The sequence below is a fragment of the Mycetohabitans sp. B3 genome (assembly GCF_021498065.1).
Lineage (GTDB): Bacteria > Pseudomonadota > Gammaproteobacteria > Burkholderiales > Burkholderiaceae > Mycetohabitans.
In genome coordinates, this window is the sequence record NZ_JAHLKN010000038.1 from 1 (window position 1) to 53,123 (window position 53,123).

Genomic DNA, 53,123 nt, shown 5'->3' on the forward strand with positions numbered 1-53,123 from the left:
GTCAGTCGTCTGACGCAGCCGCTGCTGGAAAGCAGGGGCTGCGCGGCTTGCCAGCGTCGCCGGCTCAGGCCAATGGGCGCAGTGCTTAAGCCAATACGCTTCGTCCTTTTCCCTCTGGGCGGAGGTCTGATATTGCGCATCGCTTTCCAATAGCTGTCGGATCGAGCCAAAATCACATGCCGCCGGCGCCGTTCCCGCGCACAGCGCGCTATACACGTGCGCAACGCGTTGTGCGATCAGGTACTGACCATATCCATCCGTCATGATATGGTGATAGCGCTGATACCAAAACCACTGCTCGGGCGCGACTTTCAACAATGCATACTGAAAAAGCGACCCCTGCAGTAGATCCACCGACTGTTCATAATCGGTGCGCATCCACGCCTGGGCTGCTGCCTGAGGATCAGCTTCTGACGTGAGGTCCAGCACCGGCATTGACCATGCGGGTGCACCGATCCTCTGCCGCAGCCCGTCATGGCTATCGACAAATTGCAAGCGCAGGGTGTCGGCCTCATCGATGACTTGGCGCAATGCCGCTTCAAAGACGCTCGCATCAATCACGCCATCGATCACCGTGTACTGCGCAATGTTGTAAACAGGGCTGTCTGGATGTAGTTGCTGCGCGAGCCAAACTTCGGTTTGCGCACTGGATAACGGCTGGGTAACGGGCGTGATGCAAGCATCCCTAAAAAAGCTCCGATTCAGGCGACTAAGCAGCCTGTTAATTAATAGTTGTACCAATTAATATAACGACGCAATCAAAACCTATCGTTGCTCGTCGGGAACCAATACGGCTTTTATGACACGTCGCGTGCAATCCTTAACCATTCACTGCGGCGACCAGGGCCACTCGTCGGCACGCCTCAGTGCGCCACTCGTGCTACTTAGCCAGCCAGTGAGTACGCCACGATCAAGTTATGTCAAACTTTAGCGAAAATACTGGACATAACGCGCGTGACGCTGCGCGTGGATTGGCATTACAGTCGGCCAAGCAAGACAGTTAAAAAGAACAGGACCAGCACCTGCACCGTACAGGCGCAGCGTCTTGGGGTTCAGTACTGAGGTACTTCTTCCTTTTTCCCTTCGGACATCGTTTTTATTGTATTTAACCATACGGCTACGGCAACGCACCCGTTCCCGGCCCCATCAGCTCGACGCTAACTGCTTCACGTCGCGCAAGCACCGTGCCCAACTGTCAGGAGCCGCTACAACGATTCAGGTCATCGCGACGCTTAGCGCCGGGTTGAAAGACTGTAAAGCGCACATCATGATGCACTCAAGTCCACTATCTTTGCTTAAACGACAAGTCTTGAACAAACGAAACGATAAAGCCGAAACTTGCAACCCACAGCAAAAGGCAAGCCATTGCGATTCGCCACTGTGCCAACCTATCAGCGAGGCTTGGCACGTGCTTAGCTGAGACTGCTTGAGCAGTAAAACACATCAGATGCGGATGTCTCAGGAATCTTGTATGCCGAGGTCGGCTAAAAGATTTCAGTTCATGGCGTTCGTGAACCGGTCGCCGAATAGAATGTCGAATTGATTGACCGCCTGCCGCCAAGTGATAGGTAGCATCTTCCAATCCTTTTTGATATTGCGCAAATCCAGATACAGCAGTTTGCTGGCGGCTTCGTCGCTCAGGAAGTGGCCGCGGTTCTTCACGATCTTGCGCAACTGCATGTGTATGCTTTCAATGGCGTTGGTAACTGGCGTGATATGAACCGATGCCCTGCGTGTTCCCGCCGCGAAGTTTTAGGCGTATGGTACGACCATCCGGGACAGGAGCACCGGGAAGCACTTCGGGTGGGCAGGCCGTTCGTCTGCGACGAATCGCGATTACGTTGCGTTTATGCTGAAGCCTGACGCCGCAACCGCCGTGTACAACCTGGCTGTCGCCTTTGAACACTACAACGAAAAGCACCCGCATAGCGCGCTGAAATACCGCTCGTCGCGGGGGTGGACACCTGGGTGCGCGACCGGCCGCAGGCGAGTGACCATGCACCAACCTGGATTGAATTGCGATGGGATAGAGACGCGGACGGCGGGCCGGCACACCCCAAGCGCGGCACACAGGCCCGACACACGAACGGAGACCATGATGCGCAAGGCACTGGATGAATACACACGTAAGCGCGACTTCGACACCACCCCAGAGCCGCCGGGGAAAACGGGCAAGCCGTCGGCACGACGGGAGCGCACCAACCATGCATTGCAGTTCTGCGTGCAGAAGCACGACGCGACGCGGTTGCACTACGACTTTCGCCTCGAGTTGGATGGCACATTGAAAAGCTGGGCGGTCCCAAAGGGGCCAAGCCTGGACCCACATGTCAAGCGCATCGCGATCCATGTGGAGGATCACCCGCTTGAGTACGCGGCATTCGAAGGTCATATCCCGAAAGGTCACTACGGCGCCGGCGACGTGATCGTATGGGACCGAGGCGTCTGGATGCCGGACGGCGATCCCGCCGAGGCCTACCGAAAAGGCCGACTGACCTTCCGCCTTGACGGTGAAAAGCTCGCCGGCCGCTGGCATCTCGTACGCACCCGGCTGAAAGGCAAGCAAGAGCAATGGCTGCTGATCAAATCGGACGACAACGATGCGCGCCCGGAATCCGAGTACGATATCGTGCAAGCGCTACCGGACAGCGTGCTCAGTGACCGTACTCTTCGGCCCGCGACATCGGCCCGACACCCCGCGACGCGTCAGGCGGCGCGCAAGCGCCAACCTGGGACGGCAAGCGACGCGTCGGCGCAAACGCTCCTGCGCAAGCCCGCCTCGCCACAGAACCGGCGTGAGTCCCGCAAGCCCGCGCTGGACGGCGCACGCGCCGCACCGCTGCTCGAATCGCTTAAACCGGCGCTCGCGACGCTGGTGGATGCCGTCCCAGCCGGCCACTGGCGGTATGAAATCAAGTTCGATGGCTATCGAATCCTGGCGCGGATCGACGGCGATGAGGTCAAATTGTTCACCCGTAACGGTAACGACTGGACCTCGAAGATGCCGCGCCAGGCCGAGGCGCTGAGCCGCCTGGGACTAGACTCAGCATGGCTAGACGGCGAAGTAGTAGTTTTCAACGAAGCGGGACTGCCCAACTTCCAGTCATTGCAAAACGCGTTCGATGCGCGGCGCGGCAACGCGATTGTCTATTACTTGTTCGACGTGCCTTACCTGAATGGCCTAGACCTGCGCAATGTGCCGCTGGAGCCGCGCCGCGCCGCGCTGACTGCGCTGCTCGAGCACCACGAAGGCGATGTGCTGCGGCTGTCGCGCGATTTCGATGAGTCACTGGAGTCGATGCTCGACAGCGCGTGCGAGATCCAACTCGAAGGCGTGATCGGCAAGCGGGCTGGCAGCCTGTACGCGTCGCGCCGCACCACCGACTGGATCAAGCTCAAATGCAAGCACCGGCAGGAGTTCGTCGTGGTCGGCTACACCGAGCCGAAAGGTAGCCGGCAGGCATTCGGCGCATTGCTGCTCGGCCTACACGATCCCGATACCGGCGCACTACGATACGCGGGCAAAGTCGGCGCCGGATTCAGCGAAGCCACGCTGCGATCCGTGCGCGGGCAGCTGGACCCGCTGCGCACGAGACGTGCCGCGCTGGACAACCGGCCGAGCGCACGCGAGGCAACGGGCGTGCACTGGACCCGGCCTGAATTGCTTGCCGAAGTGGCCTACGCAGAAATGACGCGTGAGGGCATCATCCGTCATGCCGTCTTTCGCGGATTACGCACCGATAAGCCAGCTAGCGACATCGGGCCAGAACATGCGGTATCGGCCGACTCTGTTGCAGCCGCTGCGCCCGCAAGAGTGCCAATCAATGGACGATCGCCAACCTTCACCACCGTCTCGCCGAACAGGATACCGATCCGTGGCACGGCTATGCCCGCGTACGGCAGACGATCACCGCGCAGATGCGCGAGCGGATCGGCATGAAGCGATCCGCCTGATCCGCGGCGCCGCTTAATGACCGAAATAGACCGAGTTCACTGAGTTCGCTGGCCTCGCTATCTTGTCGCAGCCTGCGCTAGATTGCACGATACCGTTCATCGACGAGCCAACGCTGGTGTGCGCCACACTCTGTTGAGCATTGGCGCGCGCCTGCGCAGCCTGAATGCTGGTATCGTCCGCGCATGGCTCGCGGCGGTCACGGCCGCCTCAGTACGGCGCCTAACTGCTCCGCGGTGTACGGTTTGCGTAACGCTTCCCAGGCGAAACCCAAGTCATAATCGCACGGCACATCGTTGCCAGAGGCAAAGACCACGCGCAGACTGCGCTGTACGTTCACCGAGCGTTGCGCCAATTCGATCCCCGACATGCCAGGCAGCGTGACATCAGTGAGCAATACGTCGAAACGGTCGCGCCGGATCACGTCCAGCGCATCCTCCGCCGTGCCCGCCGCGATCGTCACGTGCCCTTGCATTGACAAGATTTCCCGTACCGCCTCGGTCGCCGCTGCGTCGTCGTCGACCAGCAGGATGCGCAAGCACTGCTCACGCGCGGCCGAATCGTCTGGCGTCGAAGGCTGACACGCACTAGCCGCCCCCTGCGACGGCGGATCGGCGCGTTCCGCAGACTGCAGGGCGCGGCAGGACGCGGCAGCCGCATCGCCCGAAGCCGGCACCGGAGAGCGTGCCCGGCCTGCGGCAACGGACACGTCGTGGCCGCTGAGCACGGCGCGCAAACGTGCCGCCAACTGCTCACGGCTATATGGCTTGCGCAGCAATTCGACACTATCGTCCAGCCGCGCGTTGTCCTCGATCGCATCCTTGGTATAGCCAGACGTAAACACGATCTTCAACCGTGGTCGCAGGCGCAACGCAACGCGCGCAAGCTCGGGACTGCGGATCGAGCCCGGTATCACCACATCCGACAACAGCACGTCGGCATGCACGCCGCTGCGGATCAATGCCAGTGCCTGATCTGCGTCGTCCGCGCACAGCACCCGGTAGCCGAGTCCCATCAACGTCTCGGCCACGGTAGCCTGCACCGCCTGGTCGTCCTCGACCACCAGGATCGTCTCGTTGCCGCCCTGCGGCGCTACACTCGGCGGCGCCAGCACTGTATCGGCCGTCGCCGTGGAGCGCGGCAGGTAGATGCACACGGTCGTGCCCTGTCCCGGCTCGCTACGGATCAGGATATGCCCACCGCTTTGCTTCACGAAGCCGTACGCCATGCTCAAGCCTAGCCCCGTTCCCTGCCCTTCCGGCTTAGTCGTGAAAAATGGATCAAACGCCCGCTCGATCACGCTGGACGGCATGCCGGTGCCGGTATCCGTGACCGCCAACATCACATACTCACCCGGACGCAAATCCGGAATGCCAGCCACCGGTTGCAGGCCGAGCGCCGCATTGGTCAGCGCCAGCATCAGCCGGCCGCCTTCGGGCATCGCATCGCGGGCATTGATGGCCAGATTCAGGATCACATTCTCGAGCTGGTGGCTATCTACGAGGGTGTTCCAGAGCCCGTCGGCCACCGTCGTCTCGATATGGATCGTCTCTCCGAGCACGCGTCGCAACAAGTCGTCCATGCCGTGCAGCACACCGCTGAGGTTGACGACCCGGGGCTTGAGTGGCTGCTGACGAGCCAGCGCCAGCAATTGCGCGGCCAGCTTGGCTCCGCGGCTCACCGCGTCAATGGCCTTGGCGAGCCGCTCACGGCTCCACGCATCGCCGCCATGGCGATTCTCGAGCAGTTCGAGGTTGCCACGCAGCACCTGCAGCACATTGTTAAAGTCATGCGCGACACCGCCGGTCAATTTGCCGATTGCCTCCATTTTCTGCGACTGGAACAGCGCGGTACGGGTTTCCTCCAGCGCCTGGGCCGCCTCGCGCCGCTCGGTGATGTCGCGCGTGATCTTGGCAAAGCCGATCAACTCGCCGTCATCGTCGCGAATGGCATCGAGCACCACGTGCGCCCAAAAACGTGAGCCGTCGCGCCGAACGCGCCAACCTTCCGACTCCCAGCGCCCGTCGCGCGCCGCCACGTCGAGGCCGCGTTGCGGCACCCCGGCGGCAGCCTCCTGTGGCGTGTAAAAGCGGGAGAAATGCGAGCCGATAATCTCCTCAGCCTGGTAGCCCTTAATGCGTCGCGCACCCTGGTTCCAGTTCGTGACAATGCCCTGTGGCGACAGCATGAAGATCGCATAGTCAGTCACGCCCTGAACGAGCAGCCGGAAACGCCGCTCGCTCTCCATCGCCACATCGTGCACTTTTTTCTTGTCGCTCATGTCGCGCACAATCTTGCCGAAGCCGAGTAGCTGGCCGTGCGCACCATGCAGTGGCGTCATCACGACGCTGCCCCAGAACGTCGTACCGTCGCGGCGCATGCGCCATCCCTCGCTCTCGTAACGGCCCTCGCGCGCCGCCGTGCGCAGCGCGGCCGCGGGCGCGCCGGCCCGGCGGTCCTGGTCCGGATACAGGTCGCCAAGCATGCGCTGCAGGGCTTGCTCTCGGGTGTACCCGTAGATACGCTCGCCGCCGGCATTCCAGCTCAGTATGCGGCCATCCGGTGACAACGCGAATATCGCGTAATCAGCAATTGTTTTAACCCACAACATCGGCCAGACGGACGTCAGGTTGTCGAGGGCAGGTCCGCGGTTCGTCATCGGCACATGGCTCTTTGCAATAGGCTCGATTACAGCGTGACAAATCGTACATCGAAACCGCGCAACACGGCATCGCGCGCACTGCCCTGCGCGCGGCCAGCGCGTGGCCCATCGCGCGACGGCCAGCAGCCGATGTGGCTCATTCTATCCCAGCGTAACGCCCTTGCGTCCGCTCGCGGCGCGTTAGCAGGCCAGCACTTTAAAATCCACCGCTTTACTTATTAAAATCCGCCGCCTTAATTGTCTTATTGGAAGCGGTAGATATAAATATCAAACAATGCGCCCCTACAGGGATTGAACGTGTCAGGCGTCGAACTTGTACTGCGCGCGTGCATGGGTGCCGACCCGTCCACGCGCGTCATCGCGGTATGCACGACTGATGCGCAGGCGCGCTATGTGACGCCCGAAGTCGCCGCGCTGACCGGCAAGCCGGTTTCGGTGCTCACCGGCGGCACAGCAGCATGGATCGACGCAGGTCTTGCCACCGAGATCGACAAGGTGCGCACCACCCGGCGCGACGGCGGGCGCTATGTGCCGAACGGGTCGTCCGGACGCGCCACTTCGCCCGCCAGATTGTACTCCGCCCGCATCGCCGCCAGCACCGCGGCAATATCTTTCTCGTAGCCAACCGCATGGCTGAAGTGCCCGAGCGTCCAGTTGCATCCGGATGCGTCGGGCGGTTGCATATGCGGCCGCGGCACGCGGATCTTCACGCCGTCGTCGGCAATGTGATAAAGCCGGTGGAGTCGGCGCTCGAATTCCTGCTGCAGCCGCGTCGCATTCAACGTCTTTCGAATCATGAGCCATTCGGCAGCCGCCGGCGCAAGCCAGTGCGCCAGCGGCTACCGCCTTCGTGGAACTCATCGAGTATGATAGCCGAACGGCAGCCGGCCACGATGTCGCCGGCACGGCTGCTGGCAAACCCTGCCTATCCCCGAAAGTCCTGTCAATTGCCGACCTACACGCTCGCCGCTGCCGTCCACGCGGAACTGGATATTCGCAAGAGTCGCTTTATCAGCGCCGTCGTGCCAGTCGAAAACCGCGATACCGCGATGACCGAAGTCCATCGCCTGCGCACCGTCCATCCGGATGCGACGCACGTTTGCTGGGCGCTGCTCGCCGGCGGCCAGTCTGGCATGTCCGACGACGGCGAGCCGTCCGGCACCGCCGGCCGCCCAATGCTGGAGGTGCTGCGCCATCACAACCTGGACGGCGTGCTCGCGACGGTGGTGCGCTACTACGGCGGCATCAAGCTCGGCGCAGGCGGACTCGTGCGTGCGTACACGGACGCGGTTGCGACGGCGCTGCAGCACGCGCAGCGCATTGAGCGCATCGCCCAGAGGCACTTGACCATTGACGCCGACTATGCGGATGAGGCACGTATCCGACACTGGATCGCGCAACAGGGCCATGTGCTCGCCGACAGCCAGCATGGCATGCGTGTCACACTGACCATCGTACTGCCGCAGGATGCGCTGGACGCCGCCCAGCAAGCATTGCGCGACCTGACCCACGGGCGTGCCGCGCTCGCGCCGCACTAAAGCGCGCTACGGCATTCGCTCATCGCATTTTGTGCCGTTGTGCCGTTGTGCCGTTGTGCCGTTGTGCCGTTGTGCCGTTGCGCCGTTGCGCCGTTGCGCCGTTGCGCCGTTGCGCCGTTGCGCCGTTGCGCCGTTGCGCCGTTGCGCCGTTGCGCCGTTGCGCCGTAATCAGCGTAACGGCCGCGGCGTCGCCACGGCGACCAGCCGCGACGCAATCGCATCGAATGCGGTACAGATTAGTACATAGATGAAGGCGACCAGCGCGAAAATCTGGGCCGGATAGACCATCAACCGGTTGTTGACCTGCGTGGCGAGCAACGACAATTCCGGCACGCCGACGATGTACGCCAGCGACGTGTCCTTGATCAGCGACACCCATTGGTTGATAAACGACGGCGCCATGATCCGCAACGCCTGCGGCAGCACCACGAAGCGCAGTGTCTGCATCTGCGTGAAACCCAGCGACAACCCGGCCTGCAGTTGAGCAGCGCCCACCGCGCGGATACCCGCATGCACCGCATGCGACAGGTATGCGCCGCCGATCAGCGACAGCGCGCAGACGACGGTTAGCTGACCGGGTGCATCGATATGCAGCACGACGGGCAGCAGAAAATATGTCCAGAACATCAGCATCAGCACGGGAATCGCGCGGAAGAACCCGAGCACGGCGAGCAGCGCCATATGAACGGCGCCGTGCGTCACCGCCAATGCAATGCCAGCGGCGAGCCCGAGCACGCCGGAGGCGAAGGCCGACGTCAGCGCGAGCACCAACGTCAACGCCACGCCGCCAAGCGGCCCGTTCGGGAACGTGCCGACCAGCAAGTATGGCAGATTATCCAACAGGATCGAGATGTCCATCGTCACCCCGCGCGGGCAGCCGGGTGACGCCGCTGAACCACGTGCGCGAGCGCCTCGATCACCGCGATCGTGCCGATATACAGCACCGTCGCCACGCCGAATGCGGCAAACGTCTTGAACGTCTCGGTCTCGACTTGGCGAGACGCATACGAGAGCTCGGCTAAGCCGATCGCCATCGTCAACGACGAGTTCTTCACGATGTTCATGTATTGGCCGAATAATGGCGGCATCGCGTTGCGGGCCGCCTGCGGCAGCACGACATGGCAGAACGCCTGCCAACGCGTGAGCCCGAGCGCGGCGGCGGCCTGACGTTGTCCGCCGGACACGCCCCGCAGGCCGGCGCGAAATTCCTCGCTGACGAATGCGCACGAGTAGAACGTCAACCCGAGCCAACCGGCGACGAATTCAAATGGCGGCCAGCGCAGCGACAATGCGCCGGCTTGAATCGTATGTGGCGTGTTCAGCCACTGCATCAGCCCATCGGGCAGCAATGTCGCCGCGCCGAAATACCAAAACATCAATTGCACCAGTAACGGCGAATTGCGAAACACCAGCACGTAGGCCGCGGCAGCGCGACGCACCGGCCACGTATCGGCGCTATGCGCCATCGCCAGCGCGAAGCCGCTCGCAGTGGCGGCGACGATCACCGTCGCGGCCAGCGCTAACGTGACACCGAAACCCTGCAGCAGCCAGCCGACGTACTTCGGCGCCAGGATCCACTCCTGCGGCACAGCTCAGACCTTGTCGCCGATCTTGAACAGGCGCGGCAGCGGCGTGCTCGTGTGCGGGCCAAACCAGCGATTGTAGATTTGTTCGGCCGCGCCACTCTTCTCCAGCCCGCGCAGCGTATCGTTGACGAACGCGATCAGCCGCGTCTCGCCTTTCGGAATACCCACGCCCATATAGTCGTTGGAAATCGTAAAGGCCGGGATTTCGTAGTGCTGCTTGTCGGGCACGTTGGCGAGCAGGCCGACCAACTTTGGACCGTCCTGCGTGATCGCCTGCACGTTGCCGGCCCGAAGCGCGGCGAACGCAAACGGCGTGTCGTCGTACGCGACAATGGTGGCCTGCGGGAATTTCTCGCGCAGCGTGATTTCGTTGATGGTACCCTTGTCCGCGCCGACCCGCAGACCGTTGAGCTGCTCGGCCGACTTGAGCACGCCCTTCTTGGCGAGGAACTGCTGGCCGGATGCAAAATACGGAATACTAAAGTCCACTTGCTTGGCACGCTCCTCGGTAATCGTGAAGTTGGCCAGCACGAGATCGACCTTCCTGGACGTGAGGAACGGAATCCGATTCGCCGGATTAGTCGGCTGCAACTTGAGCTTCACGCCGAGCTTATCGGCTAGCGCTTTAGCGTAATCGACGTCCAAGCCGACAATGTGATGCGTCTTCGCATCGACGAAGCCGAATGGCGGATTGCTGTCGAACGTCGCCACCCGCAACACGCCCGCCTTCTTGATGTCGTCGAGCCGGTCAGCGTGAGCAACGCCGGCCGCGACGATCAGCAAGCCGGCCAGCAGCGTGGAAAACACTGTCGATTTCATATCTTGTGAACTTTTTGATTGAGCGGCGCGTGCACCAGATCAGTGACGCGAGGTCGCTTAACATAGCATTGGTAGGACGATTTTCAAACCAATAAATGTTGCACAGCATAGAACGCCCCGGAATAATGCCTGCATGGGTTTTCAGCCATGCCATGCGGCAATGCAGCACACCGGCCTCGCGCCACACTTTGACGTATGGCTGTTCTGTGCCGATCAAGTCGCTGCGCCGGAGCCGACCCGGATGTCTACCTTACAGCCGCACACTCGCTTAACGTTGCCCCGACGCAATGCATCGTGGTCGAGGACAGTGCCACGGGCGTCGTCGCGGCATCGTCCGACGGGTTCAACGGGAGACAGACATGACAAGCGTCACGCTGAAGAACACCGCCAAGCACTACGATGATGTACCGGTGCTGCGCAATGTGAAGCGTGGATCGCGGGCATCGCGCCCGTGCTGCTGCGCCGGCAAGCATTACCGGACGCGAACCGGCATCATCGGACACGAATGCGCAGCCGTATCACGGCACCGCCCGGACCGCGACGGGGCGCGTCACGTGAGTCACGTGAATAGCGGCGGTCAACCTATGCATCGCCGGCCAGCACCGCCCCGACTGATTTTCCAGTAATCTTGCGTTTTGGCTGCTGCGTCGGCGACCTACGCCGGCGCGGCCCAACACCGGAAGCATGCAATGAACTGGAATCTGATTGGAATAGCTGGCCCGGTCAGCAACCTAGAGCTGGTCGGGCGGCTGCTGATGGCAGCGGCACTCGGCAGCGTGATCGGCATCGAACGGGAACGGCTACAGTGGGCAGCCGGACTGCGCACCCACATGCTGGTGTGCGTCGGCTCTGCCCTGATCATGATCGTGTCGACCTACGGCTTCACACAGGTGCAAGGTAAGGAAGGCGTGGTGCTGGATCCGTCGCGGGTCGCCGCCCAGGTGGTGTCCGGCATCGGGTTTCTTGGTGCCGGCTCGATCCTGCTGCGCGGGGAAGTCATCCGGGGGCTAACGACCGCGGCGAGCCTGTGGACCGTGGCTGGCGTCGGGCTGGCCGTAGGCGGCGGACTGTACGTTGCGTCCAGCGCCGCAACGGCGATCATCTTGGTGATCTTAGTCGGCGTGAAGCCGCTTGAGCGACGCTTCATCGCGGCCAAGCTCCGCCGCGAAGTGCGGCTCGTCGCCAGCCGCGGTGCGTTGTCGATCGATACCTTGTCCGAGGTGCTTGGCCCGGGCAGCGAACGCATCAAGCGCTTCATCGTACAGCAACAGGAAGACGGCGGCGACATCGATGAGGTGACGATCGCGTTCTCGCGGGTCACCGATCCGGAATTCGCAACCATTGTGCGCCGACTCAAGCAGATACAGGGCGTGCACCACGTGCGTGAGGTCGTTCCGTCATAGCCCCCGCGCCGATAGTTGCCGCAGCCGGCGCCTTACCTTACGGAGGAAGCGCGACAAAGCTCGGCCTGGACGGTGCATCACCGTGCCGCCGGCAAGCAACGCCGGGCCCTGCATGGCTCGTATCCGGCAATGGGACCGCAAAAGAGGAAAGCGCCGCACGGGACATCACGCCGCCGAAGCGAACCAGGCTTATCCTCGCGAACGCGCGAAACAGCACGCCAGGCCGCAGCCGCAGCCGCAGCCGCAGCCGCAGCGACGCGAGCCGCCCCAAGGTCGGGATGTTCCATCGACCCACGCTGCAGGGTCAAAGCCAGCCTGCCTTCCTAAACCGCCACCACAATACCGCATCGATCGCCAACATGACCGCCAGGCAAGCCGGATAGCCATACTGCCAGTGCAGCTCCGGTATGCTCTGGAAATTCATCCCGTAGATTCCCGCAATCATCGTCGGACTGGCGAACAGCGCGGCGAACGCGCCGAGCCGCTTAGTCGTCTCACTTTCAGCCAGCGAGATCATGCCTAGGTTCACCTGAATCGCGGTCGAGATCATCTCTCGGCGACCTTCGATTAGCTTGTCGATGCGCACCAGATGATCATAGACATCACGGAAATACGCCTCCATGCCGGCGCACAGCGCCGGGACGCGGCCACCCTGCAACTTCCCCACCGCCTCCAGCAAAGGCGCGACATGGTGATGCAGCCGCACAAAGCGGCGCTTGAGCGAATACAGGTCTTCTACCACGTCACGCGAGGCCGCGGTGCCCTTCTTCTCGAAGATCCGGTCCTCGACGATCTCCGACTCATCGATCAACGCCTCGACGACGGGAAAATAGCGGTCCACCACGCTGTCGATCAGTGCGTACAGCACGAAAGCCGAGCCGTGCCGCAGCAAATGCACGTCGCGCTCGCAACGGGCACGCACGTCCTGGAAGCCCTGCTGACTGCCGGCGCGAATGGTCAACACATAGTTCGCGCCGACAAAAACCGCCACCTCGCCAACTTCCAATTCTTTGTCTGACGTTTGCTCGACCGTGTGCAGCACAGCGAACAGCGACGCGCCATACTCTTCGATTTTCGGCCGTTGATGGCCATGGCGTGCGTCCTCGACCGCCAGCTCGTGCAAACCGAACTCGTGTGCCATCTGCGCCAATTCTTCGGGATCCGGGTCTTTCAGCGCCACCCAAACAAAACAGTCCGGTTTCGCGACGTATTCGCTAATGTCACCCACCGGGATGTCGCCCATCTTGCGACCATCGTGGTATGCAGCGCAGTTGATCAGCATCGGTGCCTCCGCTTTTTGCAACCGCCGAAGGATAAGCCAGCTGGCGCAAAACGGCGAGTCCCTCTCCGGCAATCCCTGCGGCGTTACGGCCAGTACGCTATGCATCATGAAGCCGCGCAGATTACGCGCCGCTGCCATAGTTCAGGCCTTCAGTTGCCGGCAAATGACTGAGGTTAAATTCAGGGACTGCGGAAACGAGCTTTGCGCAGCGTGCCACAGCCGTCGCGCGCGTGTGGCAACGACGGTTCACCGTTGCGTGGGACATTCCAGGGTTTCGGCGAGCGGTTTTTGCGCAACCCATGGCGGTCGGTGTTTGACGCCAATGCCTGCGCGACGACGCGAGCCTGAGTTCGTGTCGTAACGTGTTGCTTCGTGAACGCCGGACTCCACGCAGTTCAGCATGGCATCGTTGTGCTGCTCGGCGGCTGAAAGCCAGCCCAGCACATCTACTTAAAGGAGAGCGTTATGATGCCTACCATTGGCGGCGGTTTTTTAGATCCGTCTAACCTGCAGTCGCTAGACCCCAAAACTATGTCGGCGGATCAAGGAAAACAGCTTGAGGCACTCAACCAGATTTTCAATGGGCCCCTCGGCGGCGGCGGACCGCTTGGCGCCAAGCTCAAGGAAATGATCGACGCCTACCACTCGGCTCACCCCGACACACAGCAAGCATAACCCCGAGGGCACCGGCCGACCGTGTGATCGACATGGGCGTTGCTTACACGAGCATGGGCGGCTTGACCGCTCAGTCGTGCCGGTTTTATGCTAGTAAGCAGTCTACCGCCCAATTGCGATTCGCCGGCATCCAAATTTGCCCATAGCACCGTGATGCCGCTTCCAGATAATAGCCGACACGCTACAAGCTTTTGAGTCGCAGGTCTGCATAGTACCCCTATCGGCATGGACTTAGTTTAAGCTAGCTAATGTGAACATGAAATCGAAGCCCTACCCTTGAGCGTTATCGGTTTTCTTCTCGTTCAGCTTAAGCTCTACTCGCCGAGGTCAAGAGCAGCTATCGCCTCACGCACGTCTTGCGAAGATGTGTCGAGGTAGGGAGCCACATGGTACAGGGGCCACTCCACGCACCCGTTGCCCCAATATCCGGATCAAGACAGCCCGCTCACGATACAGTTTGCGCAGCGAGCGGACCGCCAAAATACGCGTCGCGAATAACGCGGCGGCACGCGCCTGTCGCGGGCGCCTCGCCGCGCTCAGTTCCAGCGGCGCCGAAACCGCCGCGCTGCTCAACAAGCTGATCGACGCGCTTCACGAGGTGGGCCTAACAAAAGCCGAGATACTTGATCTAAGCCACGCGATCGCCATCTTCGCATGGGCCAATCGCCTCATGCTCACTCTCGGAGAGCCCGTGTTTCCCGCCTGATGAGAAACGAATATCGATAGCTGAATCGATTCATTATGCTAGCGGTGTGCACGCATCGCCCCTGGTTACCATAATCGTGGATTGAGCGATTCGGTTAGCAACCTGCACTGGGCTCCACGTGGAGAATTGATTCAGGGTTACGAGTGAGCTGCCCCGAAAGTTGTCATTGATGTTTCGTTTAATTTTTGGCAAAGTGCATCGCTCGCCTTGCTTGTAAGGCATTTTTGCCTTACAATGTAGTTGTAACCATGAACAAGGTAGAGGCCATGATTACTCTCACCGTCACCGCAAAAGGGCAGGTGACATTCAAACAAGAACTTTTGCGCCATCTGGGACTTCGTCCAGGTCAAAAGCTTAACGTCGATACGCTCCCGGATGGCCGGGCTGTCATCCAGGCAGTGCGGGAAGGACGGAGCATTGATGATGCGTTTGGCATTCTCAAGGCAAAAAATAAAGACAATTTCGTTTTATCCATCGAAGAGATGAACGAAATTTCCCGCAAAGGTTGGGCGGGTGAAGAATGAAATTGGCTGTTGATACCAATGTTGTACTGCGCTACTTATTGGCTGATGATATTGAACAGGCAACAATAGCTCACCAAGTGATACGGGAAGCAACACTGGTCGCTATTGCCTTGCCGGTGTTATGCGAGGTTGCATGGAATCTATCGCGAGGCTATAAATTGGCGGCAGAGGATATAGCCAACGCTATAGCCGTTCTCGTAGAAGCCGACAACGTCGAAGTTGACCGTGGCAGAGTCGATGCTGGTCTGGCGATGTTACGGGCGGGGGGTGATTTTGCCGATGGTGTCATAGCCTATGAAGGCTTGGCCCTCGGCGCAGAGGTTTTTACTACCTTTGATAAAAAAGCAGTCGCCATACTCAAAAAGCATAGCTCTATCAGAACCCAGCTACTATCCTGAATGTATCGTTGGTATCAGCAACCGTTCAATTGAATTTACAACTACATCCCGCCCTATACGGGCCGGCCACTGCGCCGTCATCCTGCCTGGCGTAACGCAACCCGCATCAGCTTGCCGCTCTCGGTACGCGGCAAGTCATCGGTAAACACGATGCTGCGCGGATATTTGTATGGCGCGATCGTCTGTTTTACATGTTCCTGCAATTGCGAAACCAACGCGTCGCTGGGCTCGTACCCCGCTGCCAGAATGACAAACGCCTTGACAATCTGCCCCCGCTCCCCGTCGGACGCGCCGATCACCGCGCACTCGGCCACGGCCGGATGCTTCATCAGTGCCCCCTCGACTTCCGGCCCCGCGATGTTGTAACCGGCCGAGATGATCATGTCGTCGGCCCTTCCCAGATAGAACACGTAGCCGTCCTCATCGATCACCACAGTATCACCCGATAGGTTCCAGCCGTTGCGCACGGCTTTCGCCTGCCGTTCGTCGGCGAGGTACTTGCAGCCGGTGGGGCCCTTCACGGCGAGCTTGCCCGGCGTACCTGGAGGCACCGGCCGCATCTCGCCGTCCAACGCTTGCACCACGTAGCCGGGTACCGCCTTGCCAATGGCGTTGCGCCGCACTTGCGCGCCGGCGCTGCCGATGAAGATATGGATCATTTCGGTGCTGCCGATACCGTCGATCATCTCCAGCCCGCTCGCCTGTTTCCACGCCTGGCGCGTCGCATCCGGCAGCGCTTCGCCGGCCGACACGCTGCTACGCAGCGATCCGATATCGTACCGGGCAGTCAGCGCTGTCATCTGCCGATAGAAGGTCGGCACGGTGAAGACCATCGTCGCGCGGAAGCGCTCGATCGTGGCCAGCAACCCGTCCGGCGTCAGCTTCTCGATCAGCACAGTCGATGCGCCAACGCGCAGCGGAAAGCACAGCAGTCCGCCCAAGCCATACGTAAAGGCCAGCGGCGGCGTGCCGCAGAATATGTCGTCGGCTCGCGGCTTGAGCACATGACGGGAGAATAGATCGCACATCACGAGCACGTCGCGGTGAAAATGCATGCATCCTTTTGGCGCCCCGGTCGTGCCGCTGGTGAAGATAATCAGGCAAACGTCGTCGCTCGCGGTATCGCACGCGTCGAACTCGGGAGCCTTGCAGCGCGCCAGCACGTCAATCGAATCCGGTGCTTCATGATTGAAAAAGCGTACATCCTTCAGCGTCGTGCAGAAGTGCTCATGTCCGGGTGTGCGGCAATACTCGATTTCCTCAGCCAGTCGCACGTCACACAACGCGGCGGCGATCTGCGCCTTGTCGATGATCTGCTTGAGTTCTTTCGCGCGCAGCAGCGGCATCGTTGGCACCGTCACGAGGCCCGCCTTCACTGCGGCGAGCCACATCACCGCCATGTTCAGCGTGTTCGGGCCGCGCAGCAGCACCCGATTACCGGGCACCAACCCCATGTCCTGGACCAATACTCTAGCGGTACGGTTCACCAGCGCCTGCAATTCTCGATAGCTCGTCGCGTGCCGCTCGCCCGCGCGATCCGACCAGATCGCGCAGCGTTCGCCATGGCCCGCCTCAACTGCGCGATCGACCAATTCGACCGCGCAATTAAAACGCGCCGGATAGGCAACATCGGGATTGTCGAGCAGCAATTCGGGCCATTGCTCCGGCGGCGGCAAGTGGTCGCGGGCGAAGGTATCGAGATGAGCAGATTGTTCCATCAATACGGTTTCCTAAAATTCAGGCAGCACGACTGCCCGGCGCAACATTGACATAAGACGCAAGCCGATGGTTCCAACCGACCACGCTGACTTGCACACGCCTCCCACGAGTCGGCGCCGACAGTTCCCCCGCTAGCGGCACGCGGCTTCGCCCTCGGGGATAACCGCGGTCGCCTCGATCTCGACCTTTGCGTCGTCCTCGATCAATGCCACCACCTGGATCGCGCTCATCGCGATGTTGTAGTGGCCGACAATTTCGCGGAACGCCGCCCCCACTTCCTTGGCGGCTGCTAAATACTCGCGCTTGTCGGTTACGTACCAGGTCATGCACACCAAGTGCTCGCCGCGACCGCCGGCCTGTTCGAGCACGGCCATCAGGTTGGCCAGCGCCTATCGCGCCTGCCCGGCAAAATCATGTGCGCAGAATACGCACTCCGCGTCCCAGCCGATCTGTCCGGCAATGTAGACTTGCGTGCCACTTGCCGCGACGCCGTTTGCATAGCCGCGCGGCTTGGCCCAGCCCGTGGGCTAAAGTACTCGTTTCATCTGTATCAGTTCCTATGTTGCGCCGCTTTCGGCAGATAACGTTGCAGCTTTGCGAGTACGTCGGGCGGTAGCGGAATTGGGCGATGCGTATCGAGTGATGTAAAGACTAATATCTGCTCGGCCCGGAAGCGCAGCTGCTGCTGCACCGAGCCGCTGATCGACAGCCGCAGCGAACTGCGACCGACGGCCAGCACCGACAGGGACAGCGTCAACGTATCGCCAATGCGGCTCGGCGCAACGAATTCGCAATCGAGTTTGACGATCGGCAGGCCGAGGCGTCGCGTCGTCACGAAGGCGCCGTAATCGACCCGCAAGCCTTCGTTGAACCAGTCCTCGACCAGGCCATTAGTCATCACCAGGTATTGAGGGAAAAACACGATGCCGGCCGAGTCGCAATGCGCGAAGCGAACCTGCCACGACCGTTCGAAGACGATGCCACCCGCTTGTACCGCTGCTCGCGACGGCGGCGTTGAAGTCGTCATTTCACCCCTCCCGTGGTAGCAGCGTCGCGTGCCTGCTTCAACAGGTCACGACCGATGATCAACTGTTGCACTTCAGTGGCACCTCGTAGATACGCAGCGCGCGAATCTCCCGGTACCACTGCTCGACAGGCGTGCCGAGCGCGACACCCTGGCCGCCCCACAGCTGCACCGCTGCGTCGATCACCTGCTGTGCGCCCTCGGTCGCGCTCATCTTCGCCATCGCGGCCTCGCGCGTCACGTTGCGGCCCTGGTCGCGCAGCCATGCGGCGCGATACACGAGCAATGCAGCGCTGTCGATTGTCGTGGCCCTCTGCGCCAGCTTGGCCTGCGTCAACTGGAAGTCGCCGAGCGTCTGGCCGAACATGTGCCGCATTGCCGCGCGCTGCAACCCTTCGCGCAACGCGTGGCGCGCGAAACCGAGCGCGGCAGCCGCCACCGAGGTGCGGAGATGGTTCCGCGCCCATGCATCGATGCGCGGCGCGAGTTTGCGATGACGATCGTCAAAAAATGGCCATTCGACGTGGTTCAGGTAGTCCACGTCAGTTACCCTCGAACACCGGTCGTTGCTTGGCGGCAAACGCGTCATAAGCCCGCCCGAAGTCTCGCGTGGCCATGCAGAGCGCTTGCGCCTGCGCCTCGGCCTCGATCGCCTCGTCGATGCCCATGTTCCACTCCTGGTGCAGCATCGTCTTCGTGATGCCATGCGCGAAGGTCGGACCGCTTGCCAGCTCCTTGGCGAGCGCAGCTGCATCCGCGAGCAGGGCCTGCGGTTCGCTGACCCGGTTGTAGAAGCCCCATGCGTGCGCCTCTTCGCCGCTCATCGCACGACCCGTGAGCAGCAGCTCGGACGCGCGACCCTGCCCGATGATGCGCGGCAGCAGCGCACAAGCGCCCATGTCGCATCCGGCTAACCCGACTCGCGTGAACAAGAACGCCACCTTGCTGCGCTGAGTGCCTAGCCGCAGGTCCGATGCCATTGCGACGACCGCGCCGGCGCCCGCGCATACACCATCGACCGCGGCGACGATCGGCTGCGGGCAGTGACGCATCGCCTTGACGAGGTCACCGGTCATCCGCGTAAACATCAACAAGTCCGGCATCGGCAGGTCAATCAGCGGTCCAATGATGTCGTGCACGTCGCCGCCGGAACAGAAATTGTCGCCCGCTCCATGCACCACGACCGCCTTGACGTCCGTCGCATACGTTAGCGCACGAAATAGATCACGCAGTTCAGCATAGGATGCGAAGGTCAACGGGTTCTTGCGCTCGGGCCGGTTCAGCACGATCGTCGCGACCTTGCCCTCGACCTGCCACAGGAAATGCTGCGCACGGTAGTCCGCGAGCGTCGTCCGGTTGCCGGAGACGAGCGATGCGTCAGCGGTTTTGTCATCATGCATCTCGTTTCAGTGTGTCCAACAGGTGGCTTTTGAGCTTGCCCAGCTTCTGGTGCAATCTCGCCTTTTCGTCTAGTTCCAGTCCGCCGAACAGTTCGGCGATCCATTGCTCGTGCACAGCCGCCATCCGGTCGAACAGCGCGCGCCCTGCCGGCGTCAGCCGGACTGTATACGCGCGGCGATCACTCGGATCCTCCGCACGCGTGACTAGCCCTTCTTTTTCGAGCTGGTCCGTGATGCCCGTGACGTTACCGCCGGTCACCATTAGCCGGCGCGACAACTCGCTCATCTTCAGTCCGTCCGGATGGCGCTCGAGCTGCGCCATCAGGTCAAAACGCGGCAGCGTCATATCGAACTCGGCGCGCAGCCGCTTGCGCAGCGCCGTCTGCACTAGGTTGGTCGTGGTCAACCACCGTAGCCACAGACGCAGGCCCATATGGCTGCTGGCGCCACCGCTCAGTTCCAGGTCGACGACATTGTCCAGCCTGCTCAGGTTCACATCACCTCCCCGCCGCTGACAGATAGCATGACCATTGATCGAGCGCGCCCCTGGTGGGCACAGCCACAGCACAGTGTCCGCCACTTCTTCGGGCTCGATGAAACGACGTTGCGGATTAGCGCACATCAGTTCGCGTCGTGCATCCGCCTCGTCACGACCAGTCTTCGACACAATCTGCGCAATCGACTCGCGCAGCAGTGGCGTGTCCGTGTAACCAGGGCAGAGCGCATTTACCGTGACGCCGCGGGTTGCATATTCGAGCGCCAGCGCGTGTGCACCAGTACACGCCGCCCAAGTTTATGTCGAGCATGCGTTGCCACAACGCCGAATCGGTCTGGCTGAATGGCGCGGCTTGCGCGTGCCCGGCGTTGTCCACGAGGATGTCCACTGGACCGAACGCAGCATTGACTGCTGCGAATACGGTGTTGACCGAATCGGCTTGCGTGACGTCCACTGCGACAGCTTGCGCGCACGGCACCGGCCGTGCATCGGCATCGGGTGTCGACAGCAGCCATTTCTAAATATTTTATTGTCGAGCAAATGTCTGACGCAGCGACTAGGTTGGGTAACGGCGATGCGGTTAAGGCACTTGTCGATCATCCAACAACGCCTGCACGTAAGCACCGCCACGTTTGACATAGATTAACAAGATTGCATTGGCACGTTGCTAAGCTGCGTTCTAACCGCTCGTTGCCTCACATCCGATGTAATCATCTGACATTACCTCGGATGTGTTCGGATGTGACCGGTCCAATTCTTGGACGACCGATCGCATCCGGCTGGATCAAGCTTTTCACAACGCAAAAACACCGTCACCTCATTGGCGAGCGCGGCAAGCCAGCTTACGTCGCCGAACACGGCCTCTTGCAGTTACCCTGTACCACACCGCAGAGTTCCGCCTTCGCCCTTTCCACTGACTGCTAACCACGCAAAATGTGCCGACCCGCTTGTCCGTTGCTGCGTCAGCGGCCCACTATTGGTAATTTGTGGTTTCGCGTACATCGGACCGTTGTCGGCGCACAGTAGCATGTACGATGCGCGTACCATACAAAGGGCATCGAATGAGACGTTATTTTTACTGGTTTGTAAAGATCGCGATTGCAACGTTGGCCGGCGCGGCACTGCAAACGGCCTTTGGCAGCGATCAGACCGGCGGGAACGTCGCATCGCACTTGACTGTCTCGAATGTGGGCGCCACAAAAGTAGCGGCCATCCTGCCGAACCTGGCCGGTGCCGCCGCGAAATCCAGCGGACCGGCGAACACGCCGGCCCCGGCTGCGCCGCCAACGATTCCGTGCGGCAATAGCATTAAAGGGGTGTTCTACGGCATTGGCGGCCACGTCGGGCAAGGAGGCGTGTATGACAAGATCAGTTATGAAGCGCAACTTGATCATGTCAAGGAACTCGGTATGACGATGTACGGACATGATGTTTTCAATTATGCCAGTACGCAAAAGGTCCTTCGGATCGCTAAACTGGCAAAAAAACAATGCATCGACGTGTTCGCAGTACTAACGGCTGACCTAAACGCCTATGTCAACGAGGATGCAGCCTATCGCGATGGGTTAAAACTGGGGACGATGGTCGCCATGACGCTCAAGGGCGTCGTCCAGTATTACCAGGTGGGGAACGAGTACGAGAATGTCAGCATTCGCCGCGGGCATGGCAGTCATCCGGATGACTATGACAACGCCTCTTTTCAGAAGGCTCGTGGTTCGATTCTCGGGATGATTGATGGGATAAAGGCTGCAAACCCCTCCGCCACGATCGTGATGTGCCCGCCAGGATGGCTGCACTTTGGTTTCCTGGACATGCTGTACACCGGCACACAACCCGACGGCTCCCGAAGGCACCGGATCCCGCAGTGGGACATCACCGCATGGCATTGGTATTCAGACATGGGGGACATCACCGCCGCGCGAGGCGTCAACGTGCTCAGGCACTTGCATGAGACGTACCGCAAGCCGATCTGGATCACCGAACTGGGCGTCCGACCGGGCGCGAGCGAACAAGCATCGGCAGCCTACCTGGTGGGGCCGAACGCGCTCGGCGGCCTAGTGGAGAATGCCAAAAAGTACAATATTCAAAACGTTACACTGTATGAATTGTTCGACGACGAGGCGTACGGTGGCGATGGAAACTACGGCTTGCTAGCTGACGATGGTGTCACCCGCAAGCATCGCTATAACGTAGTCAAGCGGTTCATCGCGGCGCACGCGATGCCGTAGGGCGCGCATACGCACTAGGGCGTGTTCACACTACGAGGACCTTCGACGATCAGCGCGAAATGGATTAAGGTAGTGGACACCGCATGACAATGTCGGCTTTGCCCAGTTTACAAAGGCCGGTTAATGTATCGTGCCAGTGTGAGTCTTCCGCCAACAGCTCGCGCGGTCTTGCCATGTTTAGCCAGAGTGAAGCTCAACGGGGTACCGGGCTCCTTGCATCTTGATAGTCGAACGCCATGGACGTGGATGCAGCCCATGACGGGGCAGCGCCATTCTCACGGTAGCCCTGAACTTGGACAGGTTGTTGCAAAGGCTTACCGCTCCATAAAGGTGACGAAGCGAACAGTGGGTTGAACTGCTCCAGGGTCAATGCAGGTTGCTCTTCATACCCACCATGCCAAGCCTCGACACTCGGCAAAGGTGACGATGCGAGCAACGAATTGAGTTGCTCCAGGGTTAATGCAGGTTGCCCATTATGCGGCCCTTGCGCGTCTGTTTTCGACAGCTGCGGACGCTCTGTGCTACTGGGAACGCTCTCCAACACGCTCTCGCTGGGGGTGAAAGGAGCGGTCAGCAACAGGCGCTTCGGGGCGGGAAGCATACTGCCATACGCCTGGGCGTTGCGCTTCGCGACGTGGACTGCGCTGTCTGGTTGGTTCGCGACGACGCCACCCGATGTTCGTGCAAACCGAGCTGCCTCAAGCGCACGGGAATGCTCCCGCAAGACCGACAGCTGGCCTTGCACAGGAGCCTGCCTGGCGTCGATAGACGCCGGTGTTGACTCCTGTCCTGGTTGCGTCAAAGTAGTACCGATTTGTCCTATACCGCCCCAAAGAGCGGAAGATATATAACTATTATCCATAGTGCCGTCTCTTCTTCATTGCTATATTTTATAAATCATGCACTCCGCTTGCCTATCAAGTAGCGAGGGACTCACTTCATAAACGAAATGAACAACGCGCACGCATAGTGCATGTACGGCAGCGCTCGATTGTAGCGGCACGCGTTTGAAGTAGCGGTCGCACGGCGATGGCGAGCGCGTAACCAGCATCGTGACCGCGCCGATCACGGCTCACGTATTTTTTCGAACAACGCGTCGATATCCATGCCGTCAACATTGATACCGAACGTACCGACCAGGCACTCCGCCAACTCGGCGGCGCTGACCAGTCGCCGCCGTTGATCGCTGCCGTCGCGCAGGTGCAACGTGAGCCGATCGTTGCGCAGAGCAGCACGCGCGTCGCCGACGACGCGGCACACGATCAGCTCGCGAATAAAATGCGAATCGGGATGGGCGCAAGTGTACCAATTGGCCATCTCATGATCGATTCGATACGTGGGCCGTAGCTCGAACCGATAGACCTTCTGCCAGCGCGAACCCAGCGCTACTTCGAGATCGTAGCCCTGTTGCAACGCAGGCTGCCCGATGAGCCGAGCCGGCTCAAACGGCGTCGGCTGAACGGCGCCCGCGTCCAGCCGCAATGGCGCCGTCAGTGTGATGGCACCAAAGCCAACATCGGCAACGAACGGCCCTTCGGGTAGCGCGATATGCAACAACATGTGGGACTTGGCCGTCACGTCGGTACCGTCGCGCGTCCATAAGACGCGCGCAAGCATCGGCGTCACATCGAAGCCTAGCTCGATGAGCACTGCGGCAAACAGTGTGTTGTGCTCGAAGCAATAACCGCCTCGGCCGCCGGTCACGAGTTTTTGCTGGATCCGGTCCAGGTCCAACAGTACGCGCTCGCCGCGTAAAGGATCGAGATTCTCGAATGGAATCGCGCGCGGATGCAGCGCATGCAGCACACTCAGCACCTGGAGCGTCGGCTGCGCCGCCCCGGCATAGCCGATACGCTCGAAATAGGCGGCAAGGTCGACGCGTTCAGCCATCGCAGTGCGCCGTCGCGCGACGCGCGCGCGAACCTGCCCTCGCACGGCAATGCCAACCGCTCCCCGGCGCCGCGTTGCAACGGATCATCATGGCGTACCCGCGCACTGACGCGCTGCGCCCTCGATCCACAGGTTGCCAGGATGGCGCTTGCCTGGGTAGAACCGGAAGCTCGTGCTGCCATCGTCGTCGGTACGGATCTTCACGATGTTGGAGTCGCCGAAATCCAACATTTGGCCCTGGGGAATCGGCGACGCGCGAAATGACGCATGATGCCGACTCGCTGCCTCGGTCATGCACGCGATCACGTCCTCCGTACTGCGCCCAGTCGAGGCAACCTTCTCGGGTTCGCCGGCGTCGGGGTTATGCTGCATCAGCATACAGCCGCTCAAAGCGAGCGCAAAAAACATCGAAACAAAAAGCTTGGTCATCCCATCTCCCGGTTGGGCTCGCTCCTCCCAACAGTAGCACGACCGGTGCCCACAGCACGTCACGCAGCGGACTGCTGCGTCAACGCGAACGAATCGCTGCGCGCAGCCGTCCACCCGTTTTCGTGCAGCGGGTACAGGTAGCGGCCGGCCCTCAAACCTGCCATTATCGTCATGGCAACCGCAGTAGCCCGGCGCAATCTCCCAGAGGATGTCGCAAAGCCAACCGCTACAGGATCGCCAATGCGCTCATCCTTGGCGCGTCGCGCCGGCAGGTCACCACGTCCGTCGTGATGACACCCCATTTCCGGACAACCGCGCCCGGCCATGCGCATTAATAAAGTCTAGTACCGCTCGATTGAATGCGCGCGGGTGCGCCAGGTTCATCCCGTGCGAGGCGCCGGTAATCATCACTTGGCAGGCACCGTCGATGCGCTGGTGCAGCCATTCGATGTTCCGATGAAACATTGAAGGGCTTTTCTCCCCGCCGACCAGCAGAACCGGCACCGTGATTGCGCCGGCCTCGTGCGCGGCGAAGACCGGCATCCGCTCCGCAATTTGCGGCCGCAGCGTATGGGCGTTGTCGCGCGCCATTGTCTTAAACCCGTCCGGGCTTTGCGCCCATGACCCTGGACGGCTGACCGAGTCGACAAACAACGCCAGACCAGCGTCCACCTCGCCTTGCTCGATCAGCGTTACGGCACGGGTACGCAGCGTGTTGACCTGATCCGCGGCCGCCGGCGCGTTTGGCGCATCATTGCCTTGAATGGCGCCGCCCGGGTCGGCCAGCGTCACGCTGCGCAACCGGTCGGGAAAGCGGCGGGCAAGATGAAACGCAAGGTAGGCGCCACGGGAATGCGCGACTACGTGCGCCGGCTCGCGCACCACCTCGTCGATGAACACGGCGATCTGCTGTACATGTGCGTTCCAGCTGAACGGCAGCGCACAATTGAGCTCGCGCGTCGGAAAGTAGTGCCCGAGGCTGAGCGACAGCACGCGATGCGTCGACGCCAGCGGCACGAACTGCGGCTCCCAATACCGGTAGTCGCACAGCGAACCGTGAACCAGCACGATCGGCTCGCCACTGCCCGCCTGCGCGAAAGCAACACTTGCGCCGTCAGCCAGTGTCATGGACTGAGCGTGCAGCATCGCGCGCGTCGGCGTCGCGCGCGGCATCGGGAAGGCGCCGGTCATTGCTTCGGCTCGACCATGAAGTGCTCGGTCGATTGTCCGGCATGCACCGCTCGCTTGAGCCAATCGGGCATGTCTCCCTCACCATCCCATACGTTGCCATACGCATCACGAAACAATATCGGCTTTATTTTCTTTTCCTCTTCAGCGAGTGCTTCGGCCAAGCGCTCAATGGAAATACCGTATTCGTCCATCCGGTGGTGAATATACGCAATGATTCGCTGTCTCTTCTGTTCGTCCATAGGGGGAAGTCATTGTGTCGCGCAAGCTGCACGGCGAACCAGCGAGAGCTCGCCGGCGGCACAGAGGAGGCGTTTACCCCGCTATTTTAACGCTCTTTGCGAAATCCCGATCAGACCGCCGGCTGGCGCCGGCTGCACGGGTCAGAATTGCGGCTTGCGGCCACGCCAGCCGCCGCCGTGCCGCGCATAGCGCAGGAACAATGGAATCCCCGTCAGTTGCGCGATAAACCATGCCAGCGATGAGTCATCGTGGATATCGATGGCACGCAACCTGAACGGATCGGTCGCGTCATCGTTCCAGCCGACGTCGCACGTTCTGGCGGTGCGGTAGCCGGCCGCGCGCAACAGCCGGATCTCCCTTTCCCCATAGTTGCCGTTCGGATATGCAAAATGCTCACAGGACCGGCCGGTCAACCGTTCGATGTCCCGCCGGGAGCCGGTGATCTCCTGCTCGCATTCGGCGTCGCGCAGCAAGTCAGGATCGGATGAAAACGCGTATGGGACTGAAAGTCGACCCGCGCGCGCATTTGCTTGACCTGCCACACGCTAAGCCCGGTCGGCGCGGGGCCATCGCGACCCTCGTCTCCGATCGTCGGCTCCTCCGGCTGCCCGTCGCCCGCCAGCACGGGCAAGATTTGCCCCAGCTCCGCACCTTGGTAGCCGCGCTCGCGCAATTGCGCGAGGCGTTCACAGTTTGGCAGCCGCTTTAATCTTTCGATATCTGTACCAGCGGCAGCCGAATGCATCCACCAATGTGCAGCGCGATGCTTGATGACGCCGCTACACAAAAAAATGGTCGGACGCACCCGATACTTGTCGAACACGGGCAGCAGAGCGGCGTTACCAGCATGCCCATCATCCAACGTAATGACCGCGCGCGGTCAGCCGCGGCCCGGCTGACTTAACGCATCCAACGGCACGATGTCGCAGATCCGCAACGCACGTGTTAGATCGCAAGCCGCGGGGTTTGGAAGAGAATGACATGGACAAACGCTGCAATGTGCTGATCATTAATGATTTCGCCTCTAAAGGTGGCGCCGAGGAAGTGTACCGGACGTCTGCACAGCTGTTGCGCGCCATGCCGGGCGTGAAAGCTGATCACCTGCACAAGTCCGAAAGGCGCGGTGCATGATGCATTGAAAAAGCTTTACTGGCATTCGACCAGGCTGCTGTGTCATCCTGCCCGAGTGTTCGATCTGCTGTTGTGCCCGAGCCGGTACATGGAGCAAGCACTGCACCGCGCCGGCATCATGAACACGTCGCTGCTGCCCAACCCAATTGACGCGGACATGCCCATATGCGCGCCCAAACCGATCCAAGCGCGCCGCATCAACCTCGCATTCGCCGGCCGCATCGCGGCGGAAAAAGGGCTAAACGAGTTCATCGCGCTGGCACGCGCCATGCAATTCGCCTATTTTAATAAGCTGACGATTTTCGGCGACGGGCCGGAACGGGCCGCGCTCGAGCACCGCAACGCCGATTTGATTTGTGCTGGGCAGCTCGAATTTCGCGGCAGGCGTCCCCATCGCGTACTCCTGGCCGAATTGCGCGAGACCGCGCATGCCGTGGTGTTGCCGTCGATCTGCGCAGAAAATGCGCCGCTGTCGATCGTCGAGGCGGCCATGCTCGGATTGCCGGCGCTCGTGCACGACATCGGCAGCCTGTCGACGTTCGGCGACGAAATCGGCAATAAGTTCAAGTATCGCTGCGATACGGCGAACTACCGCACGGCGCTTGACGCGCTGATACGGCATCTCGGCCAGCCGAATCGCCGCTATGACGTCGGTGAATATCATCCGCAGCGGTACGCGCAGCGACTCGCCACCTTGCTGCGCCTGGAGCAGAGCAATGAACAACCGGAAGTCACGCACGCGGACAGCGTGGTCGCAGCGGACGGCGGCGCATTCCCTATCGGGTAGGACGACCCGTTTCACAGCCTGTTCAACGGTTGCACATACTGGCCGCCGCTTACATTTTTGCGATCGCCGCTTGCATGGCAACTGCTGCAATGCAACACCAATCCCACGTCCCGGCGCACCTTAACGCAAGGCGCACCACGCGCCGCGCCATCGTCTTGCTCAACGCTGCATGGGTACATCCGCTGCCGTGCCACGCAGTATAATGCTGCATTGCATCATTGAAACCTTGCCACAAGCCGCCTAAAGTCAATTCAGGCGCACACATGCCGTGTGCCACCCATAACGTGACAAGTTGGATACTTAGAGGAGCAGATCATGCGGCTCACGACTCACCTCTTGCGACACGAGAACCACTTCGAGTTGCGACATGCAACGATGCCCACCTATATCGTAAGCTACCTATTCCCCGCGGTGCTGTTGCTCTATGAAATATGGCGGGTCGGCTCATGGGTATCCGGGCACGGCATGAACTTTGCCAACTTCAGTTCAATGGGGTACGAATACACTGTGATGCTCGCCTGGTTCGGACTACAGGTGACAATTGAGATCGTGTTTCTGATCGGTGCGGCGCTCAGCCGCCATCACGACTTCGGGCATCGCATCGCCAATTTGCTGTGTGGCGTGTTTTGCTCTGCCGTCGTCCTGTTGTTTGATTTCGGCCTACAGCACTGGATGTGACCGACGCGGCCGCCCGTCGTCGCTGCTGCGCTAAAAATGCCTGTGTCTTGCGCGCAAGGCATTTAAGCGCTTTAGCAGGGGGAAAGCGGTGCGAGAACTTGAGACCTATAGGCCGAACCTTGAAAGTCAACAACAAGAATAGTTCGTTGATTCGAGCACCGTTTGCCGATTTATCCATCGATTTATTTACGAAGGCATAGTCGCTCACTGTCCAATTTCTTGGGTTCGATTCAAATTTAGTGGACGTAGCCGCCACGCTCAGATCGGTCAGTGCTAGACGCTTATTTCCGCGCGCTGACGTTGAATCGGTGCTGACCGTGGAAGACCATGAGGGAAGGCAGAGCAGAACCGGAATGGGACCGGTAGGAGGAAAGCGCGGGTTGACCACGTGAGAGCATGCCTCACCTTATCGTTTGCCGCCAGAATGGCTCGCATGGCATGCCCTGGCTCCGGTTACTTCTCAGCGCCGTGCGGTGCGTGCCGCAACAATAGCCTCACCTTTCTTGCCATCACAGGCAGCCGCCGCGCGGCTGACAAGCCCATAATGGATACTCGTTATTTGTTTGCTTCCCACACGTCGGATCCGACCTCGCTTCGAACCGAGATGGACAACAAGGCCGAAGCGCCAACACCGCAACCCGTTCCACGACCAGCTCCGCGCTCGATGAGCGGGCATACGTTACCGATGCTGAGTTGGTCCTCCAGCGATCGGCGTGGACCGCATACGCGGCCGGAGAGCCGCCACGCGTATGGCATGACGTGGCACCAGACGGTCCAGGTGGGATCGGCCCACCGCCCCACATCGCCTATGGCGTCAACGTCGGCGCGGCGAGCCGAATGGCCATCCGACGCCTCGCCGCCAGGCGTGGCGACCCGAACCGCGCCGGCCGGCCTGGGCAACGCCACCCGTGCCTGGGGTTACACGTTTCGTCCCAATCCCCAGGACGCTGCGCTTCTCCAAGATCTGTCCGCGCGCCTGGCTGCCTATTGCGACTCGCAGCAGGAGGGTGAACCTTTGAAAAAAAAGATTATAGAGCGGCACGTGCGTGACCTAAAAAGGGCTATCGGAATGGCTGATGGAACAGCCTGAGCAAAGCCTGGCCAATGTGCTGACATGGCTTGAAGCCGGTCATCTGTCCGATCTCGGCCAAAAGCAATTATTCACTCGGTATCAGGCCAACCCGGTAGGCGGACGCAACGCCCAAGATGACGCTTCGTCCATCGGCGCCTCAGTCCGGTGGCTACGAAAGTTGCGAGCATGGGAGTGCGAGCAGGCGTTGGACAGCATCGTTTTGCCGGGGGTTGCTAGAAACCCTATTCCTGCAGAGATAGATACTCAGGTCAAACAAGAACTGATTGCGTCTTGGTTGGCGACGCAATCTTCGACGCAAACCGATAAAAAAGTGCTTCAACAGGCTTCGCATTTGTCGACGAGAGATAAAGTCGTCTTAAGATCATTGGCACGGTGGTTTTCCAAAGCATACGATCAAACGGACAAACTGGATTGCATTGCTAAAAATGCAAAGCCGGATATGATAAATTTGATTATTGAGCATTACAAATCAAGTACCATTGATCATTATAACAGCAACGTCAATGCTTCAATAAAACGCTTTCTGTCAGGAGAAAAAATTTCATTCAAAAGAAACCTGGATGCACAATTGCATACGGACGATAAGCTGGCAATCAATATTATTAAAAAACATCAATTTGATAAGCCAATTATTGCGGCATTTAAGCAGTTTGCCATTTGGGAAAGAGATCAGCCGCAGCCGGCGGGCTTGGCACAAATTATCGCAAACCCGGCCTATCAAGCTCACTCTGAGAGGTTATTGAAAGCATTCAACAATGACAATAATGTAAAACTTATTTATAAAATATGCTTAAAACGGGAAATCCCCAAGGCCCAAAGAAGCGACGAGTTGAAGCAAGCGTTAAGTAAGTTACTGCCTTAATGCGTGAAACGGTCCGCCATCGGTCATCGAGCGATTGACATTGAATTTTAACATCCCGAGTGTCACGCCATTGACAAAGCTTGGCCCTGCAATATCCGATATCCCCTCCTATCTCGTTATTGAGAGCGAAGTTGGCGATCGGGCAAGCCTTAAACAGCGACAACTATGCCGAAACCAAAAACAAACCCGCCGCTGGTATTGCCAAGGGACTAAAGCGCTTGCCCTATCCGCTGCACGGGGGTGCTGTGAATCGCACATGTGAGAGGAGTTGGCCCCTGCTAAGTTTGCACATACTTGACCACTAAATGTGTCGCCACCCCGTGCCGTTGCCATTGTCAACAGCAACTTAGAAGTGGCTCTTCCATACTTTGTGTAAAGTTTCACGTCACAAGTTAGTAGCGGTCTCCAGCACTTCTGCATCACCAGCGTGTGTCCAGATCATCCATCTTACTCTCGGTGTTACCTGTTCGGGCCTTCGTTCGCGGTGATCCTCGGCTCGCCGCTTTCGCCTCGACCTACTACGCCCTCTGCTCGCCATCCTGCCGCCTCTTGATGTCAGTAGCTGGCACCTTCGCCAGCACGCGAGCGGCTCTCCCCGAGTATGACACCCCCACCTTCACGCTCATGCCTGTCGGATATACGTAACGACGTCGGTGCAAGTTTCGGGCTTCAGTGATTATGGATATCTTACCCAGTCGCCATGCCTCGTACCCGCTTCCTGTTCGTCAAGCCAGCGCTTTGTGTCGGGCTTCCTCTAGATTCGCAGTCGCCCGCGACACCCTTGCCTCTGGCTAACACTTCCCCTTGCCGGGCGTGTAGAGGACTTTCGCTTCCTAGTGAGTGCGCCCTGCCGGGCGCACCGCAAAAAAACGCACGGCTCGCAGCCGTGCGTCTATTCGCGGCCCGGAATCGTCTGGCGCGCTCCGTAACCCGCGTCTCTCAGGTTCCAACTCCACCCTCTCTATCGGGATAATTATTTGCCACCAATAATTTAATCTATCAGTGGTTTGACGCACTGTAAAGGGCTAATTTCGGTGTTCCAACCTCACGGCCATCTTGCGAAAAGCGATAATCGAGGCCTCTAGCATTCACCCTAAAAGCGATTGTCCCCCCTTTTGACCGATCTATCGGTAACCTACTGCGACGGCAGTGTCCTGCAAACCGTGCGCCTTAAGAAATGCCCTCCCCCGTCGTCCTAAAAGCAAGATTGATGCTTGTGGTACCGGGACGCCAGATACTCGACTGACCGCTAAATAGCATGGCGACAAAAGATCTGTCGTCATGCGGCCCGTATGCCGACGCTTACCTAAAGACCGAACAAGAACGAATCTAGCTTGGTGTTATTGACCTATACGACCATCAGTACGGCGCGCATCCCAGTTTCCACAACAAAATTCGGGAAAACGATTCGCTCCACCGATTGTGGCACTGTGTAGCATCCCATGGAACACCGGCGGCGGCGCGCCCACACAGGCGGCCTGGCCGTCCAATACCTACCACAGCACATGCATCGGCTGTGTAAAGCACGACAAGTCGTTCTAGCTCCCAACGGTCTGACCCTGCCAACTCAAGCATGCACGAGCGCGCAGCGCAGTGAGCAACCATGACCAAGCAGCGCGATTGGCGCTGAGCCGCAACGCGAATTTTCCATAGACAGACGCCCCGCTCGTTGTATGCAGATCGAAATGCCAGCGGACACCGGTATGAGCCTCGGCAAAAACGCTTGCTGCACGTTTGAGCGGCGCCACGCGCCGCGCACATACGTCAGCGACCCGTTGCTACACTAGCTCGATCGGTGCAGTCTCGTCGCTATGGATGCCGTACAACACCAACACGGCGGGAACCACTCCGTCGCTGAGGGAACCGCCCGCAGCGGACGCCGTCGTCAGCACTCCATGATCGATCCAGTATCAGCAAATATGAATGGCCAGTCTTTCTTCGCGCTCAACGGGCACTTCTCCCTGCAGCGTCAGCGCAAGCGGATCGGACAGCCACGCCGGCTCAGCGCTGGAAGTCATGGACGGACCCGAGATTGAGTCACTGCGTAAGTTCATTGAGCGCGGTGCAGCATTGCGCCAGCAGTTGCGGATCGCCGAGATCGCCAGCGTTCAGACGATCGCGATAGTGCCTCTCGACTCCGCGTTCAGTTGCGCAGACAACTTGTCGTTCCTCCACAGCGATGGCTTCACTTCATCGATCTCTCGCACGGTCAACATGAGCAGGTAAGGCGCTAGCGCGAAAATGGGGACCCTCGCTTGATCGACGGTATCGCGGGTCACTTGGATGCTGGTCATGGCGACTCCTCGATTGCAGTCGAATAAAAACATCTTAGATGGTAGCTAATACAACACCTTTCGCCTACGCGAGCCGTTTTATCGGTTCCCGTAGACGGTCCGGCGCGCCACTTCGCCGGCAGCCCGCCGGATTCGTGGTTAGCGCGTCGCGCCCGTGGCGTCGGCGTCAGAATCACGGATATCGACATTGCACACCAGCGAGGATCGGGAATGTCTGACAGATTTTCAGTCCGCCATTGCGGAGCAAAGCCACCAATCGTGGCCGACTCCGCCGACGCGAAACCGCGAACGGATCAACGCAAGGCGACTGACACTGCTAAGCGTGCACCCAGCAATGGCCGATTGTCCGGGCTAGGCGCGAAGCCTGCCTACCGATCCGATGCAGCCCGCCGCCCCGAGGCAACCAACCGCGACCGCACCGCGCCCCGGGCGACGGCACCGCGCGTACCTGTCAACGGTACGCGAACGCCAGGCGAGCCACGCTTCAGTTTCGACATCCAAGACAATCCTTTCTGGCAGGCCAGCGAGAAGGGTCCAAAATGACGGCATAGGGTCCGCCCGCTCTGTCACGCTGTTTTCAGTCGATACTCGGGCCGTTACATTGACGAATGCACGCCGCTGCTCACGCAGCGTCACGCCGAACTTCTCGCGATACGCGTTGGCAAAATGAGCAGCCGAAGAGAATCCGCACACCAGTGCTGATCTGCCGGACTGATTTGCTGGTGCGCTGCAACGGGATCTTTGCCTCGCCAGCCGCTGCAAGCAGTCCAACACTGGTCTGATGTCCGTCAATAAACAGGGCGTCAAAATCAACATTGCCACATGCATCGTGCGGGGCGTGTTGACAGGCATGAGCCCCAGGGTTACTTTAGGCTGCCGGATAGAAATTGTCGCAGCCTTTCGCTTTGCGGTCTAACCAGCACATCCTGCGACGCAGCGAGCAACCACGCGATCACCGCGCGGCCGAACCACTGATGCCCGTCGCTATGCAGGTAGGCGGGCGGATACTGAGCCAGGATCTCGATCATCGCTGGGCCCGTCGCACGCCAATCGAATATCGGCGCTCAAGCCGATGCAGCATCACCAGGTATCGTGACCAGCTTGCCAACAGTGCCAACGACCAGCGCGGCGTCAACACGCAAAGTCCTGTGCATGTCTGTGCGGGCGGGCGAAATCGCGCCTTGCCCTGCACGCGCGACAACCGTGCAGCGATAATAGCTAGTTTTTAAGAACGCAAACAACAGGATGACCCTATCACTGCGGGCCCGCCTCCGCGCATTGGTCATGCGCGCCATGATCAGGCAGAAGGACATGTCACGGCGTGGCCGCCCTGGCCGCCAAGCACTCGCCGTGGCGCTCGCGGCAGCGCTGGTGTTGCACGCGTCGGCTTCATGCGCAGGGACGCTCGCGTGCGCGGCGCACGACCGTGCGCACGGCCGCGCGGCGGTCGGTCTGGTGCTCTCTGGCGGTGGCGCGCGTGGCTATGCACACCTGGGCGTGCTCAAGGTGTTGGAGGAAAACCGCATCCCCGTGGATTGCATCGCCGGCACCAGCATGGGCGCCGTGGTGGGCGGCTTGTACGCGAGCGGCATGAGTGCAACAGACATGCAGAGCCGGCTGGCGGGCGTGAACCTGACGGACATCGCATTCGACGTGCACCAACGCGCCGAGCTGCCGCAGTCGCAACGCGAAGACGAACAATCGTATGCCAGCAACCTAACACTGGGCGTCAGCAGCGACGGACTGAAATTGCCACGTGGCCTAGTTCAGGGCAACCGGCTGCAAGCGCTGTTGTCGGATTGGACCTCGACGGTGCCTGGTGACCTGTCGTTCGATAAGCTGCCGATCCCGTATCGAGCGATCGCGACCGAGTTGCGCAGTGGCCAGATGATTGTGCTGGATCATGGCTCGCTGCCGCAGGCAATCCGCGCCAGCATGGCAATGCCCGGGCTGTTCGCGCCGACCGACGTCGACGGGCGTACACTGGTGGACGGGGGCTTGGTCAGCAACCTGCCGGTGGACACCGTACGGGCTATGGGCGCGGACGTCGTGATCGCCGTAGACGTCGGCTCGCCGCTGCGCTCGCTCGATGCACTCGCGACGCCCGCAGACGTGATGCAGCAGATGATCGGCATCCTGATCCGGCAAAACGTTACGCAACAACGCTCGCGGCTGGTCGCCGGCGACGTGCTAATCCAACCCGATCTCGGTTCCCTAACCTTCACCGATTTCGCGAACGCGGCACAGGCGATTGAGGCCGGCGAGGCGGCGGCCCGCGCGGCTCTGCCGCAACTGCGGCATCTGGCGCTGGCGCCCGCCGACTACGCCGTTTACCGCCGCACACACGCCGCTCCACCACCGCGCCCGATACGCCTGACGCAGATTGATATCGAGTCGGTCGGCACAGTACCAGCCGCGCGGATCCGCAACTATCTGCATGTGCGCCCGGGCGACCTTTACGATCCACACCAGCTGAACAAGGACCTGTTGACCTTATCAAACTCCGGTGACTTCGAGGACGTCACGCAGAAGCTAGTCGAACACGGCGACGAACACCGGCTCGTGATCACGGCGCGGCAGAAGTCATGGGGGCCAAACTTTCTGCTGTTTGGCCTGGGCCTGTCAAGCAGTTCAACCGATGAAGGCGGATTTCGGCTGCATCTGGGCTATCGCCGACCGTGGCTGAGCCCGTCGGGACTCGAAGGACGCGTGGACACCACGCTCGGCAGCGACCTGATCAGTGTGCATGGCGAACTGCGCCAGCCGCTGTCCAGTGCATTCGGCTATTACGTGGCGCCCTATGTCGAGTACGTGGGCCGCTACGCGAACCTCTATAGTGATAACGTCCGCATTACCCGCTTTCATTTGCAAACCAAACGCGCCGGCATCGATTTCGGGCTGCCGCTCGCGCGGCTCGGTGACTTGCGCCTCGGGCTCGCGTATGCACACGGCTTCGCATCGCCGCTATACAACCTGCCACTGGGTGAAAGTGGCACACAGTTGGCGTTCCCGGACGCCTATAGCCGACAGTTGAGCATGCGCGCACGGTTGGTTATCGACCAGCTCGACGATTCGCAATTCCCCCGCAGCGGTTACTTTACGGAGATCAGGGCCGAGCGTTCGCTCGCCAGCAGCGAAGACCGCGTCACCAAACTGTACGGCAAGGCAATGGCCGCGGCCTCGTTCGGACGACACAGCATTAACGTCGGCATCGAGGGCGGCAAGGACATCGGCGGCACTAACGCGATCAACCCGCTCGGGTTCACGCTGGGCGGTTTCCGACACTTATCCGCGTATGCAGCCGATCAATTGGCCGGCACGTCGATGGCCTATGCCCATTTCACGTATATGAACCAGTTGACTTCGTTCAATGCTGGTCCGTTCCGCGGCTTGTTCGCAGGCGTCACGACGGAAATAGGTAACGTCTGGAATGGCTTCAACGACGCGCTGGGCAGCGGGCCGATGAAGCGCAGCGTGTCGCTGTTCACTGGGCTGACCAGCTCATTCGGGCCGGTCTATTTCGGTGTCGCACTCGCGCCAGAGGGACGTCGCAATGTGTATTTCCAGTTCGGACACGTCTATTGAGCCGCGGGCGGTGGCAGTTAGCTATTGGCTATTGGCTGTTGGCGCCTGGCACAGGCTATCCGGCGATGGAGGCGCTCAGACCACCGATCAGCTGACAACTTACTCCCATGCCACCTTGCTGAATTGATATCCTCTGCCACGCACGGTCTTGATCCGTTGCGGGTTGGCCGCATCGTCGTGCAGCTTGCGCCGCAGCTTGGAAATACAGCCGTCGACCGTGCGATCCACGCCGTCAAAACCGATGCCGCGCAGCTGCCGCATTAAGTCGTCGCGGCTCACGACCTCGCCGGCACAGCGCACCAGCGCCCATAGCAAGTCAAACTCGGCTGAGGTGAGATCGGGCACGCTACCATCAGGCAGGCGAATACTGCGCGTGGCACGGTTAATCTCGAATTTGCCTAAGATGAGGCACTCCGGCTCAACACTCGTCTCGCCGCCGAGCTGCAGCCCGCGGCGCAGCAGCGCCTTGATCCGCGCAAGCAGCACGCGTGGCTCCACCGGCTTGTGCACATAGTCATCGGCACCGAGCTCTAGTCCCAGTACCTCGTCAAGATCCTCATCCCGGGCTGTCACCATGATGATTAGACCATCGAACTGTTTGCGCGCCTCGCGGCATATCTGGAAGCCGTCCTTGCCGGGCAGGTTCACATCAAGGATTACCAGGTCGGGCCGACGCGCGAGAATCGCGTCCAATGCGTCGTTGCCGTGGAGTACGATATGCACGTCATACTCGTGCTTGCGCAGGTAGCTGGCCACCAGCGCAGCCAGGCGACTGTCGTCTTCGATCAGCAGGATGCGTGAAACCATGATGGAGCCGCTCAATGGCATGGATGTTTCGCGCGCATTCTACGATACGACTCGACATTTCTCTGCGCATTTCGAAAGGAATGCCGGTCGTCCAGCCGCCGACAATGCGTCGTTCGCGCGCTCAGTGGCCCTGTGCGAGCGCCTTCAACCTGGCCTCGCCGGCAACCTTAGCGGCGCTTTGCGTGGCAAACGCCTTGTTTGACACCCGCAAGCGCCGCACTTCACGCGCTGCGAAGTCCACCAACGTGTTTATCCAAACTCCTATCGCACCGGGTTGCCAACGCAGACCGCATGCTCAATGGGGCGCCGAACTCAGCGCATGCCGCGCCTGCAACGTCCGCACGCGTACCAGCGCAGGCACAGCCCGCGACCGTGCATCGTACAGTTCGCCAGACCGGCCATGAACGCCGTCAGTGCCTATCCATTGCTGCGCGCATCGCTTGAACCGATCCAGTTGGGCCAGCTCTATGTGCGCCACGCAAGACGCTATTGTTGCACAGCATGCTGGTTGCTCATCGATCTGCCCGCCGTTGTTGTGTTTGCTATGGCCATCACCAGAGAGCCGCTGAGACGGCACACATGGACAGCCATGCGCCCACATTGTAGGAGCCGACCGATCTGCTATTCAGCCGTGGAACGGTGAACATCTATATCGTTCCGGACAATAATTGATTGAAACGATCCGCGTAATCCGTGTCGTCCGAACCTTGCTGTACCGACGTAGGCACCACTTCGGCAGCCAGTCGCTCGAGTGCCTCGACCACGCGAAAGGTGGTCTTCGCCACCTCATGCAACTGCGCGCTCGTGGGCTCCAGAATACTACGCATCCTCGGGACAATTTCGTAGACGGCCAGTGCGTGCAGCGCCTGCTCCAGCTGCTCGAGGCGGTCTTGCCGATCGACGTCACGGGCCGCTGCCCGGACAAATGCATCGAGCTCGCCCGGCCGGGCGCCGCGCTCGCCCAAAGCGACCAGGTCCAGGCGCAAATCGAACATCCGGAGCATCCATGGCACAGCCATGCGATGCTGGCGCTCGTGCAGCACTTCGGGTGGAAACAGGGCCGCCGCCCCGGACCACGCCAAAATATCACTGTTGTCCGCGACCTCGGCATCGGCGATGCGCAGCGCGACCCACAGTTTATCGCGTTGATCGAGCTGATCGAACACATCGGGCAGCACAGGCACCGCCTGCTGTTCAAGTATCCGACGTTCGAGCACCTTGCGCACAGATTTTTGCTTCTCGTACTGTCTCATCCGTGCGTCGACATCGAACAGCGTTTTCCACGGCTGCGGCGATCCGTGATGAGGACAGGGCAGGGTACGACAGTCAGCAAGATCGGCATGGGCCTCCCGCATCCACATCCTGAGCCGGGCACTCAACGGCGCCGTCGGCCGTTCCTCCAAAATGGCCATTGTGTCGCCCTGCGTGGAGTGGAACGCCTCAAGCGGATTGAAATTCGTGTCGTGAAAGAAATGAGGCAAAACACTGAATATGTCGGCACTTTGCTCGCTAGACGATCGCATAGTCGGGCTAATAGTCAAACTGGTCCGGGAGCGGCGGGGTGCGTGTCCCAGGATGTCTATTGACGGCACACCGCGAAGGATGATATCTCCGTTGGGATGGGCATTCCCATTCGTGTTGTCGGGGCGGGGCCCATGGAGGGTAGACAGCGACGACGCCCTGCTTAGCGACCTGCGCTTGTATTCATCGGATGGACGCTTCACCGGTGTGGACGGACATGTTCTCGAATGAGCAGCGTCTGTCCAACCATGCGATGTCTCCGTATCATCCCGCCCCTGCAAGGTTGGGGTGTCCGTGTGCGACAACTTGCGCGGCTTGCCGTCGCCAGGCGCAGCCGGCATGGCGCCGCCATCAAGCTCGGGTCCATCTGGCCTGCCGCGCTCGTCAATCCCGTCGTGTTCTCCGCGCGCATACCGCAGGGAAGCGTCAACGCGCGGTGCGGTAAATGGCGCCTCCCCTGTACGATGCTCGGCCGACGCACTCATGTCGCTGCTCGTCGTGTCGCCGCACCCTGCGGTTACGGCCAACACCATGCCGGCGCCTAACTTTGAAAGCAATCGACTTGTCTGTCGTGTCATTGTGTCCTCGCCATAAAAAATGCAGCTTCTGCATCGGGCTGCGAGCCTGGCATAATCGGAGGGAAGTAGACCGTATAGCGTCGGATAAGCGATCTAAAAAGACCGATGCTCCAGTGCGGCGAGTGCGCGCGGTAGCACTACAGCGCATAAGCGCGCTATGATCGCCCGGTAGTGTTAGATCAGATGTAGGCAGACTACCTTGGCCCGGTCTTCCCAGCGCCGCAATTGCAGTGCATCGGCGGCGAACGGGTTCAGTTGTGCAAAGCCCGCGCTCCCAATCCTTGTGTAACTCGCCGTCGGCCACCACGATCTCGTTACGCGACAGCAGCACGTCGAGGTAGCCAATGCCCTTGGTATGGAACTTCACGTGCTGCTCGAGCTTTCAGGTGTCGAACGCGGCAACCTCGCCCATCAGGGCCGACGTAAGGACGATCACCGCCATCCCGTCAGCCGGCCGTGTCGGGTTCGAGTAGGCCACCTCGCCCGCGTGGGACAGCGCCAGCAAGTCGGCGAAAGTCTTCGGCTCGGTCTTGGCTGTGTCGGGGTTGATCGCGAACGAAATACGGTTTCGTGCCCCATCGCACGCGACGCCGACAGCCGTGCCCAAACCTCGTAGAATCGGTGAGGGAGCGTATCGGCCCGTCGCCGATGCCGTGCTCGGTTGCCGTTATACCACACTGCTTTGTCAGCGAGATGAAAACGTTCATACCCGAAGTTCCGGCCGAACGCCGCAACGGTGCCGATACGGCCGAGCCGCCGCACACGCCGACCGAGCTGGGTGACGTGCAGACGAGCCTGCGCTCACTGGCCGGCTTCGTGCTGGCACATCCTCGCCTATTCGTGCTGACAGGCGCCGGCATCAGTACCGCCTCGGGCATTCCCGACTATCGCGATGCGAACGGCGAGCGCAAAGGCCGTGCGCCCATTTTGCTGCAAGAGTTCCTTTGCTCGCCGACGGCACGCCGCCGCTACTGGGCTCGCAGCGCACTCGGCTGGAAGGTGCTGGCCCAGGCCGAGCCAAACGCCGCGCACCATGCGCTGGCGCGGCTTGAGGCGTTGGGTCGCGTCGAGCGGCTCGTCACACAGAATGTCGACGGCCTGCATCGTCACGCCGGGCAAACCGGCACGATCGAGCTTCACGGCAACATTAGCCGTGCCGTCTGCATGAGCTGCGGCCGCGTGCATGCGCGTGAGGCTATCCAGCAGCGGCTCGAAGCGGACAATCCGGTGCTGCAAACGCTGTCGGCCAACGCAGCGCCCGATGGCGACGCCGATCTCGAATCGATCGACTTCGATACGATCCGGGTACCGGTGTGTGACTATTGTCAGGGCATGCTAAAACCGGACGTGGTGTTCTTCGGCGAGGGCGTGCCGCGCGAGCGTGTCGAGGCAGCACAGGCCGCACTCGCGCACGCCGATGCCTTGCTCGTCGTCGGCTCGTCGCTGGCAGTTTACTCTGGCTATCGTTTCTGCGTGCAAGCGGCGCGAGCCGGCAAGCCGATTGCCGCGATCAACCTCGGGCGCACGCGTGCCGATCCGCTGCTCGCGCTGAAGGTCACGCTGCCATGCGACCAGGCGCTGCTGTCAGTGCTTGTCGCCCTGCCGTCTGTCAACCTGCGCGAACCCACGTAATCCGCCAGCCCTCTCGCCGCGTTCGCGACATCTCATCCATCCGATGCCTGCACACGTCCGCTCGATAGGAATTCCAGTTTACCTGGCCCGTGCGCACAGGCCCCTCTTCAAAACTCGCCGAGGCCTCGTCACGCACGTGCGTGCTGCACTGGCACAGCTTGGCGCGTGAATCCGGGCTCCTTGGCGCATGCGTGGCAACGCCGGGACAGGCCGGGACGCCCGATGCTGCGCCACCGCGGGACGACAAAAGCGCGTAACGGTCACGGATACATCGATCCACGCAACGGTCAGTCGCTCAGCGGCTTGGCCATCGCGACGCGCAGATCCATTGGGAACCCCAGCGCCTGTTCATGTGCGAGCACCGCGCGCATCTGCTCGCCCTGCAGCGCGCTCGGCAACTCGGCGAAACCCTCGCTGCGATAGAACGGCGCATTCCAGCGCACGTCCCGCAACGTCGTCAGCAGCGCTTGCCGGTAGCCCTCGGCACGCCCAGCGGCGCACGCATGCCGCAGCAATGCACGGCCATGGCCCCGACGGCCGTAGGCAGGCTCGACGTCCATCTGCCGAATATGGAACCCACCGTCGAGTTCACTGCCGAGCAAATATCCGATCACGGTCCAATCATCGTGCTCCACCACCCATAGCTTGCGTTGCCGCACCCCGTCGGCAAGCTCATCCTGAGTCAATCCATGCGCGGTAAACACTGGGAACGCGACATGCCCGCGCAGCCGCTCGCCGGCGCGGCACTCTATCGACAACAGCATGGGAAAATCCGCTGGGACAGCAAGACGAATCATCGGCAAGCGCCTAAAAAACTCCCACAGCAGCATTCTATAAAGCGTGTCGGTCCACCACCGCTCCGCGGCCGAAGTCCGAAGTCCGAAGACCAATGACCGACAACCGGCGATCGACGAACAAGCGTGTTCAAACGCGCGAACGGCGCACGCCGATCCGGAGCCAGGCTCACGCCTGCACAGGCAGCACCTTATCGCGCGGCATTGAGCTTACGCCACAGTGTCGTCTTGCTAATGCCCAGCGCCTGGCATGCTGCATTGCGATCGCCATCATGAGCCTCCAACGCGGCACGGATCTCGTCCGCCTCGACGTGGCGGCTACGTTCGCGCAGTGTCAAAACGGGCATGTCGGGGTTAGCCGGCGTGTCGAATAACTCAGGCGCGATCATGCGCAGCACGGCTACGGTCAGCGCGACGTCGTCATCAACCTCGGTATCGGCCAATTCGACCGCAATCCGCTCGATGACGTTCTGCAACTCACGCACGTTGCCGGGCCACCGGTACGCGCACAGCGGCGCGGCCACCGGCGCCAGTATCCGGGTTGCCACGCTGGTATCCGGCACGCGCGCGGCCAGGCGGGACTCGCGTCGCGCCGCCTGCAGCAGCAATTCCGCCGCGAGCAGCATCACATCATCAGGACGCTCACGCAACGATGGCAGCGCAATGCTCAAGATATTCAGTCGATAATACAGATCAGCGCGGAATGTGCCCGACTCGATGCCGTCGGTCAATGCACGGTGCGTGGCGGCGATCACGCGGATATCGACGCGCACCGGCTCAGTCGAGCCCAGACGCACCACTTCGCGTTCCTGGAGCACCCGCAGCAAACGGCTTTGCAACGGCAGCGGCATCTCGCCAATCTCATCCAGGAATAAAGTGCCACGATGCGCGGCTTCGATCAGACCCACCTTGCCCCCCTTGCGCGCGCCGGTGAAGGCGCCCTCTTCGTAGCCGAACAGTTCGCTTTCGAGTAGTGCCTCCGGAAAGGCACCGCAGTTGATAGCCACGAACGCGAAATCGCGCCGCGCACTCAGGCGGTGGATGCTCTGGGCAACCATTTCCTTGCCGGTGCCGCTTTCACCGAGCACGAGCACGGTCGCGTCCGAGCGTGCATAACGACGCACCAGCGCGCGCACGCTCTCGATCGGCGCGCATTCGCCGATCAGGTCGTCCAGATGATAACGGGCGGTAAATTGCTGCGCACGCGGCCGTGACCGCAACGTGCGATCCAGCCGCTCGACCGCGCGCGACTCTTGGAACGTCAGCACGGTGCCGCCCTGCTCGCCGCCGGGGCCGTCGAGCGGGCCGCGATGCACGACGTAGCTCACGCCGCGGATCACGCTGAGCGTATCGCCCTCGGCGTCGGGCAGCGAGTCGGCCAGGTACGGCGCCAGATCCAGCAGCGGGCGCCCCGCTGTGTGCGTGGCGCCGATACCGAGGGCATCGGACAGCCGTTGGTTCATCGCCTCGACGCGCCCTTCGGCATCGAGCGCCACCACCCCGTCGCGCAGGTGCTGCAGCAGGTTGTCCAACCGGGCGCGGCGCAGTGCCTCGGCACGCGTGGCCTGCGCAACTTCCAGCGCGGTATCAAAAGCGGCACGCACGCAGGCGCGAGAGTACAGAAATACCGCCTGCATGCCGGCGCGGGTGGCAAGATCCGCGACCAGGCCGGGCCCGACCACCGCGCCGACGCCACGCTCACGCAAGCCTTGCACGCAGGTCTGCGCATCCTGCACCGACCGATACGAGCCGAGGACCACATCGACGCCGTAGGCGTGCGTGAACTGCCGGACCTCCTCAGGAATATCGCCGTGCGTGACCAGCGCGACCCATGCCGCGTTGCGCCGTGCTTGTGCCAGCGCATGCATCACATCGAAACCGGTGGGATGGATCAGTACGACCGGCACGTTCACACGCCCTTTCAGATACGCGCCGTTTGATCCGCCGGCCACCACCACGTCTGGACGCATCGCGCCGGACACATTGATTTCATGCACCGCATCTTCAAAACCGCGCGAGACCACGCGCAGTTGCGCACGCCCGTCATACTCGCGGGTGATGTCCAGGAACAAGTCTCGCAATCGGCTTATTCCCATGGCCCACATCCGCGGGCGGGCGGCCGCGTCAGGTTGTACGATGCTCAAAGCCCATTACTCCGTTATTGATACCGCATTATGCGCCACATTTCAGAAATGAAATGATGGATTTCAATAATGAAACGAAAGCTGCGATCGCCGAGCCGGCATCGCCCGAAAAATCAAGTCGTTGGCGCTTTTATCGACCATGGCTCGGAACTTGCTTAAACGTCGCGGTTTTCCTGGAGCGACAATGAATCCACCCCCCTCTCAGCCCGCCAACGCGGGTGCCAAGTTTCGCGCTGCCGTTGCCCAAGCCCAGCCGCTGCAAGTGGTCGGCGCGATCACTGCCTACGCGGCGAAGATGGCCGAAGCCGTTGGCTTTAAGGCCGTCTACCTGTCCGGCGGCGGCGTCGCGGCGAATTCACTCGGCTTACCAGACCTGGGCATCAGCACAATGGAAGACGTGCTAATCGATGCCCGCCGCATCACCGATGCAACCTCGCTACCGCTGCTGGTTGACATCGATACCGGCTGGGGCGGCGCGTTCAACATTGCGCGCACCATCCGCTCGTTCATCAAGGCGGGGGTGGCGGCCGTGCACATCGAGGATCAGGTCGGTCAGAAACGCTGCGGTCACCGGCCAGGCAAGGAATGTGTGCCGACCAACGAAATGGTCGACCGCGTGAAGGCGGCAGTTGACGCGCGTAGCGACGAGCAGTTCGTGATCATAGCGCGCACCGATGCCGCCGCTGCCGAGGGCCTGGACACCGCTATCGAGCGAGCACTCGCCTATGTCGAAGCCGGGGCCGATATGATCTTTCCCGAAGCAATGCGCACGTTGGATGACTACCGCCGCTTCAAGGCCGCCGTCAAGGTGCCGATCCTGGCAAATCTGACTGAGTTCGGCTCGACCCCGCTGTTCACTGTCAACGACCTGCGCGACGCCAACGTGGACATCGCGCTGTACTGCTGCGGCGCCTATCGCGCGATGAACGCAGCGGCGTTGCACTTCTATCAAACCGTGCTGCGCGACGGCACCCAGAAGGCCGCCGTCCCAACCATGCAGACGCGCGTCGATCTGTATCACTACCTGGGCTATCACGCATACGAGCAGAAGCTCGACGCGCTGTTCGCCGCCAACAAATAACGCTTGCGTCCGGAGACGAAACCATGAGCGAAGCAGACAACAACGCGCCGGCAACGCGTGCCTTCAAGCCAAAGAAATCGGTCGCGCTGTCCGGCGTAGCCGCCGGCAATACCGCGCTGTGCACGGTCGGGCGTACCGGCAATGACTTGCACTATCGGGGCTACGATATCTTGGAGTTGGCCGGTGCATGCGAGTTCGAGGAAGTCGCCTACCTACTGGTGCACGGCAAGCTACCGACCGTGGCCGAGTTGGCCGCCTACAAGGTCAAACTCAAGGCGCTGCGCGGGCTGCCGGCGAACGTCAAGGCAGTGCTCGAATCCATCCCGGCGTCGGCTCATCCAATGGACGTGATGCGCTCGGGTGTCTCCGTGCTCGGTACCATGTTGCCCGAAAAGGACGATCACAATCTGCCCGGCGCGCGAGACATCGCGGACCGGCTGATGGCCTCGCTTGGCTCGATTCTGCTGTACTGGTACCACTATTCGCACAACGGCAAGCGCATCGACGTCGAAACGGATGACGACTCGATCGGCGGTCATTTCCTGCGCCTGTTGCACGGCAAGGCGCCGACGCGCTCATGGGTTGACGCGATGCACGTGTCGCTGAACCTGTACGCCGAGCATGAGTTCAACGCATCGACGTTTGCCAGCCGTGTGATTACCGGCACGGGCTCAGACATCTACTCGGCGATCACCGGGGCAATCGGTGCGCTGCGTGGCCCGAAACACGGCGGCGCAAACGAAGTCGCGTTCGAGATCCAATCGCGCTATTCCACCCCCGACGAAGCCGAAGCGGACATCCGCCGCCGCGTCGAGAACAAGGAAGTGGTGATCGGCTTTGGCCACCCCGTCTACACGATCTCCGATCCGCGCAACAAAGTGATCAAGGAAGTCGCCAGGAAACTATCAAAGGAAGCGTCCAACACCAAGCTGTTCGACATTGCCGAGCGCTTGGAGAGCGTGATGTGGGACATCAAGAAAATGTTTCCAAACTTGGACTGGTTCAGCGCGGTGTCGTATCACATGATGGGCGTGCCCACCGCGATGTTCACGCCGCTGTTCGTGATCGCGCGCACGTCCGGCTGGGCGGCACACATCATTGAGCAACGCGTGGACAATAAGATTATCCGCCCGAGCGCCAACTATACCGGCCCGGAAAACTTGCCGTTTGTGCCGCTCGAGAAGCGGGGCTGATGTCGATGAATACCGCTTACAGAAAACCGCTGCCAGGCACCGACCTGGACTTTTTCGACGCGCGCGCCGCCGTCGATGCGCTGGCACCGGGCGCCTACGACGAACTGCCGTATACGTCGCGGGTGTTGGCCGAAAACCTGGTGCGCCGGTGCGATCCGGCCATGCTTGACGCGTTTCTATTGCAACTCATCGAGCGCAAGCGCGAACTAGATTTCCCCTGGTACCCGGCACGCGTCGTCTGCCATGACATCCTGGGCCTAACCGCGTTCGTCGATCTCGCCGGGTTGCGCGACGCGATCGCGGCGCGTGGCGGTGATCCGTCATGGGTCAATCCGGTCGTGCCGACCCAGCTGGTGGTCGATCATTCTCTGGCGGTCGAATACGGCGGCAATGACAAGGACGCGTTCGAGAAGAACCGTGCGATCGAGGATCGCCGCAACGAAGACCGCTTCGACTTCATCAATTGGACCAAGAAGGCGTTTCGCAACGTCGACGTGATCCCGCCCGGCAACGGGATCCTGCACCAGATCAACCTGGAGCGCATGAGCCCGGTTGTGCAGGTCAACAATGGCGTCGCCTTCCCCGACACGCTCGTGGGCACCGATTCGCACACGCCGATGGTCGATGCGCTGGGCGTGATCGCCGTTGGGGTGGGCGGGCTGGAGGCGGAAAGCGTGATGCTAGGGCGCGCATCGTGGATGCGTTTGCCGGATATCGTCGGCGTGAAGCTGAGCGGCAAGCCCCGAGCCGGCATCACCGCTACTGATATTGTGCTGGCCCTCACCGAGTTCCTGCGTCAGGAAAAGGTCGTGTCGGCCTACCTCGAGTTCTATGGCCATGGCGCGGCCAGCTTGACACTCGGTGACCGCGCAACGATCTCGAACATGGCGCCCGAGTTCGGCGCCACCGCGGCCATGTTCTACATTGACGAGCAGACGATCAAGTATCTGCGGCTGACCGGGCGCAGCGACGAGCTAGTCGCACTGGTCGAGCAATATGCGAAGCGCGCTGGCCTCTGGGCTGACACGTTGACACACGTGCAATACGAACGTGTGCTCGAGTTCGACCTATCGACCGTGGTACGCAACATCGCCGGTCCGTCCAATCCGCACAAGCGCGTGCCCACCTCGGAGTTGGCCGCGCGTGGCATCAGCGGCAAGGTCGAGCGCATGCCCGGCCGCATGCCTGACGGCGCGGTAATCATCGCGGCCATCACCAGTTGCACCAACACCAACAACCCGCGCAACATGATTACCGCGGGTTTGCTGGCACGCAACGCGAACCGGCGAGGGCTGACCCGTCAGCCGTGGGTGAAAAGCTCGCTGGCTCCCGGCTCGAAGGCCGTCACACTGTACCTGCAGGACGCGCAACTGCTGCCGGAACTGGAGCAATTGGGCTTTGGTCTCGTCGCGTACGCATGCACATCGTGCAACGGCATGTCCGGCGCGCTGGACCCGGCCATCCAACAAGAGATCGTCGAGCGCAACTTGTATGCGACCGCAGTATTGTCCGGCAACCGGAACTTCGACGGGCGGATCCACCCGTATGCAAAGCAGGCGTTTCTCGCCTCACCGCCGCTGGTAGTAGCGTATGCGATCGCCGGTACAATCCGTTTTGATATCGAGCGCGACGTACTCGGCCTCGACCGCGATGGTCACCCCGTCACGCTGCACGACATCTGGCCCGGCGACGATGAGATCGACGCGCTGGTTGCGGCCAGCGTCAAGCCAGAGCTCTTTCGCCAGGTATACGAACCAATGTTCGCGCTCAGCGTTGACGCAGGCCAGCAGACCAACCCGCTGTACAACTGGCGCGAGCGCAGCACCTACATTCGCCGTCCGCCGTACTGGGAGGGTGCACTCGCCGGGGAGCGTACGTTGCGCGGCATGCGTCCGCTCGCAGTGCTCGGCGACAACATCACCACCGATCACCTGTCGCCCTCCAACGCGATTCTGGCTGACAGCGCCGCCGGCGAGTATCTCGCCAGGATGGGCGTACCGGAAGACGACTTCAACTCGTACGCGACCCACCGCGGCGACCACCTGACCGCCCAGCGCGCAACGTTCGCGAACCCGACGCTGAAAAACGAGATGGTCTTGGAAAACGGCGCGGTTAAGACGGGTTCGCTTGCTCGCGTCGAGCCGGAGGGCAAGGTCATGCGCATGTGGGAGGCCATCGAAACCTACATGGCGCGCAAGCAACCGTTGATCGTCATTGCCGGCGCGGACTACGGGCAAGGCTCGTCGCGCGATTGGGCCGCCAAGGGCGTGCGGCTGGCCGGCGTCGAGGCCATTGTCGCGGAAGGCTTCGAGCGCATCCACCGCACCAACCTGGTCGGTATGGGCGTGCTGCCGCTAGAGTTCAAGTCCGATGTCAACCGCATCACGCTGGGTATCGACGGTACCGAGACCTTCGATGTGATCGGCGAGCGCAAGCCGAGCGCCGCTCTCACGCTGGTGATCCATCGCCGTGACGGCGGGCGTACTGACGTCCCGGTTACCTGCCGGCTCGATACGGCCGAGGAGGTCTCGATCTACGAAGCAGGTGGCGTGCTGCAGCGTTTTGCGCAGGACTTCCTCGAATCGGCGAAACCGGCCGCGTGACGGAGCGATACGCTGATGGTTCACTCATCCCAAATCAAGATCCCCGCCACCTACATGCGCGGCGGGACCAGCAAGGGCGTATTCTTCCGGCTACAGGACCTGCCCGGCGCCGCGCAGCAGCCCGGTGCGGTGCGTGACGCGTTGCTGCTGCGCGTGATCGGCAGTCCCGACCCGTACGGCAAGCAGATCGACGGCATGGGCGGGGCCACGTCGAGCACCAGCAAGACCGTGATTCTGTCCCGCAGTGAGCGCCCCGACCATGACGTGGACTATTTGTTCGGACAAGTAGCAATCGACCGCCCGTTCGTCGACTGGAGCGGCAACTGCGGCAACCTGTCGGCAGCCGTCGGACCGTTTGCAATCAGCAACGGCCTGGTCGACGCGTTGCGCATCCCGCGCGACGGTATCGCCACCGTACGGATTTGGCAGGCAAATATTGGCAAGACCATCATCGCGCATGTGCCAATCGTAAACGGCGCGGTGCAGGAGACCGGTGACTTCGAACTGGATGGCGTAACCTTCCCGGCCGCGGAAGTGCCGCTCGAGTTCATGGACCCATCCGCCGGCGACGAAGACGGCGGCTCGATGTTTCCAACCGGCAACCTCGTGGACAAACTGGACATTCCGGGTATCGGCATGCTGCAAGCAACGATGATCAATGCCGGCATCCCGACGATCTTTGTCGAGGCCGAGGCGCTCGGCTATCACGGCACGGAGTTGCAAGACGTGATCAACGGCGACGCAGACGCGTTGACCAGGCTCGAGACCGTCCGCGCCCATGGCGCACTGCGCATGGGGCTCATCTCGTCTATTGACGAGATCGCGACGCGGCAGCACACGCCGAAGCTGGCGTTCGTGGCTCGACCAGCCGACTACGTCGCGTCCAATGGCAAACCGGTCGCGGCGTCTGACATCGACCTGCTGGTGCGCGCGATGTCGATGGGCAAGCTGCATCACGCGATGATGGGCACTGCCGCCGTCGCGATCGGCGCGGCGGCAGCCGTGCCCGGCACGCTGGTCAACCGCGCGGCAGGCGGCGGCGAGCGCCGCGCGGTGCGCTTCGGGCATCCGTCCGGCACGCTGCGCGTTGGCGCCGAAGCGAGCTGCGTCAACGGCGAATGGGTCGTGACCAAAGCGTTGATGAGCCGTAGCGCACGCGTGCTCATGGAGGGCTTAGTGCGCGTGCCAGCCGATACGCTGCTGCTGCGCTAGTGCGGCGCAGGCTTGTCCGGACCATGCGCCGGTGGGCTGCCGGGCGGCACGGGCTCCTGATCGCTCTGCGGCGGTAGGCGAAGGCCGACGCGGCACCCGTAGGCAAGCCGCGCTTGAATGATTGGGTTAACGACACTGGCCATGCCGCTCGCGCTGGCAGCGGTGATCGCTGGCAGCGGCGGTATCACGCCGCGCCGGCGCGCGCTGAATGCCAGCCCGGATGTCAGCCTGCCGGCGGCTCAGGATACGTCAACGTTGCGCGTCGCAGAAGATCGCCGTCACGAATGGGCCGACATGGTGGACGATCGCCGGACTGCCAGCGTGTTCGGCACGGGCCTTGACCCGCTGGGTGGCCCCCATTACCACGACGCCATAGGCTGAGTCGCCGATGGGTTTGCTCCGGCCTTGCCGGAACAAGGGATCGTCCTTCTGGTAGCCGACGACTGCGATCACCGAAAACCCGAAAGCGCGCAAGTCCGCGCCGCGTACCGGAAAAAACGCATTGACCGAGTTGTCTTCGACGCGTGATGCCTTTGGGCCGATCAAGCCCTCGTCCACCAACGGCGCAATGAAATCATGGGCACGCAACTGGCACGCTAGCGCATCATCGAGCGAGCGGCTGGCCATGCGCGTGCCATCGGCCGCGTCCGCGCAAGCCTGTCCACACAACGCGGCGAAGGCCATGCCGGCGAATATGATGCGATAGCCGAGTAAGCGCATGGTTCCGATCAGTGAAGTAGTGCGCATGCCACGCGTCCATAAAGGTGTGCAGTTTACTCGAACCAATACCTTACCGCATCGCGCCCGCCAGTGTAGCGACACAACGCACCGAAGCAGGTTCACAGCGGCGCGTCGTAGACGTACGGGGTCGTGTCCGGCCCCCATGCACCGGCACGAGCCACTACGCGCTGCTGCACGGGTTCACTGACTGCCACACCTCGCAGCGGGCCCCCTTGAGCCGAACGAGCGAGGCTATTCTCGCCACACGCTCCGGCAAGCGGAGAACCACACAATCGATCTTGCTGCTCCAAACGCTGGCCTGCCCTTGTCTCACGCAAAGTCATTCTCACGCAAAGTCATTTTGACTTACCCTGGTTGAAACCGGTTGCTTGCAAAAACGCGCCGGGGGACAGCACCGCCTTACAACCTGCCCGACGTTCAAGTGTACCGCCATTCGCAGTTTCGCTACGCCTGGGACCATTTGTGTCGGATGCACGTATGCACGGCAAAGTCGCGGTCGCTCCTCTGTGTGAGCGACACGACACGCACCTTGACCAATTTCACCGCCTCGGCTTTAAGTGCGTTGCTAAACCGCTTTATCTTCTTTATTCACTCCTTGGGCTTGCTGGCTCTCCCATTTGTCTAGCTTACAGGCTAGGATGGAAGCAATCGCGGCCGTGGGCTCTGGCTTAAGCATTTCTCCATGACTACAGTGAACGTCATGAACCTCTATCTCCCCGAGCACATACGGTTTCCACTCGTCAAGCGTGACGAGCGGTTCATATCCAGCCTCTGCTACCGTGGCTCGGAACAATAGCGCATCCCCGCCATACTGTGATGGAGAATAATCTCTTACGATACGCACATTATTTTTTGCGATTTCCTCAGTGTTTTCCAATAAACGCTCATCCATCGCCGAAACTAATTCGTTGCCATAGTGGGCGGCGAGCACCTCTCTCACCATCGCCTGGTCAAATTGATTTCCTTGCTCTTCGAAAGCTTTGCCCGCAAAAGGGGAGCTATCTAGTAACGCCAGCAACGCCACTTTTCCGCCTTGGTGTTCGAGTCGAACAGCCATGCTATGCGCCACATTGCCGCCGAGGCTCCATCCTAATAAGCAGTAAGGCCCTTTGGGCTGAACACGGCGCATTTGCTCAAGATAGTCTGACACCATCTCGTCAAGAGTAGACGCAAGCGGGCTTGTTCCATCGAACCCGCGAGCCTGCAAGCCATAAAGAGGCTGATCGGGGTGAAGGTAACTGGACAGACCCATATAGCTCCAGCTCAGACCCAATCCGGGATGAATGCAGAAAAGAGCAGGACGGCTGCCTGTGGGCTTAAGAGGAAGTAGAACGGAAAACGAGTCTCCTTGCATCCCGTCATGCTGAACTAAATGGCGTGCTAAGCCTGCGAGGGTGGGTGCCTCAAACAGCGTACGAATAGCAAGGTCAACCCCTAACGCTGTGCGTACACGACTGATCAGGCGCATGGCCAGCAGCGAGTGGCCCCCGAGCGCGAAGAAGCTGTCGTGCCGACCCACACGTTCGACACTCAATAGCTCGGCCCAGATCGCCGCGAGCGTCGCCTCAAGCTCGCCTTGTGGTGCTTCATACGCTTGATACGCCAGCGCCTCGTCATCCGGTGCAGGCAGCGCACGCCGATCAAGCTTGCCGTTGGGCGTCAGCGGCCATGCGTCGAGCCGCACAAACGCACTGGGCACCATGTACTCCGGCAACGCCGCACTCACATGCGCACGCAAGGTGCCCACTAAAGCTTCGTTGGGCTCGGCCACTACATACGCCACCAACCGTTTGTCTTGTCCTTCGCCTGTTGTCACCACCACCGTATCACGCACCTGCGGGTGCGCCGTTAAGCACGCTGCGATCTCGCCCGGTTCAATCCGAAAGCCGCGGATCTTCACTTGCTCATCGTTGCGACCCACAAACTCCAGATTGCCGTCCGGTCGGTAACGTGCCAAATCTCCGGTCTTATACAGCCGTGCACCCGCTTCATCGGAGAACGGATCGGGCACAAAGCGCTCAGCAGTCAACTCCGGGCGGTTCAGGTAGCCCCGTGCTACCCCCGCGCCACCAATATACAATTCGCCGACCGCACCCAGTGGCACCGGCTGGCCGTGCGCGTCAAGTAAATAAACGCGTGTGTTCGCAATCGGCCGGCCAATCGGGATGCTGGCGTTTGTTTCCGGCACGGACGTGATCTTGTAAGTCGTCGCAAACGTGGTGCTCTCG

Annotated in this window: 43 protein-coding genes and 9 pseudogenes; 20 read left to right on the plus strand and 32 right to left on the minus strand. The window is 60.9% G+C overall.

Annotated features, from left to right (window positions below; all coding sequences use genetic code 11):
• Both KQH55_RS11970 and KQH55_RS11975 read right to left on the minus strand, forming a co-directional pair.
• Positions 1-705 (minus strand): condensation domain-containing protein (locus KQH55_RS11970; protein ID WP_235091177.1); only part of this gene is annotated, 705 nt, incomplete at its 3' end.
• Between the two features lie 789 nt (positions 706-1,494).
• A pseudogene (locus KQH55_RS11975) lies at positions 1,495-1,704 on the minus strand (transposase); the annotation flags it as partial.
• A 127-nt stretch (positions 1,705-1,831) separates the two neighbouring features.
• Between KQH55_RS11975 and KQH55_RS11980 the strand changes: the two are divergent.
• Positions 1,832-1,954: pseudogene (locus tag KQH55_RS11980) on the plus strand (integrase core domain-containing protein); the annotation flags it as partial.
• A 144-nt stretch (positions 1,955-2,098) separates the two neighbouring features.
• Positions 2,099-3,937, plus strand: coding sequence for a non-homologous end-joining DNA ligase (ligD, locus tag KQH55_RS11985; RefSeq protein ID WP_235091137.1), 1,839 nt, complete (start codon positions 2,099-2,101; stop codon positions 3,935-3,937).
• Positions 3,938-4,148: 211 nt separating this feature from the next.
• Here ligD and KQH55_RS11990 read toward each other — a convergent pair whose 3' ends face one another.
• Positions 4,149-6,608: a PAS domain S-box protein gene (locus tag KQH55_RS11990; RefSeq protein ID WP_139337282.1), complete on the minus strand. Its 2,460-nt coding sequence runs from the start codon at positions 6,606-6,608 to the stop codon at positions 4,149-4,151.
• Positions 6,609-7,135: 527 nt separating this feature from the next.
• Positions 7,136-7,408 carry a hypothetical protein gene (locus KQH55_RS12000; protein ID WP_076787990.1) on the minus strand — a complete coding sequence of 91 codons (273 nt, stop codon included), beginning with the start codon at positions 7,406-7,408 and terminating at the stop codon, positions 7,136-7,138.
• 96 nt (positions 7,409-7,504) lie between these two features.
• On the opposite strand from KQH55_RS12000, the gene KQH55_RS12005 reads away from it, so the two are divergent.
• On the plus strand, positions 7,505-8,149 hold the full coding sequence (locus tag KQH55_RS12005) for a YigZ family protein (RefSeq protein ID WP_235091179.1): 645 nt from the start codon (positions 7,505-7,507) through the stop codon (positions 8,147-8,149).
• Positions 8,150-8,317: 168 nt separating this feature from the next.
• Here the strand turns inward: KQH55_RS12005 and KQH55_RS12010 are convergent, their stop codons facing one another.
• The 3 genes from KQH55_RS12010 to KQH55_RS12020 are packed head-to-tail and all read right to left on the minus strand — an operon-like array spanning position 8,318 to position 10,554.
• Positions 8,318-9,007 carry an amino acid ABC transporter permease gene (locus tag KQH55_RS12010; protein ID WP_076787989.1) on the minus strand — a complete coding sequence of 230 codons (690 nt, stop codon included), beginning with the start codon at positions 9,005-9,007 and terminating at the stop codon, positions 8,318-8,320.
• Between the two features lie 2 nt (positions 9,008-9,009).
• Complete coding sequence (locus KQH55_RS12015; RefSeq protein ID WP_076787988.1) at positions 9,010-9,738, minus strand: amino acid ABC transporter permease; 729 nt, start codon at positions 9,736-9,738, stop codon at positions 9,010-9,012.
• 3 nt (positions 9,739-9,741) lie between these two features.
• A complete protein-coding gene (locus KQH55_RS12020) occupies positions 9,742-10,554 on the minus strand; it encodes an ABC transporter substrate-binding protein (RefSeq protein WP_076787987.1) in 813 nt (270 codons plus the stop codon).
• Between the two features lie 689 nt (positions 10,555-11,243).
• Between KQH55_RS12020 and KQH55_RS12030 the strand changes: the two genes are divergently transcribed.
• Positions 11,244-11,957: an MgtC/SapB family protein gene (locus KQH55_RS12030; protein WP_076794551.1), complete on the plus strand. Its 714-nt coding sequence runs from the start codon at positions 11,244-11,246 to the stop codon at positions 11,955-11,957.
• A gap of 304 nt (positions 11,958-12,261) precedes the next feature.
• Here the strand turns inward: KQH55_RS12030 and corA are convergent, their stop codons facing one another.
• Positions 12,262-13,239: a magnesium/cobalt transporter CorA gene (gene corA / locus KQH55_RS12035; protein ID WP_076794549.1), complete on the minus strand. Its 978-nt coding sequence runs from the start codon at positions 13,237-13,239 to the stop codon at positions 12,262-12,264.
• A gap of 465 nt (positions 13,240-13,704) precedes the next feature.
• Here corA and KQH55_RS12040 point away from each other — a divergent pair, with 465 nt between their 5' ends.
• From KQH55_RS12040 to KQH55_RS12055, 4 genes and pseudogenes are all read left to right on the plus strand, one after another.
• Positions 13,705-13,914, plus strand: coding sequence for a hypothetical protein (locus KQH55_RS12040; protein ID WP_076794155.1), 210 nt, complete (start codon positions 13,705-13,707; stop codon positions 13,912-13,914).
• Between the two features lie 580 nt (positions 13,915-14,494).
• A pseudogene (locus tag KQH55_RS12045) lies at positions 14,495-14,620 on the plus strand (alkylhydroperoxidase); the annotation flags it as partial.
• 248 nt (positions 14,621-14,868) lie between these two features.
• The gene (locus KQH55_RS12050) at positions 14,869-15,144 is read left to right on the plus strand and encodes an AbrB/MazE/SpoVT family DNA-binding domain-containing protein (protein WP_235091139.1); all 276 of its coding nucleotides are present in this window, start codon (positions 14,869-14,871) and stop codon (positions 15,142-15,144) included.
• On the plus strand, positions 15,141-15,542 hold the full coding sequence (locus tag KQH55_RS12055; RefSeq protein ID WP_076794153.1) for a type II toxin-antitoxin system VapC family toxin: 402 nt from the start codon (positions 15,141-15,143) through the stop codon (positions 15,540-15,542). Before KQH55_RS12050 ends, KQH55_RS12055 begins: the two co-directional genes overlap by 4 nt.
• A gap of 77 nt (positions 15,543-15,619) precedes the next feature.
• Here KQH55_RS12055 and KQH55_RS12060 read toward each other — a convergent pair whose 3' ends face one another.
• From KQH55_RS12060 to KQH55_RS12090, 7 genes and pseudogenes are all read right to left on the minus strand, one after another.
• Entirely contained in the window at positions 15,620-17,260 is a 1,641-nt protein-coding gene (locus tag KQH55_RS12060; protein ID WP_235091141.1) for an AMP-binding protein, read from the minus strand.
• Positions 17,261-17,392: 132 nt separating this feature from the next.
• Positions 17,393-17,788 (minus strand): annotated as a pseudogene (locus KQH55_RS12065) (RidA family protein); the annotation flags it as partial.
• Between the two features lie 23 nt (positions 17,789-17,811).
• Positions 17,812-18,288 (minus strand): thioesterase family protein, encoded by a 477-nt coding sequence (locus KQH55_RS12070; RefSeq protein ID WP_076794151.1) that lies wholly within the window; start codon positions 18,286-18,288, stop codon positions 17,812-17,814.
• Positions 18,285-18,733, minus strand: a pseudogene (locus KQH55_RS12075) (acyl-CoA dehydrogenase family protein); the annotation flags it as partial. The pseudogene KQH55_RS12075 and the gene KQH55_RS12070, both read right to left, overlap by 4 nt.
• Before the next feature lie 94 nt (positions 18,734-18,827).
• Complete coding sequence (locus KQH55_RS12080; protein ID WP_235091143.1) at positions 18,828-19,685, minus strand: enoyl-CoA hydratase family protein; 858 nt, start codon at positions 19,683-19,685, stop codon at positions 18,828-18,830.
• Positions 19,678-20,220, minus strand: coding sequence for a MarR family winged helix-turn-helix transcriptional regulator (locus tag KQH55_RS12085; protein WP_370643234.1), 543 nt, complete (start codon positions 20,218-20,220; stop codon positions 19,678-19,680). The genes KQH55_RS12080 and KQH55_RS12085 overlap by 8 nt, the downstream gene beginning before the upstream one ends.
• Positions 20,221-20,259: 39 nt before the next feature.
• A pseudogene (locus KQH55_RS12090) lies at positions 20,260-20,659 on the minus strand (SDR family NAD(P)-dependent oxidoreductase); the annotation flags it as partial.
• Between the two features lie 583 nt (positions 20,660-21,242).
• Between KQH55_RS12090 and KQH55_RS12095 the strand changes: the two are divergent.
• Positions 21,243-22,409, plus strand: coding sequence for a glycosyl hydrolase (locus KQH55_RS12095; RefSeq protein ID WP_235091145.1), 1,167 nt, complete (start codon positions 21,243-21,245; stop codon positions 22,407-22,409).
• A gap of 1,065 nt (positions 22,410-23,474) precedes the next feature.
• On the opposite strand, the gene KQH55_RS12100 is transcribed toward KQH55_RS12095, so the two are convergent.
• Positions 23,475-24,299: an arylamine N-acetyltransferase gene (locus KQH55_RS12100; protein ID WP_076788585.1), complete on the minus strand. Its 825-nt coding sequence runs from the start codon at positions 24,297-24,299 to the stop codon at positions 23,475-23,477.
• Between the two features lie 87 nt (positions 24,300-24,386).
• On the minus strand, positions 24,387-24,728 hold the full coding sequence (locus KQH55_RS12105; protein ID WP_076787978.1) for a hypothetical protein: 342 nt from the start codon (positions 24,726-24,728) through the stop codon (positions 24,387-24,389).
• A 206-nt stretch (positions 24,729-24,934) separates the two neighbouring features.
• Between KQH55_RS12105 and KQH55_RS12110 the strand changes: the two are divergent.
• Positions 24,935-25,021, plus strand: a pseudogene (locus KQH55_RS12110) (ABC transporter permease); the annotation flags it as partial.
• On the opposite strand, the gene KQH55_RS12115 reads toward KQH55_RS12110, so the two are convergent.
• The 3 genes from KQH55_RS12115 to KQH55_RS12125 all read right to left on the minus strand — a co-directional run bounded on the left by KQH55_RS12115 (position 25,002) and on the right by KQH55_RS12125 (position 26,632).
• Positions 25,002-25,919: an alpha/beta fold hydrolase gene (locus tag KQH55_RS12115; protein WP_083703589.1), complete on the minus strand. Its 918-nt coding sequence runs from the start codon at positions 25,917-25,919 to the stop codon at positions 25,002-25,004. The pseudogene KQH55_RS12110 and the gene KQH55_RS12115 overlap by 20 nt on opposite strands.
• A complete protein-coding gene (locus KQH55_RS12120) occupies positions 25,916-26,158 on the minus strand; it encodes an H-NS family nucleoid-associated regulatory protein (protein WP_076787977.1) in 243 nt (80 codons plus the stop codon). Before KQH55_RS12120 ends, KQH55_RS12115 begins: the two co-directional genes overlap by 4 nt.
• A 141-nt stretch (positions 26,159-26,299) precedes the next feature.
• Positions 26,300-26,632 carry a polysaccharide deacetylase family protein gene (locus KQH55_RS12125; RefSeq protein ID WP_076794143.1) on the minus strand — a complete coding sequence of 111 codons (333 nt, stop codon included), beginning with the start codon at positions 26,630-26,632 and terminating at the stop codon, positions 26,300-26,302.
• Positions 26,633-27,140: 508 nt separating this feature from the next.
• Here KQH55_RS12125 and KQH55_RS12130 point away from each other — a divergent pair.
• The 4 genes from KQH55_RS12130 to KQH55_RS12145 all read left to right on the plus strand — a co-directional run bounded on the left by KQH55_RS12130 (position 27,141) and on the right by KQH55_RS12145 (position 30,710).
• A complete protein-coding gene (locus tag KQH55_RS12130) occupies positions 27,141-27,290 on the plus strand; it encodes a hypothetical protein (protein ID WP_235091147.1) in 150 nt (49 codons plus the stop codon).
• Between the two features lie 4 nt (positions 27,291-27,294).
• The gene (locus KQH55_RS12135) at positions 27,295-28,077 is read left to right on the plus strand and encodes a glycosyltransferase family 4 protein (RefSeq protein ID WP_235091149.1); all 783 of its coding nucleotides are present in this window, start codon (positions 27,295-27,297) and stop codon (positions 28,075-28,077) included.
• A gap of 315 nt (positions 28,078-28,392) precedes the next feature.
• Positions 28,393-28,755, plus strand: coding sequence for a hypothetical protein (locus KQH55_RS12140; protein ID WP_076787973.1), 363 nt, complete (start codon positions 28,393-28,395; stop codon positions 28,753-28,755).
• Positions 28,756-29,831: 1,076 nt separating this feature from the next.
• On the plus strand, positions 29,832-30,710 hold the full coding sequence (locus KQH55_RS12145; protein ID WP_076794137.1) for a hypothetical protein: 879 nt from the start codon (positions 29,832-29,834) through the stop codon (positions 30,708-30,710).
• A gap of 2,037 nt (positions 30,711-32,747) precedes the next feature.
• Here KQH55_RS12145 and KQH55_RS16985 read toward each other — a convergent pair.
• The 4 genes and pseudogenes from KQH55_RS16985 to KQH55_RS12160 form a co-directional block, all read right to left on the minus strand.
• The gene (locus tag KQH55_RS16985; RefSeq protein ID WP_286137234.1) at positions 32,748-32,822 is read right to left on the minus strand and encodes a hypothetical protein; all 75 of its coding nucleotides are present in this window, start codon (positions 32,820-32,822) and stop codon (positions 32,748-32,750) included.
• Positions 32,819-33,004, minus strand: a complete 186-nt coding sequence (locus tag KQH55_RS12150; RefSeq protein ID WP_235091151.1) for a hypothetical protein — start codon at positions 33,002-33,004, stop codon at positions 32,819-32,821. The genes KQH55_RS16985 and KQH55_RS12150 overlap by 4 nt, the downstream gene beginning before the upstream one ends.
• Before the next feature lie 603 nt (positions 33,005-33,607).
• A pseudogene (locus KQH55_RS12155) lies at positions 33,608-33,752 on the minus strand (helix-turn-helix domain-containing protein); the annotation flags it as partial.
• Positions 33,753-33,867: 115 nt separating this feature from the next.
• On the minus strand, positions 33,868-34,032 hold the full coding sequence (locus KQH55_RS12160) for a hypothetical protein (protein ID WP_212667352.1): 165 nt from the start codon (positions 34,030-34,032) through the stop codon (positions 33,868-33,870).
• A gap of 265 nt (positions 34,033-34,297) precedes the next feature.
• Between KQH55_RS12160 and KQH55_RS12165 the strand changes: the two genes are divergently transcribed.
• The gene (locus tag KQH55_RS12165) at positions 34,298-36,589 is read left to right on the plus strand and encodes a patatin-like phospholipase family protein (protein WP_235091154.1); all 2,292 of its coding nucleotides are present in this window, start codon (positions 34,298-34,300) and stop codon (positions 36,587-36,589) included.
• Between the two features lie 99 nt (positions 36,590-36,688).
• Here KQH55_RS12165 and KQH55_RS12170 read toward each other — a convergent pair whose 3' ends face one another.
• From KQH55_RS12170 to KQH55_RS12180, 4 genes and pseudogenes are all read right to left on the minus strand, one after another.
• A complete protein-coding gene (locus tag KQH55_RS12170) occupies positions 36,689-37,396 on the minus strand; it encodes a response regulator (RefSeq protein ID WP_076787967.1) in 708 nt (235 codons plus the stop codon).
• Positions 37,397-37,517: 121 nt separating this feature from the next.
• Positions 37,518-37,640 (minus strand): hypothetical protein, encoded by a 123-nt coding sequence (locus tag KQH55_RS16550; protein WP_255763142.1) that lies wholly within the window; start codon positions 37,638-37,640, stop codon positions 37,518-37,520.
• A gap of 403 nt (positions 37,641-38,043) precedes the next feature.
• On the minus strand, positions 38,044-38,919 hold the full coding sequence (locus KQH55_RS12175; RefSeq protein ID WP_235091157.1) for a hypothetical protein: 876 nt from the start codon (positions 38,917-38,919) through the stop codon (positions 38,044-38,046).
• 820 nt (positions 38,920-39,739) lie between these two features.
• Positions 39,740-40,093, minus strand: a pseudogene (locus KQH55_RS12180) (2-aminoethylphosphonate ABC transporter substrate-binding protein); the annotation flags it as partial.
• Positions 40,094-40,188: 95 nt separating this feature from the next.
• Between KQH55_RS12180 and KQH55_RS12185 the strand changes: the two are divergent.
• Positions 40,189-41,127, plus strand: a complete 939-nt coding sequence (locus KQH55_RS12185; RefSeq protein WP_235091159.1) for an NAD-dependent protein deacetylase — start codon at positions 40,189-40,191, stop codon at positions 41,125-41,127.
• Between the two features lie 287 nt (positions 41,128-41,414).
• Here the strand turns inward: KQH55_RS12185 and KQH55_RS12190 are convergent, their stop codons facing one another.
• Together KQH55_RS12190 and prpR are read right to left on the minus strand one after the other, a co-directional pair.
• Positions 41,415-41,891 carry a GNAT family N-acetyltransferase gene (locus KQH55_RS12190; protein WP_235091161.1) on the minus strand — a complete coding sequence of 159 codons (477 nt, stop codon included), beginning with the start codon at positions 41,889-41,891 and terminating at the stop codon, positions 41,415-41,417.
• A 221-nt stretch (positions 41,892-42,112) separates the two neighbouring features.
• Positions 42,113-44,026 (minus strand): propionate catabolism operon regulatory protein PrpR, encoded by a 1,914-nt coding sequence (prpR, locus tag KQH55_RS12195; protein WP_076787958.1) that lies wholly within the window; start codon positions 44,024-44,026, stop codon positions 42,113-42,115.
• A 223-nt stretch (positions 44,027-44,249) separates the two neighbouring features.
• Here prpR and prpB point away from each other — a divergent pair, with 223 nt between their 5' ends.
• From prpB to prpF, 4 genes are read left to right on the plus strand one after another with little or no spacing between them, the layout of a single operon-like run.
• On the plus strand, positions 44,250-45,146 hold the full coding sequence (gene prpB / locus KQH55_RS12200) for a methylisocitrate lyase (protein ID WP_235091164.1): 897 nt from the start codon (positions 44,250-44,252) through the stop codon (positions 45,144-45,146).
• Positions 45,147-45,169: 23 nt separating this feature from the next.
• Positions 45,170-46,339 carry a 2-methylcitrate synthase gene (gene prpC, locus KQH55_RS12205; RefSeq protein ID WP_076787954.1) on the plus strand — a complete coding sequence of 390 codons (1,170 nt, stop codon included), beginning with the start codon at positions 45,170-45,172 and terminating at the stop codon, positions 46,337-46,339.
• A gap of 5 nt (positions 46,340-46,344) precedes the next feature.
• Complete coding sequence (acnD, locus tag KQH55_RS12210; protein WP_235091181.1) at positions 46,345-48,942, plus strand: Fe/S-dependent 2-methylisocitrate dehydratase AcnD; 2,598 nt, start codon at positions 46,345-46,347, stop codon at positions 48,940-48,942.
• Positions 48,943-48,957: 15 nt separating this feature from the next.
• Entirely contained in the window at positions 48,958-50,154 is a 1,197-nt protein-coding gene (gene prpF / locus KQH55_RS12215) for a 2-methylaconitate cis-trans isomerase PrpF (protein ID WP_076794123.1), read from the plus strand.
• A gap of 249 nt (positions 50,155-50,403) precedes the next feature.
• Here the strand turns inward: prpF and KQH55_RS12220 are convergent, their stop codons facing one another.
• Positions 50,404-50,901 carry a hypothetical protein gene (locus KQH55_RS12220; RefSeq protein WP_235091173.1) on the minus strand — a complete coding sequence of 166 codons (498 nt, stop codon included), beginning with the start codon at positions 50,899-50,901 and terminating at the stop codon, positions 50,404-50,406.
• Between the two features lie 559 nt (positions 50,902-51,460).
• The coding region (locus tag KQH55_RS12225; RefSeq protein WP_235091175.1) for an alpha/beta fold hydrolase at positions 51,461-53,123 on the minus strand (1,663 nt) is incomplete at its 5' end.

Excerpts from the sequence above, each read along its gene's own strand:
- ligD (WP_235091137.1), top strand. The coding sequence starts at position 2,099 with ATGCGCAAGGCACTGGATGAATACACACGTAAGCGCGACTTCGACACC.
- KQH55_RS11990 (WP_139337282.1), bottom strand. The coding sequence starts at position 6,608 with ATGACGAACCGCGGACCTGCCCTCGACAACCTGACGTCCGTCTGGCCG.
- KQH55_RS12000 (WP_076787990.1), bottom strand. The coding sequence starts at position 7,408 with ATGATTCGAAAGACGTTGAATGCGACGCGGCTGCAGCAGGAATTCGAG.
- KQH55_RS12005 (WP_235091179.1), top strand. The coding sequence starts at position 7,505 with ATGTCGCCGGCACGGCTGCTGGCAAACCCTGCCTATCCCCGAAAGTCC.
- KQH55_RS12010 (WP_076787989.1), bottom strand. The coding sequence starts at position 9,007 with ATGGACATCTCGATCCTGTTGGATAATCTGCCATACTTGCTGGTCGGC.
- KQH55_RS12020 (WP_076787987.1), bottom strand. The coding sequence starts at position 10,554 with ATGAAATCGACAGTGTTTTCCACGCTGCTGGCCGGCTTGCTGATCGTC.
- KQH55_RS12030 (WP_076794551.1), top strand. The coding sequence starts at position 11,244 with ATGAACTGGAATCTGATTGGAATAGCTGGCCCGGTCAGCAACCTAGAG.
- corA (WP_076794549.1), bottom strand. The coding sequence starts at position 13,239 with ATGCTGATCAACTGCGCTGCATACCACGATGGTCGCAAGATGGGCGAC.
- KQH55_RS12040 (WP_076794155.1), top strand. The coding sequence starts at position 13,705 with ATGATGCCTACCATTGGCGGCGGTTTTTTAGATCCGTCTAACCTGCAG.
- KQH55_RS12050 (WP_235091139.1), top strand. The coding sequence starts at position 14,869 with ATGAACAAGGTAGAGGCCATGATTACTCTCACCGTCACCGCAAAAGGG.
- KQH55_RS12055 (WP_076794153.1), top strand. The coding sequence starts at position 15,141 with ATGAAATTGGCTGTTGATACCAATGTTGTACTGCGCTACTTATTGGCT.
- KQH55_RS12060 (WP_235091141.1), bottom strand. The coding sequence starts at position 17,260 with ATGGAACAATCTGCTCATCTCGATACCTTCGCCCGCGACCACTTGCCG.
- KQH55_RS12070 (WP_076794151.1), bottom strand. The coding sequence starts at position 18,288 with ATGACGACTTCAACGCCGCCGTCGCGAGCAGCGGTACAAGCGGGTGGC.
- KQH55_RS12080 (WP_235091143.1), bottom strand. The coding sequence starts at position 19,685 with ATGCATGATGACAAAACCGCTGACGCATCGCTCGTCTCCGGCAACCGG.
- KQH55_RS12095 (WP_235091145.1), top strand. The coding sequence starts at position 21,243 with ATGAGACGTTATTTTTACTGGTTTGTAAAGATCGCGATTGCAACGTTG.
- KQH55_RS12100 (WP_076788585.1), bottom strand. The coding sequence starts at position 24,299 with ATGGCTGAACGCGTCGACCTTGCCGCCTATTTCGAGCGTATCGGCTAT.
- KQH55_RS12105 (WP_076787978.1), bottom strand. The coding sequence starts at position 24,728 with ATGACCAAGCTTTTTGTTTCGATGTTTTTTGCGCTCGCTTTGAGCGGC.
- KQH55_RS12115 (WP_083703589.1), bottom strand. The coding sequence starts at position 25,919 with ATGACCGGCGCCTTCCCGATGCCGCGCGCGACGCCGACGCGCGCGATG.
- KQH55_RS12120 (WP_076787977.1), bottom strand. The coding sequence starts at position 26,158 with ATGGACGAACAGAAGAGACAGCGAATCATTGCGTATATTCACCACCGG.
- KQH55_RS12130 (WP_235091147.1), top strand. The coding sequence starts at position 27,141 with ATGGACAAACGCTGCAATGTGCTGATCATTAATGATTTCGCCTCTAAA.
- KQH55_RS12140 (WP_076787973.1), top strand. The coding sequence starts at position 28,393 with ATGCGGCTCACGACTCACCTCTTGCGACACGAGAACCACTTCGAGTTG.
- KQH55_RS12145 (WP_076794137.1), top strand. The coding sequence starts at position 29,832 with ATGGAACAGCCTGAGCAAAGCCTGGCCAATGTGCTGACATGGCTTGAA.
- KQH55_RS12150 (WP_235091151.1), bottom strand. The coding sequence starts at position 33,004 with ATGACCAGCATCCAAGTGACCCGCGATACCGTCGATCAAGCGAGGGTC.
- KQH55_RS12160 (WP_212667352.1), bottom strand. The coding sequence starts at position 34,032 with ATGATCGAGATCCTGGCTCAGTATCCGCCCGCCTACCTGCATAGCGAC.
- KQH55_RS12165 (WP_235091154.1), top strand. The coding sequence starts at position 34,298 with ATGATCAGGCAGAAGGACATGTCACGGCGTGGCCGCCCTGGCCGCCAA.
- KQH55_RS12170 (WP_076787967.1), bottom strand. The coding sequence starts at position 37,396 with ATGGTTTCACGCATCCTGCTGATCGAAGACGACAGTCGCCTGGCTGCG.
- KQH55_RS12175 (WP_235091157.1), bottom strand. The coding sequence starts at position 38,919 with ATGCGATCGTCTAGCGAGCAAAGTGCCGACATATTCAGTGTTTTGCCT.
- KQH55_RS12185 (WP_235091159.1), top strand. The coding sequence starts at position 40,189 with ATGAAAACGTTCATACCCGAAGTTCCGGCCGAACGCCGCAACGGTGCC.
- KQH55_RS12190 (WP_235091161.1), bottom strand. The coding sequence starts at position 41,891 with ATGCTGTTGTCGATAGAGTGCCGCGCCGGCGAGCGGCTGCGCGGGCAT.
- prpR (WP_076787958.1), bottom strand. The coding sequence starts at position 44,026 with ATGTGGGCCATGGGAATAAGCCGATTGCGAGACTTGTTCCTGGACATC.
- prpB (WP_235091164.1), top strand. The coding sequence starts at position 44,250 with ATGAATCCACCCCCCTCTCAGCCCGCCAACGCGGGTGCCAAGTTTCGC.
- prpC (WP_076787954.1), top strand. The coding sequence starts at position 45,170 with ATGAGCGAAGCAGACAACAACGCGCCGGCAACGCGTGCCTTCAAGCCA.
- acnD (WP_235091181.1), top strand. The coding sequence starts at position 46,345 with ATGAATACCGCTTACAGAAAACCGCTGCCAGGCACCGACCTGGACTTT.
- prpF (WP_076794123.1), top strand. The coding sequence starts at position 48,958 with ATGGTTCACTCATCCCAAATCAAGATCCCCGCCACCTACATGCGCGGC.
- KQH55_RS12220 (WP_235091173.1), bottom strand. The coding sequence starts at position 50,901 with ATGCGCACTACTTCACTGATCGGAACCATGCGCTTACTCGGCTATCGC.